The sequence below is a fragment of the Stenotrophomonas sp. SMYL11 genome (assembly GCF_036320005.1).
GTDB lineage: Bacteria > Pseudomonadota > Gammaproteobacteria > Xanthomonadales > Xanthomonadaceae > Stenotrophomonas > Stenotrophomonas maltophilia_A.
The window spans coordinates 465,764-521,300 of the sequence record NZ_JAWIRS010000001.1; the positions used below are offsets into that span (position 1 = coordinate 465,764).

60 protein-coding genes are annotated in these 55,537 nt (G+C 64.0%); 25 read left to right on the forward strand and 35 right to left on the reverse strand.

The features are described 5' to 3' along the window. Positions 1-90: 90 nt before the first annotated feature. The 5 genes from V3B46_RS02150 to ppsR form a co-directional block, all read right to left on the reverse strand. Positions 91-1,455, reverse strand: a complete 1,365-nt coding sequence (locus V3B46_RS02150; protein WP_329891013.1) for an MATE family efflux transporter — start codon at positions 1,453-1,455, stop codon at positions 91-93. Between the two features lie 118 nt (positions 1,456-1,573). Beyond that, complete coding sequence (locus V3B46_RS02155; protein ID WP_329891014.1) at positions 1,574-2,203, reverse strand: DUF2239 family protein; 630 nt, start codon at positions 2,201-2,203, stop codon at positions 1,574-1,576. 143 nt (positions 2,204-2,346) lie between these two features. After that, positions 2,347-2,835 carry an NUDIX hydrolase gene (locus V3B46_RS02160; protein ID WP_019660268.1) on the reverse strand — a complete coding sequence of 163 codons (489 nt, stop codon included), beginning with the start codon at positions 2,833-2,835 and terminating at the stop codon, positions 2,347-2,349. Between the two features lie 42 nt (positions 2,836-2,877). Next, positions 2,878-3,387: a DUF1249 domain-containing protein gene (locus tag V3B46_RS02165; protein ID WP_329891015.1), complete on the reverse strand. Its 510-nt coding sequence runs from the start codon at positions 3,385-3,387 to the stop codon at positions 2,878-2,880. A 149-nt stretch (positions 3,388-3,536) separates the two neighbouring features. Beyond that, positions 3,537-4,358 (reverse strand): posphoenolpyruvate synthetase regulatory kinase/phosphorylase PpsR, encoded by an 822-nt coding sequence (gene ppsR, locus V3B46_RS02170; RefSeq protein WP_005417170.1) that lies wholly within the window; start codon positions 4,356-4,358, stop codon positions 3,537-3,539. Positions 4,359-4,502: 144 nt separating this feature from the next. On the opposite strand from ppsR, the gene ppsA reads away from it, so the two are divergent. The 3 genes from ppsA to V3B46_RS02185 all read left to right on the forward strand — a co-directional run bounded on the left by ppsA (position 4,503) and on the right by V3B46_RS02185 (position 8,822). Continuing rightward, positions 4,503-6,881, forward strand: a complete 2,379-nt coding sequence (gene ppsA / locus V3B46_RS02175) for a phosphoenolpyruvate synthase (RefSeq protein WP_329891016.1) — start codon at positions 4,503-4,505, stop codon at positions 6,879-6,881. A 162-nt stretch (positions 6,882-7,043) separates the two neighbouring features. Further along, positions 7,044-7,817 carry a hypothetical protein gene (locus tag V3B46_RS02180; RefSeq protein ID WP_329891017.1) on the forward strand — a complete coding sequence of 258 codons (774 nt, stop codon included), beginning with the start codon at positions 7,044-7,046 and terminating at the stop codon, positions 7,815-7,817. A 111-nt stretch (positions 7,818-7,928) separates the two neighbouring features. Continuing rightward, positions 7,929-8,822: a mechanosensitive ion channel family protein gene (locus tag V3B46_RS02185; RefSeq protein WP_329891018.1), complete on the forward strand. Its 894-nt coding sequence runs from the start codon at positions 7,929-7,931 to the stop codon at positions 8,820-8,822. A gap of 80 nt (positions 8,823-8,902) precedes the next feature. Here the strand turns inward: V3B46_RS02185 and V3B46_RS02190 are convergent, their stop codons facing one another. Further along, positions 8,903-10,018: an alkene reductase gene (locus V3B46_RS02190; protein ID WP_154352832.1), complete on the reverse strand. Its 1,116-nt coding sequence runs from the start codon at positions 10,016-10,018 to the stop codon at positions 8,903-8,905. Positions 10,019-10,157: 139 nt separating this feature from the next. Next, entirely contained in the window at positions 10,158-11,033 is an 876-nt protein-coding gene (locus V3B46_RS02195) for an EcsC family protein (RefSeq protein WP_329891019.1), read from the reverse strand. A 121-nt stretch (positions 11,034-11,154) separates the two neighbouring features. Between V3B46_RS02195 and V3B46_RS02200 the strand changes: the two genes are divergently transcribed. Continuing rightward, positions 11,155-11,709, forward strand: a complete 555-nt coding sequence (locus tag V3B46_RS02200) for a DUF4189 domain-containing protein (protein ID WP_154263891.1) — start codon at positions 11,155-11,157, stop codon at positions 11,707-11,709. A gap of 113 nt (positions 11,710-11,822) precedes the next feature. Here the strand turns inward: V3B46_RS02200 and orn are convergent, their stop codons facing one another. From orn to V3B46_RS02215, 3 genes are all read right to left on the reverse strand, one after another. Next, positions 11,823-12,395 (reverse strand): oligoribonuclease, encoded by a 573-nt coding sequence (orn, locus tag V3B46_RS02205; RefSeq protein ID WP_012511426.1) that lies wholly within the window; start codon positions 12,393-12,395, stop codon positions 11,823-11,825. A gap of 73 nt (positions 12,396-12,468) precedes the next feature. Further along, a complete protein-coding gene (tadA, locus tag V3B46_RS02210; RefSeq protein WP_329891020.1) occupies positions 12,469-12,993 on the reverse strand; it encodes a tRNA adenosine(34) deaminase TadA in 525 nt (174 codons plus the stop codon). 75 nt (positions 12,994-13,068) lie between these two features. Then, complete coding sequence (locus tag V3B46_RS02215) at positions 13,069-13,428, reverse strand: winged helix-turn-helix transcriptional regulator (RefSeq protein WP_154352835.1); 360 nt, start codon at positions 13,426-13,428, stop codon at positions 13,069-13,071. Between the two features lie 78 nt (positions 13,429-13,506). On the opposite strand from V3B46_RS02215, the gene V3B46_RS02220 reads away from it, so the two are divergent. The 3 genes from V3B46_RS02220 (at position 13,507) to V3B46_RS02230 (ending at position 15,044) form a co-directional block, all read left to right on the forward strand. After that, on the forward strand, positions 13,507-14,274 hold the full coding sequence (locus V3B46_RS02220) for an NAD(P)H-dependent oxidoreductase (RefSeq protein ID WP_329891021.1): 768 nt from the start codon (positions 13,507-13,509) through the stop codon (positions 14,272-14,274). Positions 14,275-14,341: 67 nt separating this feature from the next. Continuing rightward, complete coding sequence (locus tag V3B46_RS02225) at positions 14,342-14,779, forward strand: acetyltransferase (protein WP_329891022.1); 438 nt, start codon at positions 14,342-14,344, stop codon at positions 14,777-14,779. Positions 14,780-14,837: 58 nt separating this feature from the next. Then, the gene (locus V3B46_RS02230) at positions 14,838-15,044 is read left to right on the forward strand and encodes a hypothetical protein (RefSeq protein WP_071227606.1); all 207 of its coding nucleotides are present in this window, start codon (positions 14,838-14,840) and stop codon (positions 15,042-15,044) included. Positions 15,045-15,066: 22 nt separating this feature from the next. On the opposite strand, the gene V3B46_RS02235 is transcribed toward V3B46_RS02230, so the two are convergent. After that, positions 15,067-15,573 carry a GNAT family N-acetyltransferase gene (locus V3B46_RS02235; protein ID WP_489686281.1) on the reverse strand — a complete coding sequence of 169 codons (507 nt, stop codon included), beginning with the start codon at positions 15,571-15,573 and terminating at the stop codon, positions 15,067-15,069. A 242-nt stretch (positions 15,574-15,815) separates the two neighbouring features. On the opposite strand from V3B46_RS02235, the gene V3B46_RS02240 reads away from it, so the two are divergent. The 3 genes from V3B46_RS02240 to V3B46_RS02250 are packed head-to-tail and all read left to right on the forward strand — an operon-like array spanning position 15,816 to position 18,509. Beyond that, the gene (locus V3B46_RS02240; protein WP_329891024.1) at positions 15,816-16,487 is read left to right on the forward strand and encodes a hypothetical protein; all 672 of its coding nucleotides are present in this window, start codon (positions 15,816-15,818) and stop codon (positions 16,485-16,487) included. 43 nt (positions 16,488-16,530) lie between these two features. After that, on the forward strand, positions 16,531-17,184 hold the full coding sequence (locus V3B46_RS02245; protein WP_032129517.1) for a hypothetical protein: 654 nt from the start codon (positions 16,531-16,533) through the stop codon (positions 17,182-17,184). Then, the gene (locus V3B46_RS02250; protein WP_329891025.1) at positions 17,181-18,509 is read left to right on the forward strand and encodes an XVIPCD domain-containing protein; all 1,329 of its coding nucleotides are present in this window, start codon (positions 17,181-17,183) and stop codon (positions 18,507-18,509) included. The genes V3B46_RS02245 and V3B46_RS02250 overlap by 4 nt, the downstream gene beginning before the upstream one ends. 54 nt (positions 18,510-18,563) lie before the next feature. Here V3B46_RS02250 and V3B46_RS02255 read toward each other — a convergent pair whose 3' ends face one another. The 18 genes from V3B46_RS02255 to V3B46_RS02340 all read right to left on the reverse strand — a co-directional run bounded on the left by V3B46_RS02255 (position 18,564) and on the right by V3B46_RS02340 (position 37,171). Next, positions 18,564-19,829: a hypothetical protein gene (locus tag V3B46_RS02255; RefSeq protein ID WP_489686282.1), complete on the reverse strand. Its 1,266-nt coding sequence runs from the start codon at positions 19,827-19,829 to the stop codon at positions 18,564-18,566. A 97-nt stretch (positions 19,830-19,926) separates the two neighbouring features. Continuing rightward, on the reverse strand, positions 19,927-20,931 hold the full coding sequence (locus tag V3B46_RS02260) for an XVIPCD domain-containing protein (RefSeq protein ID WP_329891027.1): 1,005 nt from the start codon (positions 20,929-20,931) through the stop codon (positions 19,927-19,929). Positions 20,932-20,988: 57 nt separating this feature from the next. After that, complete coding sequence (locus tag V3B46_RS02265) at positions 20,989-21,525, reverse strand: hypothetical protein (protein WP_010484878.1); 537 nt, start codon at positions 21,523-21,525, stop codon at positions 20,989-20,991. Positions 21,526-22,258: 733 nt separating this feature from the next. Beyond that, the gene (locus tag V3B46_RS02270; RefSeq protein WP_329891028.1) at positions 22,259-22,807 is read right to left on the reverse strand and encodes a DUF4189 domain-containing protein; all 549 of its coding nucleotides are present in this window, start codon (positions 22,805-22,807) and stop codon (positions 22,259-22,261) included. 346 nt (positions 22,808-23,153) lie between these two features. After that, the gene (locus V3B46_RS02275) at positions 23,154-23,696 is read right to left on the reverse strand and encodes a DUF4189 domain-containing protein (RefSeq protein WP_125893923.1); all 543 of its coding nucleotides are present in this window, start codon (positions 23,694-23,696) and stop codon (positions 23,154-23,156) included. A 39-nt stretch (positions 23,697-23,735) separates the two neighbouring features. Then, positions 23,736-24,884: a TrbL/VirB6 family protein gene (locus tag V3B46_RS02280; protein WP_154263910.1), complete on the reverse strand. Its 1,149-nt coding sequence runs from the start codon at positions 24,882-24,884 to the stop codon at positions 23,736-23,738. Between the two features lie 61 nt (positions 24,885-24,945). Next, positions 24,946-25,797: a hypothetical protein gene (locus V3B46_RS02285; RefSeq protein WP_010484866.1), complete on the reverse strand. Its 852-nt coding sequence runs from the start codon at positions 25,795-25,797 to the stop codon at positions 24,946-24,948. Then, positions 25,794-28,241, reverse strand: a complete 2,448-nt coding sequence (locus V3B46_RS02290) for a VirB4 family type IV secretion/conjugal transfer ATPase (protein WP_329891029.1) — start codon at positions 28,239-28,241, stop codon at positions 25,794-25,796. Before V3B46_RS02290 ends, V3B46_RS02285 begins: the two co-directional genes overlap by 4 nt. An 81-nt stretch (positions 28,242-28,322) precedes the next feature. Further along, positions 28,323-28,631, reverse strand: a complete 309-nt coding sequence (locus V3B46_RS02295; RefSeq protein WP_010484859.1) for a VirB3 family type IV secretion system protein — start codon at positions 28,629-28,631, stop codon at positions 28,323-28,325. Further along, positions 28,624-29,034 carry a TrbC/VirB2 family protein gene (locus tag V3B46_RS02300; protein ID WP_010484857.1) on the reverse strand — a complete coding sequence of 137 codons (411 nt, stop codon included), beginning with the start codon at positions 29,032-29,034 and terminating at the stop codon, positions 28,624-28,626. The genes V3B46_RS02295 and V3B46_RS02300 overlap by 8 nt, the downstream gene beginning before the upstream one ends. A 73-nt stretch (positions 29,035-29,107) precedes the next feature. Continuing rightward, positions 29,108-30,091, reverse strand: coding sequence for a lytic transglycosylase domain-containing protein (locus V3B46_RS21700; RefSeq protein WP_010484855.1), 984 nt, complete (start codon positions 30,089-30,091; stop codon positions 29,108-29,110). 3 nt (positions 30,092-30,094) lie between these two features. Next, positions 30,095-31,138, reverse strand: coding sequence for a P-type DNA transfer ATPase VirB11 (gene virB11, locus V3B46_RS02310; protein ID WP_012511439.1), 1,044 nt, complete (start codon positions 31,136-31,138; stop codon positions 30,095-30,097). A 14-nt stretch (positions 31,139-31,152) separates the two neighbouring features. Next, on the reverse strand, positions 31,153-32,406 hold the full coding sequence (locus V3B46_RS02315) for a TraB/TrbI/VirB10 family type IV secretion system protein (protein ID WP_329891030.1): 1,254 nt from the start codon (positions 32,404-32,406) through the stop codon (positions 31,153-31,155). Beyond that, positions 32,403-33,182, reverse strand: a complete 780-nt coding sequence (locus V3B46_RS02320; RefSeq protein WP_014037652.1) for a TrbG/VirB9 family P-type conjugative transfer protein — start codon at positions 33,180-33,182, stop codon at positions 32,403-32,405. The genes V3B46_RS02315 and V3B46_RS02320 overlap by 4 nt, the downstream gene beginning before the upstream one ends. Then, positions 33,179-34,234 carry a VirB8 family type IV secretion system protein gene (locus tag V3B46_RS02325; RefSeq protein WP_054172019.1) on the reverse strand — a complete coding sequence of 352 codons (1,056 nt, stop codon included), beginning with the start codon at positions 34,232-34,234 and terminating at the stop codon, positions 33,179-33,181. The genes V3B46_RS02320 and V3B46_RS02325 overlap by 4 nt, the downstream gene beginning before the upstream one ends. 89 nt (positions 34,235-34,323) lie before the next feature. Beyond that, a complete protein-coding gene (locus V3B46_RS02330; RefSeq protein WP_010484845.1) occupies positions 34,324-34,770 on the reverse strand; it encodes a hypothetical protein in 447 nt (148 codons plus the stop codon). Positions 34,771-35,197: 427 nt separating this feature from the next. After that, positions 35,198-36,877 (reverse strand): type IV secretory system conjugative DNA transfer family protein, encoded by a 1,680-nt coding sequence (locus V3B46_RS02335; protein WP_019338169.1) that lies wholly within the window; start codon positions 36,875-36,877, stop codon positions 35,198-35,200. A gap of 36 nt (positions 36,878-36,913) precedes the next feature. Next, positions 36,914-37,171 (reverse strand): hypothetical protein, encoded by a 258-nt coding sequence (locus V3B46_RS02340; RefSeq protein ID WP_029379975.1) that lies wholly within the window; start codon positions 37,169-37,171, stop codon positions 36,914-36,916. A gap of 234 nt (positions 37,172-37,405) precedes the next feature. On the opposite strand from V3B46_RS02340, the gene V3B46_RS02345 reads away from it, so the two are divergent. Then, positions 37,406-38,617, forward strand: coding sequence for an MFS transporter (locus tag V3B46_RS02345; RefSeq protein ID WP_329891031.1), 1,212 nt, complete (start codon positions 37,406-37,408; stop codon positions 38,615-38,617). A gap of 16 nt (positions 38,618-38,633) precedes the next feature. Here V3B46_RS02345 and V3B46_RS02350 read toward each other — a convergent pair whose 3' ends face one another. Then, positions 38,634-39,113 (reverse strand): MerR family transcriptional regulator, encoded by a 480-nt coding sequence (locus V3B46_RS02350; RefSeq protein WP_329891032.1) that lies wholly within the window; start codon positions 39,111-39,113, stop codon positions 38,634-38,636. An 89-nt stretch (positions 39,114-39,202) separates the two neighbouring features. Between V3B46_RS02350 and V3B46_RS02355 the strand changes: the two genes are divergently transcribed. From V3B46_RS02355 to V3B46_RS02380, 6 genes are all read left to right on the forward strand, one after another. Beyond that, on the forward strand, positions 39,203-40,441 hold the full coding sequence (locus tag V3B46_RS02355) for an NADH:flavin oxidoreductase/NADH oxidase family protein (RefSeq protein WP_329891033.1): 1,239 nt from the start codon (positions 39,203-39,205) through the stop codon (positions 40,439-40,441). Between the two features lie 93 nt (positions 40,442-40,534). After that, positions 40,535-41,011 (forward strand): hypothetical protein, encoded by a 477-nt coding sequence (locus V3B46_RS02360; RefSeq protein WP_329891034.1) that lies wholly within the window; start codon positions 40,535-40,537, stop codon positions 41,009-41,011. A 102-nt stretch (positions 41,012-41,113) separates the two neighbouring features. Next, positions 41,114-41,383 (forward strand): hypothetical protein, encoded by a 270-nt coding sequence (locus tag V3B46_RS02365; protein WP_154263926.1) that lies wholly within the window; start codon positions 41,114-41,116, stop codon positions 41,381-41,383. 125 nt (positions 41,384-41,508) lie between these two features. After that, positions 41,509-41,754 carry a hypothetical protein gene (locus tag V3B46_RS02370; protein WP_154352856.1) on the forward strand — a complete coding sequence of 82 codons (246 nt, stop codon included), beginning with the start codon at positions 41,509-41,511 and terminating at the stop codon, positions 41,752-41,754. A 97-nt stretch (positions 41,755-41,851) separates the two neighbouring features. Continuing rightward, the gene (locus tag V3B46_RS02375; RefSeq protein ID WP_329891035.1) at positions 41,852-42,100 is read left to right on the forward strand and encodes a hypothetical protein; all 249 of its coding nucleotides are present in this window, start codon (positions 41,852-41,854) and stop codon (positions 42,098-42,100) included. Between the two features lie 182 nt (positions 42,101-42,282). After that, positions 42,283-43,986, forward strand: a complete 1,704-nt coding sequence (locus tag V3B46_RS02380) for an ATP-binding protein (RefSeq protein WP_329891036.1) — start codon at positions 42,283-42,285, stop codon at positions 43,984-43,986. Between the two features lie 8 nt (positions 43,987-43,994). On the opposite strand, the gene V3B46_RS02385 is transcribed toward V3B46_RS02380, so the two are convergent. After that, the gene (locus tag V3B46_RS02385; protein WP_329891037.1) at positions 43,995-45,518 is read right to left on the reverse strand and encodes an FAD-dependent monooxygenase; all 1,524 of its coding nucleotides are present in this window, start codon (positions 45,516-45,518) and stop codon (positions 43,995-43,997) included. Between the two features lie 82 nt (positions 45,519-45,600). Here V3B46_RS02385 and V3B46_RS02390 point away from each other — a divergent pair, with 82 nt between their 5' ends. From V3B46_RS02390 to V3B46_RS02420, 7 genes are all read left to right on the forward strand, one after another. Continuing rightward, positions 45,601-46,245, forward strand: a complete 645-nt coding sequence (locus tag V3B46_RS02390; protein WP_329891038.1) for a TetR/AcrR family transcriptional regulator — start codon at positions 45,601-45,603, stop codon at positions 46,243-46,245. A gap of 73 nt (positions 46,246-46,318) precedes the next feature. Further along, entirely contained in the window at positions 46,319-48,460 is a 2,142-nt protein-coding gene (locus tag V3B46_RS02395; RefSeq protein ID WP_329891039.1) for a TonB-dependent siderophore receptor, read from the forward strand. A 366-nt stretch (positions 48,461-48,826) separates the two neighbouring features. Beyond that, a complete protein-coding gene (locus tag V3B46_RS02400; protein ID WP_329891040.1) occupies positions 48,827-49,153 on the forward strand; it encodes an EF-hand domain-containing protein in 327 nt (108 codons plus the stop codon). Between the two features lie 115 nt (positions 49,154-49,268). Then, entirely contained in the window at positions 49,269-49,466 is a 198-nt protein-coding gene (locus tag V3B46_RS02405; RefSeq protein WP_010484799.1) for a hypothetical protein, read from the forward strand. A 445-nt stretch (positions 49,467-49,911) separates the two neighbouring features. Then, entirely contained in the window at positions 49,912-50,034 is a 123-nt protein-coding gene (locus V3B46_RS02410; RefSeq protein ID WP_267874158.1) for a hypothetical protein, read from the forward strand. Then, entirely contained in the window at positions 50,031-50,501 is a 471-nt protein-coding gene (locus V3B46_RS02415) for an outer membrane lipoprotein (protein ID WP_329891041.1), read from the forward strand. Before V3B46_RS02410 ends, V3B46_RS02415 begins: the two co-directional genes overlap by 4 nt. A 9-nt stretch (positions 50,502-50,510) precedes the next feature. After that, positions 50,511-50,834 carry an EF-hand domain-containing protein gene (locus V3B46_RS02420; protein ID WP_329891042.1) on the forward strand — a complete coding sequence of 108 codons (324 nt, stop codon included), beginning with the start codon at positions 50,511-50,513 and terminating at the stop codon, positions 50,832-50,834. 184 nt (positions 50,835-51,018) lie between these two features. Here the strand turns inward: V3B46_RS02420 and V3B46_RS02425 are convergent, their stop codons facing one another. From V3B46_RS02425 to V3B46_RS02440, 4 genes are all read right to left on the reverse strand, one after another. After that, positions 51,019-51,474, reverse strand: coding sequence for a hypothetical protein (locus V3B46_RS02425; RefSeq protein WP_329891043.1), 456 nt, complete (start codon positions 51,472-51,474; stop codon positions 51,019-51,021). 95 nt (positions 51,475-51,569) lie between these two features. Continuing rightward, positions 51,570-52,895, reverse strand: coding sequence for a Smlt3024 family type IV secretion system effector (locus V3B46_RS02430; protein WP_329891044.1), 1,326 nt, complete (start codon positions 52,893-52,895; stop codon positions 51,570-51,572). A 22-nt stretch (positions 52,896-52,917) separates the two neighbouring features. Next, positions 52,918-53,781: a Smlt3025 familytype IV secretion system inhibitor gene (locus V3B46_RS02435; protein WP_154263943.1), complete on the reverse strand. Its 864-nt coding sequence runs from the start codon at positions 53,779-53,781 to the stop codon at positions 52,918-52,920. A 151-nt stretch (positions 53,782-53,932) separates the two neighbouring features. After that, positions 53,933-54,280, reverse strand: a complete 348-nt coding sequence (locus tag V3B46_RS02440) for a winged helix-turn-helix transcriptional regulator (protein WP_329891045.1) — start codon at positions 54,278-54,280, stop codon at positions 53,933-53,935. Positions 54,281-54,382: 102 nt separating this feature from the next. Between V3B46_RS02440 and acuI the strand changes: the two genes are divergently transcribed. Next, complete coding sequence (acuI, locus tag V3B46_RS02445) at positions 54,383-55,372, forward strand: acrylyl-CoA reductase (NADPH) (protein ID WP_329891046.1); 990 nt, start codon at positions 54,383-54,385, stop codon at positions 55,370-55,372. Positions 55,373-55,537 lie beyond the last annotated feature (165 nt).

Genomic DNA, 55,537 nt, shown 5'->3' on the forward strand with positions numbered 1-55,537 from the left:
ACGGGGTGCGGGAACAGGGGCCATGATGGGGTAGTGCCGGCCGCTGGCCGGCTGCCCCGACCGTTCCGGGTTGCCGGCCAGCGGCCGGCATTACCCGCCTTGCACCCGTCGCCGCCAACGCGCGAAACAGAACACCTGCATCACCAGCATCGCCAGCAACCCCAGCGGCCACGCCCACCACACGCCCGCCAGCCCATGCCGCGCCTGCAAGCACATCGCCAGCGGCAGCTCCAGCAGCAGTACCGCCGCCATGCCCAGCAACGCGGGCAGCAAAACCGTTCCGCTGCCGCGCATCACCCCGACCAGCACGGTGCTGCCTCCCATCGCCAGCACGCCCCACACCACCGTACGCAACTGCAGCGTGGCCAGTTCGCGCGCTTCGGTCGCCACCAGGATCAGCCCGGTCAGCCAGGGCGCCAGCGCCATCACCAGCAGCACCACCGCGCTCAGCATCGCCAGTCCAAGCAGCACGCCGGTGCGGGCGATGGCGGGCAGCCGTGCCGTACGCCCCGCGCCCATCGCATGCGCCGCGAGGATGGTGGCGGTGATCCCCAGTGACATCGCCGGCTGCTGCACCCAGCTCATCAACTGGTTGACCGCACCGTAGGCGGCCGTGGCCGTGTAACCGTAGCGGTTGATCCAGCCCAGCAGCACGATCTCGGCAATGGCCAGGCTGAGCATCTGCAACGAAGACGGCACGCCGATGCGCAGCATCGCGCGGATGAGCACGCCATCGAAACGGATGGCACGCAGCAGCTCACGTCCCGGCGCCAACGGGTGCCCCATCCTCTGCCACCGCCACATAAGCCAGGCCAGGGCCAGCAGCGAGGCAAACGCCGCCGAGACTGCCGCACTGGCCGAACCCAGCTGCGGCGGGCCGGCCCAGCCGAGGATCAGCAGCGGCGTGCACAGCAGGCCGACCACCGTTGCCAGCAGCAGCGCATGCAGCGGTGTCTTCGCATCGCCCACCGCGCGGCTCACCGCAGTGGCCAGCCACAGCAGGAAGAACACCGGTGCCGTCAGCAGCAGCACGCGTGCGTAGCCAATGGACTCACTGAGGACCGCTGCCGGCGTGCCCAACGCCGCCAGCAGTTGTGGCGCAAAACCGCCGCCCAGGGCCATCACCAGCACCGACAACAGCAGGATCAGCGCCACCGCGCTGCCAGCCACCGCGCGTGCCTGCTGAGGGCGGCCCGCGCCCCAGGCCTGGCCGATCAGCACCATCGCACCGGTCGCCAGGCCCATTACCAGGGCCAACAGCAGGAAGAAGACCGGGAAGAACGCAGCCGCTGCGGCCACTGCCTGTGTGCCAAGCAGATGGCCGAGGTAGATGTTGTCGAGCGTGCCTGCGGCCAGCTGCAGCGCATTGGTCAGCAGCATCGGCAGCAGCAGGGTCAGATAGGTTCGCCACAGCGGGGGTGCTGCCGGAGGTATCGGATGTACAGGGGGACTCATGGGGTTCTCTGGGCAAGGCGCCGCCCTGCCCGGCGTTTCCGCCAGCAAAGCACGCACAGGGGAAGCGGGCCTGGACCCGCGGTCAGGTGGGGCCGTCGCTCAGCAACGGCGCGATGGCTCAGCCGTCGGCGTGGTCCGCAGGATCGTCGAAGGCCAGGCGCAGAGCGTGGGCGCGCACATCCGCGGGCCAACTCCGCAACGCCGCTTCCAGGCCCGCGCGGTCATGCGCGAACAGGACGCGGATGGCTTCCTCGAAGCCAGGCAGGTCACCAGCGATGGCCTGCAGGAAGTGATAGGCACGCTCGCTGTCACGACGCTGGCGGTCCTTGTCAGCACCGGCACGGCTGGCCGCCTCCACCAGCCTGCGCAGCACCACTGAGGCACCGCCAGGCTGCTCGGCCAGCCACGCCCAATGGCGCGGCAGCAAGGTCACTTCTCGGGCGACCACACCCAGCTTGGGGCGGCCACGGCCACGCGGGGCAACTGGCGCGTCTTCATGAGCGATTCCGGCGTCCGCTTGCACGGCCGATGGGAACGCGGCAGCCACCCGCGAAAGCAGTTCTGCGTCGCTACCACGCGTATCGAAATCACGGGTGCGGCCGGTAGCGTTGTCGAACACCAGCAGCGGTCCGGCAGCGTTGTCGGCGCGCAGCTGTTTCAGCGCCAACGCCGCCACCTCCGGGGTACCGGAAGCGACCAGGCGATGGCCGTCGAAGCAACTGAAGGGAGGGAGTCGGGACGCAGGCATGGCAATGGCATCAGAGGCGATGCACCAATATTGCCCGGGTAATTTGCGGCCGTCAATATTACCCGGGCATTAATCAACCAGAAGAGCGTGCCAACCACGGTTGGCCCCCACCGGAATGGGTGGCACCCACACGATTCGCCAGGTTACAGACGGCTGAAGGACCAGCTCACCATGCGGCCGTCCTTGTACGGCATCACGCCGTGGAACGGGCGAGGGTCGGTATCGAACACCAGCGGCAGGAAGTTGCGGTCGCCCTCCCACATCGGCAGCGTGTCCAGCTTGTCCAGGTCCACCCACTCCAGCGTGCCTTCGTGGTTGCCGCCGTGCGGGGTGCCCTCGAATCCATCGATGACGAACACGAAGCCCAGCCAGTCCTCGCCATGCTTGCCGAAACCCGGCCAGCTGAGAGTGCCGCGCAGACGCATGCTGGTGCAGTCGATACCGGCCTCTTCCTGGATCTCGCGGCGCATGCTGGCGGCCACGTCCTCGTCCGCTTCGATCTTGCCACCCAGCCCGTTGTACTTGCCCAGATGATGATCACCGGGGCGGGTATTGCGATGGATCATCAGCACCTGGCGACGATCGGGCGACAGCACGTAGCCCAGGGTGGCGACGATCGGGGTATACGGCATGGGGCAGCATCCAGCGGCAGGTCAGCCGTGGATTATGGCCGATCAGCGCACCAGCGACAGGCGGCGCTCGGTGGGCGTGCCGGCACCATCGGGATTGCGGCGCAGGGTGGCGACGCCGTGGCCGCGTTCGGCCAGGTATTCCAGCCATTTGCCGAGGAAGGTGTTCATCCGCATGCGATGGCTGATCAGCTCCGCCGGCGGGGGGTACAGGCCCATGGTGTCCTGCCAGCGGCGACCGACGTAGCAGTGCGTGGTCTCCGCCTGGCGCGCATCACGATACAGGCGCACGTAGGCCGACGGATCCGGTTCACCGGTGACCGGGTCGGCCAGGTCGTAGGTCAGGCGCAGTTCCACCGTGTAGCGGTGGCACTCGATCACGTCCAGGCGTACGTCCAGGCCGTCGCCGATCGAGGAAATGTAGCTGCCCGCCACCAGTCCGGCCGGTTCGAACAGGCGCACCAGGTGGCGGTAGTTTTCCGCGTACAGGCCCATGAGCCAGCTCAACCGGCTCAGGCGGGGAATGCGTTCGGTGCGGGGCGAGGCTTGGGCCATGGGTCGATCCTACACGTTGGTGCTTCAACGTGGGGGCGGGATCGCCCTGACCAAAGGGACTCGGTGTCGACCAACGGCCGATACCCACCGCAGAGGAGGCGTAATGCCCGCCACACAGGTAGGCCACGCCCGTTGGTCGCGGCGACGGATCAATACAGCTCGCGCTGCAGCCCCAGCGTGGCCAGCACCTTGCTGGAAATCTCCTCGATCGAGGTATGCGTCGTGCTCAGGGTCGGGATCCGCTCCATGCGGAACATGGTCTCGGCCGCAGCCACCTCGCGCTTGCAGGTGTCCAGGTTGGCGTAGCGCGAGTTCGGACGGCGCTCCTGGCGGATCTGCTGCAGGCGGTCGGGGTCGATGGTCAGGCCGAACAGCTTGCGCCGGTAGTTGCGCAGGCGCGGCGGCAGGCGGTCGCTTTCCAGGTCTTCGTCGGTCAGCGGGTAGTTGGCCGCGCGTACCCCGTAATGCAGGGCCAGGTAGATGCAGGTGGGCGTCTTGCCGGCGCGCGACACCGCCACCAGGATCACGTCGGCATCGTCGTAGTTCACCGCGATGCCATCGTCATGGGTCAGGGCGAAGTTCATCGCGTTGATGCGGCGGTGGTAGGTGTCGAAATCGACCATGCCGTGGGCCTGGCCGACCCGGGCCAGGCGCGGGCTGGCCAGTTCACGCTCCAGCGGCTCGATGAACGGCGCGAACACATCCAGCATCAGCGCCCCGCTGTCGGCCAGGATCAGGCTCAGGCTCTGGTCCACGCAGGAGTTCACCACGATCGGCCGGACCTGGTACCGCTCCCCTGCCGCCTGTATCCGGGCACAGGCTTCACGCGCTTTTTCGGGGTCGTCGACAAACGACATGCGATCGGTAATGAAGCTGAACCCGGAGAACTGGGTAAGCAGGCTATGCCCAATGGTTTCAGCGGTGATACCGGTTCCATCGGAAACGTAGAACACCGGACGGATGGTCGACATGCGCGCTTTTACCCCCTATGAAGCCTAAAAAGGCCGCCAGCACAAGCTTGTGCCGACGGTGCTCTGCCCGGCATCATATCGGCTTCTTCCTACGGACGCGGCCACTCAGCCCGCCTCGGGCGATGGCCAAACGGAGCATCGCGCTTGAACGAGAACATCCTGTGGTTGCACGAACTGCGTCTGGCCGATCTGGCCCGCGTAGGCGGCAAGAATTCGTCGCTGGGCGAGATGATCGGCAACCTGGCCGGTCTGGGCGTTTCGGTGCCGGGCGGTTATGCCACCACCGCTGAAGCCTTCAAGGACTTCATCGCGCACAACGACCTGTCCAAGCGCATCTTCGACAAGCTGGCCACGCTGGACGTCGAGGACGTCAACGCTCTGACCGCCGCGGGCAAGGAAATCCGCTCCTGGGTGATCGACGCTCCGCTGCAGCCGCAGCTGGACCAGGACATCCGCACCGCCTACGCCCAGCTGAGCGCCGACAATGGCGGCGGCGACGTGGCCGTGGCCGTGCGTTCGTCGGCCACCGCCGAGGATCTGCCGGATGCCTCCTTCGCCGGCCAGCAGGAAACCTTCCTCAACGTCACCGGTGCCGACGATGTCGTGCACAAGGTCAAGGAAGTGTTCGCCTCGCTGTACAACGACCGCGCCATCGCCTACCGCGTGCACCACGGCTTCAAGCATGAGGACGTGTTCCTGTCCGCCGGCGTGCAGCTGATGGTGCGTTCGGGCGTCGGTTCCTCCGGCGTGCTGTTCACCCTGGACACCGAGTCCGGCTTCCGCGACGTGGTGTTCGTCACTTCGTCCTTCGGCCTGGGCGAAATGGTCGTGCAGGGCGCGGTCAACCCGGACGAGTACTACGTCTACAAGCCCACCCTGCAGGCCGGCAAGCCGGCGATCCTGCGCCGCTCGCTCGGCAGCAAGGCGATCCGCATGGTGTACTCGGATGTTCCGGGTGAGCGCGTCAGGATCGAAGATACCCCGGCCGAACTGCGCAACACCTTCTCGATCAGCGACGAGGACGTGCAGGAACTGTCCAAGCAGGCGCTGGTCATCGAGAAGCACTACGGCCGCCCGATGGACATCGAGTGGGCCAAGGACGGTGTCAGCGGCAAGCTGTTCATCGTGCAGGCGCGCCCGGAAACCGTGAAGTCGCGCAGCCACGCCACCCAGATCGAGCGCTTCGCGCTGACTGAAAAGGGCGGCAACGTGCTGGCCGAAGGCCGCGCCGTTGGTGCCAAGATCGGCTCGGGCGTAGCCCGCGTGGTCAAGACGCTGGACGACATGAACCGCGTGCAGCCGGGCGACGTGCTGATCGCCGACATGACCGATCCCGATTGGGAGCCGGTGATGAAGCGCGCTTCGGCCATCGTCACCAACCGTGGCGGCCGCACCTGCCACGCCGCGATCATCGCGCGCGAGCTGGGCGTGCCGGCCGTGGTCGGTTCGGGCAATGCCACCAAGGTGATCGAAGATGGCCAGCTGGTCACCGTCAGCTGCGCTGAAGGCGATACCGGCTTCATCTACGAAGGCAAGCTCGGCTTCGAGCGCACCACCACCGATCTGGGCAACATGCCGCCGGCACCGCTGAAGATCATGATGAACGTGGCCAACCCGGAACGTGCCTTCGACTTCGGCCAGCTGCCGAACGCCGGCATCGGCCTGGCCCGCCTGGAGATGATCATCGCCAGCCACATCGGCATCCACCCGAACGCGCTGCTGGAATACGACCGCCAGGACGCAGCAACGAAGAAGAAGATCGACGAGAAGATCGCCGGCTATGGTGATCCGGTCAGCTTCTACGTGGACCGCCTGGCTGAAGGCATCGCCACCCTCACCGCCTCGGTCGCCCCGAACGCCGTGATCGTGCGCCTGTCGGACTTCAAGTCCAACGAGTACGCCAACCTGATCGGCGGCAGCAACTACGAGCCGCACGAAGAGAACCCGATGATCGGCTTCCGCGGCGCCAGCCGTTACGTCGACCCGAGCTTCTCGGCCGCCTTCGCGCTGGAGTGCAAGGCCGTGCTGCGCGTGCGCAACGAAATGGGCCTGGACAACCTGTGGGTCATGATTCCGTTCGTGCGCACCCTGGAAGAAGGCCGCAAGGTCATCGAGGTGCTGGAACAGAACGGCCTGAAGCAGGGCGAGAACGGCCTGAAGATCATCATGATGTGCGAAGTGCCGTCCAACGCACTGCTCGCCGATGAGTTCCTGGAGATCTTCGACGGCTTCTCGATCGGCTCCAACGACCTGACCCAGCTGAGCCTGGGCCTGGACCGCGACTCGTCGATCGTCGCGCACCTGTTCGACGAACGTAACCCGGCTGTGAAGAAGCTGCTGTCGATGGCGATCAAGTCGGCACGTGCCAAGGGCAAGTACGTCGGCATCTGTGGTCAGGGCCCGTCCGATCATCCGGATCTGGCCGAATGGCTGATGCAGGAAGGCATCGAGTCGGTGTCGCTGAACCCGGACACCGTGGTCGATACCTGGCTGCGCCTGGCCAAGCTGAAGGCCAAGGGCTGATCCAGCTGCAAGCTGAATAAAGAAACCCCGCCTCGGCGGGGTTTCTGTTTTGGGGAGGACCAGCCGGGGCCGATGCGCCATTTGCAACTATTCCAGTAGGCGCCCTGAAATGGCCGACGCACACTGGGAGGACTGGAATCACTTGCCGGCAAGGTTCGCCCCATGACCATCCCGTTCGCACTTGGACTGTTCAACTACTCCGGCCCACTGGCAGGAGCGCAGGATTTCCAGAAGTTTCACGAGTTGGCTATATCCATGCTCGAAAAGCGTGGAGTAGAAGCGACCTACTTTGCGTCTGATGGAAAGGGCCACAGCAGCAAGTTGGCGAAGCTGGGCAATGCAGCGCATCGACGACTTCTCTCGAATGGCTTCAACGATCTGACCCTCCTCAGTGTTGTCGCTGTACCCAAAGGAAGTGACGCGCCCGCTTATGATCTGACGGCATCAGTGGATTTCTCCTCCATGCACGAGCTTGGAACGGAGTTCGCTCTGTTCTCCAAGGATGCTCGCTTTCCTCTGGAACCGCATTCATTCCGGGAGCTTCTGGTGAGGCTGATCGCCCTGTATGACTGGGACTTCGGCTACGTCACTCATCCCCCCTTTGAGCGCAGCCCGCAGGCCTACATCAGTGGCTACTGTGATGGAACACAGCCGCAGGATGAAGAAGACCGCAACCAGATCTGGTATGACGCTCCGCCGGAGGTGCGCCTGCGCAAGGCCCGCAATATTTTCCCGCTCAGTCTGCTCAATCCGGCACAGCTGGGTGCACCCGTCGCGCCCGGCAAGACATTGGCTGGGATACTGCAAGGTACCCCGGGCTGCACATTGGACGAGCTGGTGCCCGGCCGCCTCTGGCTTAGCACGGTAGAACCGCATCTGGTGCAAGGACTACGCTCGCTGCTCAAGGGCACTGGCGCATTGATCGAAGGCGGCTGACATCACGTTCATCCCGCCGTGCCGATAATTTGCCCGCATGCAACCCCGCCTCTGCGGGGTTTTCAGTTTTTGGCGTTCTTGAGCGCCGCGCCCGTTCGACAAGGAGCCCGCATGATTGCTACTGCCCCACCCGCCCCCGCCGCAACCCCCTGGCTCCACTCACTCGACTGGGAGCGCCTGCTGGAAACCTACGGCGTGCCGTTGCTGGCCGCCATCGTGGTGCTGCTGGTGGGCCTGTGGGTGGCACGCCGCCTGTCCAATGCGATGCCACGCGCCACCGCGCGCATGGGCGTGGACCCGATGCTGGGCAGCTTCCTGCGCAACGTGGTGTATGCCGCTTCGCTGGTCATCGTGGTAGTGCTGGCCATTGGGACGCTGGGCGTGCAGATCACCCCGCTGCTGGCCGTGCTCGGCACCGCCGGCCTCGCGGTTGGCCTGGCACTGAAGGATTCGCTGTCCAACATCGCCTCGGGCGTGATGCTGGTGACACTGCGTCCGTTCCGGGTCGGCGATGTGGTGACCGTGGCCGGGCAGACCGGCACGGTGCGCGAAGTGCGCATCTTCCAGACCGTCATCACCGGTGCCGACAACCAGCACACCACCATTCCGAACACGTTGATCACCGCCGCACCGATCATCAACCTGACCGCCGAGCCGACGCGTCGCGTCGAACTGGTGATCGGCATCGGCTACGAGGACAACATCCAGCTGGCACGCGACACCGCGCTGGCGCTGATGAAGGCCGACCCGCGCGTGCTGCAGACGCCGGCACCGGACGTGGTGGTGTATGAGCTGGGCGCGCACGCGATCAATCTTGGCATCCGCTGCTACGTGAAGTCGGCCGACTGGTTCGGCACCAAGGTCACGCTGCTGGAGCAGCTCAAGCTGGGCTTCGACAAGGCCGGCATCAACATTCCGTATCCGCAGCAGGACATGCACCTGTACCTGCACGGCAAGGATGGCGGCGTGGTCGAGGCCGACGCGCTGGTGCGCGACAAGCCCTGATCGGGAGTGCCGACCAACGGTCGGCCCCCCCCCATATCCTTGCACCGGTAGTGCCGGCCGCTGGCCGGCAGCCTCCGGGATCAGGCCGCAACGCTCTCTTCCAGCGTCGGGTAATCGATGAATCCGACCGCGCCACCGCCAAAGAACGTCGCCCGATCCGGCAGGTTCAATTCCGCCCCCAGACGCAGGCGCTCGGGCAGGTCCGGGTTGGCGATGAACGGGCGGCCGAAGCCGATCAGGTCGGCCCAGCCTTCGGCCAGTGCCTGCTCGGCGCGCTCGGCGGTGTACTTGCCGGCGTAGATCAGGGTGCCTGGGTAGATCATGCGCAGCGCCTGCTTGAACGCCACCGGCATCAGCGGTGCGTCATCCCAGTCGGCCTCGGCGATGTGCAGGTAGCCCACGCCCAGCTCGCCCAGCAGGTGTGCCGCCGCCAGGTAGGTGGCCTGCGGCGTATCGTCCACCGCGCCCTGCAGGGTCGTCAACGGCGCCAGGCGCACGCCAACGCGCTCACCACCGGCTTCTGCAATCACCGCCTGCACGACCTCGCGCAGGAAACGCAGCCGGTTCTGCAGCGAGCCGCCATAGCCGTCGGTGCGCTGGTTGGCCTGCGAATCGATGAACTGGTTGATCAGGTAGCCATTGGCACCGTGAAGCTCGACACCATCGAAGCCCGCAGCCAGCGCATTGCGGGCGGCCTGTGCGTAGTCGGCGATGATGCCCGGAATCTCGGCCTCGGCCAGCGCGCGCGGCATCGAGTGCTGGATCATCTCACCCACGCCCGCTTCCGGGCCTGCGCCGGTGGGGTCGACAAACACCTTCACGCCCTCGGCCAGCAGCGCCGACGACGACACCGGCGCGGCACCACCGGGCTGCAGCGCGACGTGCGAGACCCGACCCACGTGCCACAACTGGGCGTAGATGCGACCGCCGGCAGCGTGCACGGCGTCTGTCACCTGTCGCCAGCCCTGCACCTGTTCGGCGCTGTGGATGCCCGGGGTCCAGGCATAGCCCTGGCCCTGCGGGCTGATCTGGGTGCCTTCGCTGACGATCAGGCCCGCGCTGGCCCGCTGCGCGTAGTAGGCGGCCATTTCCGCGGTGGCAACGTTGCCGACGGCAGCGCGCGAGCGGGTCATCGGCGGCATGACGATTCGGTTGGGCAGGGTCAAGGCACCCAAGCGGTGGGAGGTGAACAACATGGCGGACATCTCTTGCGGGGGGAGTGCCAGCAAGAATGGGGACCGCCTGCGAAAGGCAACAGGCGTGTTATGGCAAAACAGTTGTGCCCGGCAGGCAAGGATGGCCTGGCATGAAGGCTCATCCATGCATGGCGTGGATCTACTCCAGGCTGGGTTCTATCCTGATCGTGCCATGCGCCACGCGGTCATAGCAGGTGCGCACCACATCTTCGCCGTACTTCAATTCCAGCCGGCGCACGATGAAGTGGCCGCGCGCCATGTCCTGGTAGTAGTCGGTGAACATGGTGTTCAACGTCGCACCGGCAGCGGCACCCACGATCGGCACCGCCTGCGCGGCGAATTTCTCGGTGACAACCACCCCGAAGCGCGCCGCCACCTTCTCCACCATCTTCGCCAGCAGCTTGCCAGCTTCCTTCGGCGCCACGCCCAGGGTCAGGTCGCGGCCGGTCACCACGCGCCCGGCCAGCTCGGCCGAAAGATGCCGCATCACGTCAGTGGTGAAGCCACGGGCCAGGTAATAGCCGGTCTCGCTGGCATCGTCACGCGGCGAGTTCCCACCCAACGCGAACACCTCCAGGCACGCCTGGCGGGTGCTGAACTCAGACAGGTCGAACCCCTCGCTGCGGGCCACGTCGGCCACGGCGCGCATCATGATGGTGGTCGACACCGGCAGCTCGATGAACAGCGCGGCAAAGCCAAAGGCGCCGCCCACCGCACCGGAGGTCGCTGCGGCCAACTTGTGCCAGCGGGTGGACGCCTCCTTGCCGGGGGTGTTGTCCATGCTCCACAGCGCCGCCTGCGCCGACTTGGTCAGCGCCGCCTGCACCGCGCCGTGGATGCGGTTGGAGACCGAGCTGGGCAAGGCCTTCACCGCGAACTCCAGCGGCGTGCCGACCAGATTGGCCATGCGCGCGGTCAGGGTCGGCGCTTCCAGCAGGGTCACCGCCCGCTGCAGGTCAGACCAGTCGCGGGCGTCGTGGGCAATGTCGCGGGGAAGCAGGATGGGCTCGTTCATGGCGCTGATCTTAGCGCCAGGGGGTTGAACGGAGGGTGGTAGCACCCTCGCCACCGGTCTATGATCAAGCCAGCGGCCCCGCTTTCATGGGGCCATGGAACAACCTAGGCAAGGACGCCCCATGCTCGCCCGACTACTGCTGCTCTGCACCCTTTTCCTCGCTGCTCTCGGCCTGCCTCACATCGCCAAGGCCGAAGGTCGATGCCCGCCGGGTTCCTATCCTATTGGCGGGCAAGGCGTGTTGGGTTGTGCGCCGATTCCCGGAGGTGGTGGTGGCGATGCCGGACTTGCTCCGTCCATCCCAACCACCCGAGTAAAGATGGGCTCCGAATGGGTTGCATTTGCCCGCTCGCCGAACGGCACCCTCCTCGCCTGGAGCGTTCGCCAACACAAACCGAAGGCTGCCGAGAAACAGGCATTGAAGACCTGTAAGAAGCGCAGCGGAACACAGTGCGAGATCATTGCCTCGTTCACTGAAAGATGTGCCTACGCACTGCAGCACTACGACACTGGCCAATTTGAAGTGGTCTTCCGCAGCGACAATGAATTGGCGCTCGGCACCGAAGTCGCACGCCAGACCTGCCCCAACGGCTGCCGACCGGTTCATTTCACTTGCGGCCGGCCAGTCAACCTGTATGGCCGCGGTCCCGATCCGGGACCCAACTGGTCTCCTTGACGATGGAAACAGGGGGAGCGGTTCTGTCCCCCGTTTCTGAATTGCCGGCCAGCGGCCGGCACTACCAGTTTGCGTGTCATCCGGTAGCGGCGGGCCATGCCCGGCGTCGTTGTTCAGGCCGTGGGCAACCCCGACAGCGCGCCCATGAACTGGCGATAGTGGCGCAGCTCGGCAATCGAATCGTGCACGTCGCTCAGCGCGGTGTGGTTGCTGTTCTTGCCGACGCCAGCGGCCACGGTCGGCGCCCAGCGCTTGGCCAGCTCCTTTACCGTGGACACGTCCAGGTTGCGGTAGTGGAAGTACTTCTCCAGGCGCGGCATCTGGCGGTGCAGGAAGCGGCGATCCTGGCAGATGGAGTTGCCGCACATCGGCGACAGGCCGGCCGGGATCCACTGCGCCAGGAAATTCACCGTCTGCGCTTCAGCTTGGGCAAGGGTCACCGTGCTGTCCACCACACGCTGCCACAGGCCCGAACGGCGGTGCTGGTTGCGGTTCCACTCGTCCATCGCTTCCAGCGTTTCCAGCGGATGGTGGATGGCGAATTCCGGACCTTCGGCCAGCACGTTGAGCTGGGCGTCAGTGACTACGGTGGCGATCTCGATGATCGAATCGTTGTCGGTATCCAACCCGGTCATTTCCAGGTCGATCCAGATCAGTCGTTCGTTGGCCGCGCCGTTGTCCGCCATGTGTCGCCTCGTTGCTGGGCAGGCGCGCGGCCTACCGGTGATGGAAAGAGGCGCCCATCATACCCGTTCGCCTTCAGCCCTCGCCGGCGTGGTCTTCCAGCAACAGCGGCGGCTTGCCACGCTTGGCGCGGAAATAATTGGTCAGGCGCGTACTGGCTTCCTTGGCCAGCACCCCGCCGTGAATCTCGACGCGGTGGTTGTGGCGGGCGTCGCCAATGAGGTCGAACACGCTGCCGCAGGCACCGGTCTTGGGATCGCTGGCACCGTAGACCAGGCGCGAGACACGAGCATGCACGATTGCCATTGCACACATCGCACACGGCTCCAGGGTCACATACAGCGTGCTGCCAAGCAGACGATGGTTGGCCAGCAGCTTTCCGCCCGCCCGCATGGCCACGATCTCGGCGTGCGCGCTGGGGTCGTGCGAGGCGATGTTGAGGTTCCAGCCCTCACCCAACAGTTGGCCGTCGGCACTGACCAGCACCGCCCCCACCGGGATTTCGTCGAACTCGCGCTGCGCGCGCTCGGCCAGCGCCAGCGCGTGGCGCATCCAGTGTTCGTCGGTGTCGTGCACCGGCACACCCAGGGCGTCGGTCATGGCGGTTCTCGCGTGTCTGCAGGGCCAGGATGGCCGCCGGGGCCGCATTGTACGCCCGCAGCCGTGCAGGCGCCGCTAGCGCGCGTCGAAGCGCTCGCGGGCAGCGTCCAGCGCCGGGAAATTGTGCTCGGCCCAACGGTCCAGCGCGGTCAGGGTGTCTACCAGACTGCGCGCAACCTCGGTCAACCGGTACTCCACGTGCAGTGGCTTGCTGCCCAGATCGCAGCGCTCGATCAGGCCGTTGCGCTCCAGCTGCCGCAGGGTCTGAGTCAGCACCTTCTGCGAGATGCCTTCGATCTTCCGCAGCAGCGCACCATTGCGTTGCGGGCCCTCGGCCAATGCCGGCAGCAGCAGCATCACCCACTTGCCGGAGATCAGTGCCAGCGCATCGCGCGCCGAGCAGTCGGCGGCATAGACATCACCGGGAAAGGCCATGGTTACCTCAAAGTGCGTAATTGCCGGGGCATGCCGGCACCGCGAGGATGGTCGCACACTCCACGAATACCTCGCCCCATGCGCGCCCTGATCCTGCTGGCCCACCCCGAACCCCGCTCCTTCAATGCCCACCTGGCCATGCAGGCGGCCGAGCAGCTGCGGCACGACCATCTGCAGGTGGACATGGTCGACCTGTATGTAGAAGGCTTCGATCCGCTGGAAGCGGCCTGGCACCATCCACGGCGCCTGCAGCCCGAGCGCTTCGATGCCCAGCGCGAACAACGCTACAGCGCCGAACACGACCAGTTGCCCGCCGATGTGCAGCGTCACCTGCAACTGCTGCGGGCCGCGGACCTGGTGATCCTGCAGTTCCCACTGTGGTGGTTTGCGGCGCCGGCCATCCTCAAGGGCTGGCTGGACCGCGTGCTGGTCTACGGGCCGATGTACAACAGCCGGCAACGCCACGAGCGCGGCGTGATGCAGGGCAAGCGTGCGCTGCTGAGCGTCACCACCGGCTCTTCGACGCGGGCATGCGCGGTTGATGGCCGCGAGGGTCACACCCGGCTGTTGTTGTGGCCGTTGATGTACAGCCTGCGCTACGTCGGCTTCGAGGTGATGGAGCCGCATATGGTGCACGGCGTGCGTTCAGGGCTTGCAGCGGAACGCGTTCAGGCCCACGACGGAGCATTGGTTGCAGCCACCCTTTCCTACCGCGAGCGACTGTCGCGATGGCGGCAATGGCCGACCGTGCCCTTCAACAACAGCGAGGACTTCGAGGATGGCGTGGTGCTGCGCGTGGAAGCGACTGCCTACAGTCCCTTCATCCGCCATCGCGATGCCGGATGAATCCGTACCTGCAGGCACAACCGGAAAGCTTCATACTTCGCATTCCTGCAAGCACCTTGGTGAACATATGACCACCCTCCGTCCCTCTCGCGCTGACGATGGCGCCGCCCTTGTCGACCTCTGGCGCCGCGCCGTCGACGCCACCCACGACTTCCTCAGTACCGAAGACCGCCAGGCCATCGATGCCGAAGTGGCCGCTTTCCTGCCGCAGGCGCCGATGACCGTCGCCGTCGATGCACAGGACCAGCCGCAGGGATTCATGTTGATCGACGGCACCCACATGGAAGCGCTGTTCATCGATCCGGACGTGCGCGGGACCGGTATCGGCCGTCAACTGCTGCAGCACGCACTGGCCCTGCACCCGCAGCTGAGCACCGACGTCAACGCACAGAATGCGCAGGCCGTAGGCTTCTACCTGCGCATGGGCTTTGTCGAAACCGGTCGTTCGTCACTGGATTCGCAGGGCCGCCCGTATCCGCTGATCCACCTTCGGTATAAGGCCTGACATCCGCCGGGAGCAGCTGCGTGTTAGCGTGGCTGCTTTCGATCAAGGAATGCCGTACATGGATGGTGCAAAAGCCCTGTTGACCCTGTTTGCGCTGGGCATCAGCCTGGTCTGGATCCTGGTGCCCTTCGCCATCTTCGCCGTGCGCAACCTGCTGCGTGAGGTACTGATCGAGCAGCGCCGTACCAATGAACTTCTCGAGCATATCGGCGGCTACCGCATTCCGAAGCCGCAACCCGAACCGACAGTCTGGCGCGCGCCCTGAACGGGCACACGCACGCCGTGGCTCAGGCTGTCGCTTCGAAGGCCGGTGAGTACTGCACCTCGCCCTGAGCCAGCGGAGGCTGCAGGCAAAGTGCCTGGAAGTACTCCGGTGGCACACCCGGCAGCACCAGGCCCGGCTCGGCACGGAAGCCGAAACGACCGTAATAGGCCGGCTCGCCCAGCAATACACAGCCATGTGCACCCTGCTGACGCAGTGCTTCAAGTGCGGCGTGCATCAGGGCCGCACCGATGCCCTGCCCCTGCCACGCGGGCAATACCGAGATCGGGCCCAGACCAAACCAACCCGTGCTGCCATCGCTGATGGTCACCGGCGACAGGGCAATGTTGCCGACCACCTGGCCCTGAGTTTCGGCGACCAGCGAAATGCTCAACTCCCCGCGGGCGCGCAGGGCATCGACGATGAACTGCTCGGTGTGGCTGCTGTGCGGGGCTTCGCGGAAGGCGGCCTCGGTGAGTGCATGGATGGCGGCGTGGTCGGCCGTGGTTTCGGTGCGGATCATGCAGTTCAAGAGAACGCCTTTGATAATGTGATGAATGCGTGAATTATTGATTTGCGTCGCAGATTCAACCGCGAACAGCCCCGCCAGCAAGGCCAACGCGACGCCCGAATCCCCTGTGCTGCAATCGATTCGCCGGAATACACCGCATCGGGCGCGTCAAAAAGCCGCCGCGGCGGTGGCGCAGCGTTCCTGACACGCTCCATAATCGAGAAACCTGTCACCCAGGAAGGATATATGGACATGGACGCACGATGCAGGATCAGGCCATGGGAGTAGCGCTCCCTGAAAGGAAAAGGCAGCCGCTGCTGGCGTTGCTCGCCCTTATCCCACTGGCCGCATGCTCGCCCTATGCTGATGCCGAGCGCGACGTCGCCGCTGGTGGACGCGGCTTGGCCAAACTCAACCCTGCACCGAAGCAGGGCTACGAGCTGGTGCTGACACTGAAAGATGCCCCCGGTCCCTTCGCGGTGGTCGAGGGCGTTGCCCAGTACGACGCACGCAACTACGCAGCATGTGGGCGGATCGTACCTGCAACGGGCACTGCGGGCCGCATCACCAGTCAGGAACCTATCGCACTGCGCCAGGTCGACAAGAACGAATACCGCGGTACGTTCTACCTCGACCGCATGCAGGACGAGGATTACTACGGGCGTGGCGTCTGCCATTGGACGCTGACGGGTGTCGGTGCGATGTTGCGCGCGACTGGCGACACCGCAAGTACCCGCTTTCTGACGTTTCTTAAAAAAGATCGCGTAGACGCAGGTTCGCCGTTGACTCTCCACTATCCGAAGGATGCCTATCCTCGCGCCGAGCTCGCTGCCAACTACCCTGCAAGCGGCAAAGAGAATCCATCCGAGTACAAGGAAGAGCTGCGCGACGCGCTGTTCTCAACCACCACCACTGTGCAGAAGCTTGTGCAATGAGCTGCCAGTGTCACATTTACCTCTATCCCCAAGGAGGCCGACATTGCGCCACAAGATGATTCCGTGCCTTGCTCTGCTTCTATTGACCGCCTGCAATCCGGAGACCGCCATGAACCAGGAACGTGCCGCTGCTGAAGCCGATGTCGCCCAGGGTGGGCGTGGCCTCGCCAAACTCAACCCCAGCCCGCGCAAGGCCTATGAACTGGTGCTGCGCCTGAAGGATGCTCCCGGTGATTTCGCGGTTGTTGAAGGTGTCGCGCAGTACGACGTGACCAACGAAGACCAGTGCGGGCACATCGAACCGGCCACCGGTACCGCCGCACGCATCACCAGCCAGGAGCCGGTGGAGCTGCGCAAGGTCGCCGACGGCGAGTACCGCGGCACCGTGTACCTCGACCGGATGCTGGATGAGGACTACTACGGTCGTGGCGTCTGCAAGTGGGAATTCAGCGGCGCCGGCGCGATGCTGAAAGCCACCGGCGCCGAGGGTGAAACGCGCTTCCTGTCGTTCATTGAGGCAGCGCCGTTCGTCAAAGGCGAGACCGAAACTCGCCACTATCCTCGTGCAGACTATCCGCGCGTGAACGAGATTCCTGACTACGGCGCAAGCGGACAGGAAGATCCCACCAAATTCCGCCCTGAACTTCAGAATGCACTGTTCTCTGCTTCACTTGAAGCCAATGAGGTCCGCCAATGAGGCTCAGCAGCCAAGACTACGCGGGCATTTCCGACGACGTGTACAAGGACCGTGCGGTCGGTCGACGTGCTCCTGGCAAGGAAGAGCTCGTAGCGATCAACGGGCATGAGTACAAGATCCTCGAGCATGTCGATAATCGACTGAACGGCTATCAGGGAACGATCTACCAGCGAGTCGACACCCATGAAATTGTCGTCGCACATCGCGGCACCGAACAGATCGCACGCGATGCAATTCTGACCGATGGTGGCATGGTCGTTGCCCGCACCAACGTGCAGGCTCCGGACGCCATCGCGCTGACCCAACGCGCCCTCGCCTACGCCAAGAAGGAAGGGCAGGATCTCGGACAACGTCCGCCCGAAGTTACCGTCACAGGCCACTCCCTCGGCGGCGCCCTGGCCCAGATCACCTCGCACCATTTCAACGTCAAGGGCGAGACCTTCAATGCCTACGGCGCGGTCAGCCTCAGCTATCGCATTCCGGAAGGCGGCAACACCATGATCAACCACGTCATGGCCTCCGATCCGGTCAGCGCCGCGTCACCGCATTTCGGCCAGGTGCGCATCTATGCCAAGCCCGACGAGATCAAGACGCTCGCGGCAAGCGGCTTCAGCAATCACGCCCTGCGTGATCTGATTCCGGATCGCCCGATCATCGCGGCCACCAGCTCGTTCGGTGCGCACAAGCTGGGCAACTTCCTCAACGAAGGCTCGGTGCTGAAGCACCCGGAAACGCAGAAGCTGGCGAAAGACAACGCCAAGATGATCGAGGAGTATCGCGACGACGTCGAGTCACTGCGTCGCGGCGTCACCCGCGCTGCACGCGGCATCCCGGGCGGCGCCATCGATCTGTACGACCACATCCGCGGCCCGCTGCAGCCCGGTGAACCGGCACGCCGCGAAGCCGAGAAGAACGGCCATCACACCAGCATGCTGCGCATGGACGATGCCAACCACCTGGGCAACCCGCTGTTCAACGACGCGATCCGTGGCGTGCATGCGCAGGACGTTCGCGTCGGCCGCGTGCCGGATGTGATGAGTACGCAGTTGGCGGGCAGCCTGGCGGCGGAGATGCACGCTGCAGGCGGCAAGCGCATCGACGAGGTGGTGATGAATGCCGATGCTTCGCGCAGCTTTGCGGTGCAGGGCCAGGGCGGCGATCCCGCTCACCTTCGCGTGTCGGTGGATACGGCCGTGGCGATGAACACCCCGCTGGAGCAGAGCAGCCAGCGGATTGATCAGCAAGCCGCGGGACAGCGCCTGGCACAGGACCGCGATCAGCAACTGGAACAACAGCAGAACCAGACCCGCAGCATGCAGGCCTGATGAACAGCGCGGGAGCCGTTCAATCCGGCTCCCGCGTCACTTCGGCCCTCTGCGTCAGGGGCTGGAGGCCGCGACCGGCGCCGACGCACCGGCGGTCACGAACAGATCCGGCCCGGAATCCGGGAAGCCACCACAGGCGCGATCGCCCGGCGCTACCGGGTCACAGGGCCACTGCGCCCGCGCGACCTTCTCACGCAGCTCGAAGCGATCCCCAGTCCAGACCACGAAGGCGAGGTGCTCGCGGTTCCAGTCACTGTAGGCACGCGGACCGCCCTTCTGCACCGTCTCCGGGTACTGCACGAACCAACGCATGGCCGGGCCGTACTGCAGCTTGCTGTGGTCCAGGCTGATCCGTCCCTCGCGCGACAGCTGCCGTGCACGATCAGCCTCCGTCACCTGGGGCATGGCCGGCATGGCGTCGGCGGTCACATCCCTCGGCGCGGCGTCCCCGCGAACCTGATACACACGCTGGCCAACATAAGCCTCGCGACAGTCACCCGCTGGCACACGTACCGGCTCCGCGCCGTACTCGCGGTTGGCGACCTGGTCGCTGCAGGTGAACGGCGCTGACACCAGATAGAACGTGCTGTCGGCGTCGCGCCCTTCCAGCGAACGCACCCAGATGTCGCCCATCCGCGCGATGAAGTCCGGGCGCTGGCCGTAGCCCGGCACCGCCTTGAACCAAACCTTCTGTTGCACCTCACGCTCGCGCCAGTTGCGCGGCAGGTGGATGTCCTGCTGGGGCAGCGCGACCAGCAGCGCGGCCAGATGCGCCGGCATCGTGCCCTGGCAGGCGCCGATCAGCAGCTCGCCCTGGGCCGCCAGCCGCCCAGCCAGATCCACCGGACAACGGGCACCGAGCGCACGCTCGGTCGCCTGCTCGGGCGGCAACGGCACGATGACCAAGGCGGGTGGCGCGGGAGCTACCACCGGGACGGCTGGCTCGACGACGGCAGGCGGTGCAGCGACAGGCGCCGCCGCCGCGGGTGCAACCGGCACAGGCGTCGGGTCTGCAGCCGCCGCCGGCTGCGCGTCCACCACAGGTGTCGCCGGGGGTGTCACGGCAGCCGGTACTACGGGAGCCGGCGCCACGGCAACGGCTTCGGCCGCCGTGGGCGCTGCAACAGGTGCCATCCCTGCAGGCGCTTCAACGGCCGCCTCGGCAGCGGGGGGCGTCTCCACGAGGGGTGCTGCGGCCTCCTGAGCCTGTGCCGACGCTGCGGCGAGTCCAAGTGACAGCAGCCAGAGCGGCGGCAGGCGGCGCACGGATGCACTGCAGTGGGCGGCGGCGTGCCGGGCATTCGGGGGAACGATTCGCATGTGGTGTCCTTACGAGTGGGTTTCCATGTCGGCGCCACAGGGCGCCACGCGTCGTACGTAAAGCGCCTGCGGGCACCCTGCCCGCAGGCATCAGGTGCTACAGGGATCGAGAACGCTGCTCCTGCTCGCGGGCAAGCGCAGCCGCCGGGTCCTGCTGGGCGACGCTGGTAGCCAACTGCTGGCTGCTCTGCGCCAGTGGCTGCTGCGCCGCCTGTTCGCGATCGACCGATGCGCGCAGCATGGCCGGATCGCCCAGCCCACCCTGTACCGCAAACAGCGTGCGACCGTCATTGCCGGCCAGGAGATGATCGATGCGCGACAGGCCGGCTTTATGCGCCCCCAGCGCCAATGCGCCAGCGGTATTGTCGAGCTCTTGTATGCTGCGCAGTCCACTCTGTGCTCCCATCTGCTGCAGGCGTCGGCGTGCATCCTCGAACAACGTGTTGCCGGGCTCACCGGTCTGCGACATGTCTCGGGCAACACTCTGCGCCGGCGCACCGACCTCACCCCGCTCCAGCCGCGCCATCACGTCCGGCGTCAGCTTCTGCTGCCAGACCTCGAAGCGTTGCCGGCGCGCCTCGATGCCATTGAGGGCGCCATTGAGCGCATGCGTTGCCTCGCGCACATCCTCGCGCGCCGCCTCCGGTACTCGCGTCTGCCACTGCCACACCGCAATACGGCCTGCGTGCTCGGGCTGCGCGGCCAGTTCCGGCTGATTCACCAGATCCAGATCCAGCGCTTTGCCGGCACGCTCGTAATTCTCCTTGCCGACCAACGGCAGATAGCCGCGGCCGTGGTACTTCAATGCGTCGCCGGGCACATCATTGCCCATGCGTCCGCCGTACATCAGCTCAGCCAGGTTTTCCGGGCGGCCACGCAGCGCTTCCTGGCGGGCGCTCTCCAACGCAGCGTTGCCATTGCGCCACGCAGCTTCCACCGGGATCTGCGAGATTCCCCGGGTGAAGTTGAAACTTTCATTGAGCCGGCTCAAGCCGCGCGACTCGTGCCCTGCCTGGGCCATGAAATTGGCCAGTTCAAGCGGGGAGTCGATGCCGGCTTTGGTCGCCTGCCGCAACAGCTGCGACTCTCTATCGGTCGACACAGTGCAACTCCTGAATCTTCATCAGCGCGGATTCCCTTCCGCCGGTTGGAGCTTGGCTCATGGAAGCGACACCTCCGCGACACTGGACGGGTCGAAGTCCTCGAACCGCACCCTGCCCAGCTCCGCCACCGAATAATCCCGGATGTTGGTCGCTTCGGTCTCGATATCCACGACCTTGCGTCTCACCCCGTCCACCCAGCAGGCCTTGTCCGCGGGCGCATAGCGGAACCGGTAGGTGCTGCTCCAGCGCTCGCGGCTACCGCCGTTGGTGATCACGCTGAAGGTGCCCTCCTCGACCATTGCATACGCAAAAGGGTCGCCGGCCAAGCCACCTCGGGTGGAACACGGCACCAGCTTGTCGTTGCGCGCGGCCAGCTGCCAGCGCCCGCGCCCGTCACCGCGTAGCAACAGCAGCACCCGGTTCGGTCCGTGTTGGCCGGGCACCAGCCCTTCCGGCGTCGGCTGGTCGATGACCAGCAGCTGATACTCGATGCCATCGCCGTTGAGCTCGCCCCTGACGGCTTCCAGCAGGTTCGCACCGGACGGAACAAATGCCAGGGCATCGTCCATGTGTGCGCCAACCCTGTCTTCCATCCCCTCCCACTCCTTCAATATCGTCCCGCCGATGCTCGCGTCGTAGGCGGGCATAGTGGCGTTGCCCAGTCGCGCCAGTCACCCTGCAGATGCGGATGATAGCTCCGGGAGCACCATGGCAGCGTCGGTGGCATGCGTCACCCGTTGAGCGGAGGGACAGGGTCCTCATGGACGGGAAAGCTCCTGCAATCGGTAGCGCCGAAGCGTCATTTTTCCGGCGCCAGGAGAGCTTAGCGCGAGGAGGTCGCTTGCGTCGAAGATCGAAAGCTTGAAATGGCGCTACCAGTCACAGAATCGGGGACCGCATCCACGAAGCAAGACGGGCGCAGGCGGCGCAACACCCCCAAATCGCCTGTAGCTTCACATGCAGTTGTTGAATGCCAGAGGACAGGCTTTCGCATCGGCGTCGATACATTCTCCCACTGCCTTTTCCTCCGCCTCGGGCAGCGTCCGGCCGCGTACGCCTGATATCCCTTGAAAAGTGGAATAGCACACGCGACGTAGACGGATCTGCATTGTGCTTCCGCCGCAGCTCTGCAGTCCCGCAAGGCAGTCCAAGTTGCCCAGCTTACCGTACTAGCATTAACGCATTTCGTCCCAGTGAACATCAGCGCAGTAGAAGAGACTGCTGAGACACATTCAGCCGGAAGTAGGCGCACAGCATTTTAAGCCGTGACTCTCCAACGACAACATTCTTCGAGACTATACCAGCGTGCCCACCGGCACATTTACATCAAAACTCTTCAAAAATAGGCTTGGTGCAGTTTTCATACAGCACCGCGCACTTCCCGCTCACATCATTCTTGCACTTGGAGTGCGCCATTATCAGCGCCATTTCCGGCGTAGCACCACGCCCCAGCGCCGACATTCCACGACCCGTCTTCCCACTTGGAATGACCCAAGCCACACACTGATTTCGATACGCCAAACTGACGGAGCAATCGGCGGCACCAGTTGAACTGCACTTCCGCAACGCCTCTTGCTCTGCCGCTAGCTGTGACCGAAGGCCAGTCGATGCTCCTGCGTCCTGAGTAGACCGGGACTCGGCGATTGCCCCCCAAGTCTTTATCCACCGCCCCGTCGGAGAGTTTGCGGGCAATTCGGAAATCCCGCCACTCGATGTGCTACTCGGTGCGCCACTTGGAATGGGGGCACAACCTCGGGCGCCCTGACCTCCAATCGGGTAGTACCCTGGCGGACAATTGCCTTCAGCAAAGGATTGATACGCCACGCCCAAGATCAAAGAACAGGCGAGAATCGCTTGCGATACAAGAATTTTCATCGCCCGCCACCTCCACCTTTATCGTGCATATCGAACTCGCTATGCAACGCTGCCATTCGCATTTCCTCCAACCCCAGACGATGGTGGCGGAGAGTCAAGGCACCCTGCAATCTCGGAGTGACTGCAGAACCTACACCCATCGGTTGAGATTCGTGAGTCGCCGGTGCGTTCGGCTCGTATTGCCCCCCGCCCGTCGAACCCGGCGGCTGGCCATTCGGGCCCGGCGATGCTCGGGAGGTGCGCGCTTGGCTGACCGTTTGGGGTACTCAGACAACGCATTGACTCGACCGGCGCGTGTACCTCCTGGTGTGCCATTGCTCTGATATTCCTTGCCGCATGCCCTTGATCAGAATTCATCAAACAAAGGCTTGGTACAGTTCGAATAGAACACTTCACACCGTCCTGCGCGATCATTGCGGCACATTGCTTCCGAAGCGACAAGCGCCAACTCGGGGGTAGCCCCTGTCCCAAGTCCCGCACGTCCAGTACCGGATCGTCCGCTTGGAATGACCCAGGAAATACACTGGTTGAAATAGCTCATGCTGACCGTGCAGTCCCGGGCACCTGACGCTCCACACTTTGAAACTGCTTCGCGCTCGGCCTCATTCTTGGATCGCAACCCCGTTGAAACCCCTGCATCCTGAGTACTTTTCGACTCCGCAATTGCCCCCCAGGTCTTGGTCCATTTGCCAGTCGGAGTTGCGAGACGGATCTCAGAGGAGCCAGTGCTTCCAGTGGCACCTCCCGGAATCGGCGCACATCCGCGCGCGCCCTGCCCGCCAATAGGGTAATACCCGGGCGGGCAGTTTCCTTCTGCCCACGCACGATCAACACCACCCAATAGCAGCAGGCACGAGGCGAGCAACACCCAATGTGCAATCAACTTCATAGGGAACGTACCTCCACCGTCTCCAGCCAAGCGATCAAACTAGGCAATTCCTGAATTGGCGTTCCCTCTGAGGCCAGAAGACGGATGCTGAGGCTCATGTCCACCTTGCAATCTTGGCATTACCGCTTGTCCTCCACCTAACTGAGATCCCGCAGCTGAGGACGGTGCCTCTGGCCTGTAACTCTGACCACCGCCCGTCGAACCCGGCGGCTGACCATTCGGGCCCGGCGATGCCGGTACTGCACTACCGCCTATCTGCGAATATGCCATGAAGCTGCCCAATGTTCCCTGGAAGAACATCGCCGCCATTGGGGGCGCAGTCAGAATCAGCGTGGTCAGGATCAGGCCCATGCCGCCCTGCTGCAGCGCCATGCTCGACATACCTTCACTGAAATTCTGACCCATCAGCGTGCCCGTCAACGTGCTTCCCCAGAAGGCGAACGCAACCTTGGACACCATCTTCATCGCGATGCCGGTCATCGCTGCCAGAACCGCCATGGAGAACATCGTGCCTATGCCGTAGAGCAGCCACTTCTGGAACAGCTGCTTGGTCTGGTCAAACAGCAAGCACAGGATGAATAATGGCCCCAGGCCGATGAACAATGCCAGCGCGACCTCATACAGCAAAAGCATTGAGCCAGCCGTGACTGCCGGACCACCCGTGCCCATGCCAATGAACCACATGGCACGGGTCTTGGCGTTGTCCAGCGTCACGTCGCTCATCACGTCCAGCGCGTCAACGCTGGATAGCGCCAGCTGCATGTAGCCCAGGTTCTCATCGATCAGATCCTCCGGCGAGTCCTTCTTCCCGGTCACGACGTAAGTAATCTCGTTCTTCACGTCATTGATGAGAAAGCCATGCATCTCGCGACCGAACATACCCATGGTCGTGGCAACCGACACGATCAGCGCAGCCTTGGCCATGTTGGTCACGAGCACCATCATCGAATCGCGGCTGCGACCGGTGGCGATCCGGAAACCCTGAATCAGCACCCAGAGCGTCATGAGAGTCAGTGCAATGCCACCGACCCACGCCATCATGCGTCCAAGCAGCTTGACGCCGTACTCCGCGATTTCCTTATGCAGGTAATCGAGGATCAGCCGGAAGAACACAAAGTCACCAATTGAGGATGACGCGTGCAGATTCTGCAGCATGTGCAGGGGGCCTTGCCCCAACATGCCATCCATCAGCCCAAGATCCATAACTTCACCTAGAATGTGATTGCAGCTCGACCGGAGCAGCGTCTAATCAGTTGGAGAGCGCTGCCTTCAGTGCCGCGGCCTTCACTACGGTACCGAGAGGTGACTGACCGGTACCCTTCAATGCGCGCTGCGCAAGAATCTGCTGCATCTTGGTCAGCGCCTGAATCTGCTTGTCATACCCTTCAGTCTTCTTTTCCCAGGTCGCAAAATCCGCCTGCATATAGGCGTCAGAAACGACTGCGTTCGCGGAGGCCTCCGCCATCGCACCCTCGCCGCTCCACAGATCGCGGATATCCTTGATCCTGTCCAGCACCTTGCGCATGTCGGGCATCGTCTTCTGCACAACTTCCACGGTCTCGTTGTACTTCTGATTCTCCATGACCTGGATTGCAGCGCAGATGTTGCGCTGCTGGGCGATGATGTCCCCACCCGGGCTCAAGTCCAACGCAGTGAGAATACCGCTCAGGCTCATGATATTGCCGGCGCCGCAGCGCTCGGCGACATTCCACTCAAGCGGAACCGGCTCCAGCTTCACGCCTTGAGGCATCAGTGGCGAGGCGATGATCTGATTGAACTTCGCCAGCTTCTGCGCCCAGTTCTGAGTTGTTTCCAGAAACCGTTGCGCCTGGGTACTGTACTCGAGCAAGGCTTCCCCCTGAGCGGCAAGCGTATGGACCTCAGTCAGCGTGCTGTTGAAGGTATTCAAGCCAACCTCAACCACCGGGATGGTGTATCCCTTCACGGGGAAGCTGAGCAATGCGGCGACGGAAATCGCCATGGCGGTGGAACGGAGCCGGGAGACTGCACTCGGCGTCTTGGCAGTACGGGCAGTGGTTTCCATGTTCTTCTCCATCGAATTCAAGGGGCTTGCTGCGTTCACGTCTGTTGCGACAGTCATGCTGCAACCTCCTTACTGTTGGATGCGGGCTTTCCGGAGCCCTTGCGGTTCTTGTAGAAATCTTCCAGCCACTGTTCCGGCGTCAGCTCATCCACCGTCACACGTGCACGCACGGCGGCGGTCTGCAGGACACGATGCATGATGTCGATGTTGTCGGTCGACGCCGAGATCACCGACAGGATGTCGTCCATGCCGCGCAGGTTGAGCTGGCAGACGCTGGAGGCATGGCCCTGCTTGACCAGGAAGCAGCGCGAGCGCTCGTCCAGGGCAGTAACCACCTTGAACTCAGCCTCCGTCAGCTTCAGGCCGTCCATGTAGTCGCTCTTGCTGGCATTCGGGTTCGGCAGCAGGATCAGGGTAGCGGTCTGCTCGATCAGGGCGGCGGAGATATCGCTCTTCAGCGCATCCTCCGGGCTCTGCGTTGCGAAGATGCCGAGACCGTTCTGCTTACGGATGGTCTTCTGCTTGTTCTTCGCGAATTCCTTCAGGCCACCCTCGCCGTCCAGGATCTTCCAGAACTCGTCCATCACGTAGATGAGCGGACGGCCGTCGATCAACGACTCCAGGCGGTGCAGCAGGTAATTGATGACCGGCACGCGCACTTCTGGGTTGTCGATGATGTCGGTGTAATCGAAACCGATGATGTTGGCCTTGCTCAGGTCAACGGTATCGATCGGATTATCGAACACCCAGCCCAGCGAATTGCCCGAGGTCCAGCGCCGCAAGCGCGCGTAGAGGCCATCGTCACCCATGTTGGGCAGGCTCTTCTGGAAGTTGGTCATGCTGCGCAGATGCATCGGCGTATCTAGCATGTTTTCCACCGCGCGGTAGATATCCTCTTCTTCGCGGGCACTGTATTCGCGCTTGCCGGCCAGCACCTTGATCAGGTCGGCCAGGAACTGCACGTTGGCTTCGTTGTTCTCGCACTGGAACGGGTTGAAGCCGGTCGGCGCGCCGTTCTCCAGGGCCAGATAGTTACCTCCGCAGGCCCGCACGAAGATCTCAGCACCGCGGTCCTTGTCGAAGAAGAAGATGGTCGGCGACGGCTCGTACTTCTGCACCTGGCTGAGCAGGAAATTGATCAGCGCGGTCTTACCGGTACCGGACTTGCCGATCACCATGGTGTTGGCGATCGCCTTCTCACCCAGCGAATTTTCCGACGGGTGGGTCGCATGGAAATTGAAGTAGTACGGCTGGCCGTTGGTGGTCTGCAGCGTGGTGACGCAGTCGCCCCAGGGATTGTTGTGCTGCTTGCCGGTGGCGAAGTTGTGCAGCGGCGACAGACCCAGGAAATTCAGAGAGCTGACATTGGCCAGGCGGGTGCGGTAGCGCCAGTTACCCGGCAACTGTGAGTAGAAGGACGAGGTAACCGCCAGGTCTTCCTTGGTCGATACGAACCCGGCGTTGGACAGCTCGGCACGGGTCGAGGCGACATTCTGCGAAAGCTTGGCCTGCGTGTCGCCGTAGACGGCCATGATGAAGTGGTATTCACCCAGTACGAAGTTGCCCGACGACAACTGATCCATGGCCTGGTCGAGCTCGACGATCTGGCTGACCGCCTTGTCGCCGGAGGAGATCATCATGCCCTTGGTGCGGTCGAGCACCTTGAGCGCGTCCTGGCGCCCCATCGGGCTGAACGAATGGGTGATGACGTACTCGTAATCCAGGTATTTCAGGCCATTGAGGATGCCCGGGTAGGTCCCCTCGGCATACTCCTTGATGTTCAGGATGGCGCCGTAGTGATTGGCACCATTGGGGGTATTGATCGCGAAATCGCCGGTCTTCGCCGAGAACATGTGGCGGCTGACAGGCAGGTAATCCTTGATCGGCGCCGACAGCACCGGCACCGGCTCATCGATGCGATTGATCAGGTAACCGAACAGCTCCAGCGTTTCAGAGAACACTACGCCGTTCTTGGCTTCGTACATGCCCAGGCGATACGGCGCGTAGTCGCGGATCACGGCCTCGACGTTGCCGGCGAGTTCCATCAGCTTCTCGACCGCCTGCTCCTGCTCGGCGCGCAGCTTGTCCACGTTCGCCGATTTTTCGACGAAGCGCTTACCCGCGACCACCGGGCGGTAGATCATGGTCAGGTACAGCTCGTTCTGCATGATGCGCTGCGAGGACAGCATGCCCATGTACTGGTCTGAAACGTCCTGATTGAAGCGCTGCTTGTAGTTGCTCTTGCCCTTCAGCGTGCGGCGGCGACGGATGTCGTGCACCCAGAAAGCGACGTTGACGAAGTCCGGTGCGCGCAGGGTCTGCAGCAGGCGGTTGAACGTGTTGTGGCGATGCTCGAGCTCCCACTCCTCACGGCCGACGAACGGCAGTCCTTCCAGATGCCAGGTCATCAGGTAGTCGCCGCCCGTGGTCTTGACCACGTTCGGAGCGACATGCGACGACAACGGGATGAACTCACTGATGGAGGTGTCAGGGCTGAACATACGACTGCTTCCAAAGAGGTACTGCCAAGGAGTTTCAAGAGACCTGGCGGGCGAGAACGCCCGCCAGGCCGGATCCGGACCTCAATCCATTCGGGCCGGCTTGTTGCGGTAGTGATTGGGGTTGAACACCCACATGCCATCGTGTTCCGGCACGTTGCGCACCTTCAGCTTGAACATCAGTCGCAGGCCCAGCAGGCGGAAGATCATTTCGTCACGCTTGGCCATGTGCCGCATGATGAAAATCGCCACCGGAATGGTGAGCAGGAACCAGAAGTTCGTGTACACACTGAGCAGCAACAGCCCGCCCGCCACCATGAAAAATGGCAGATAAGGCACGCCCAGGAACATCGCTGGGCGCGTGCAGCCGCGGAACACGACGTTCTTATGCACTGTAGTACTGGATCGCGTTGTTGATCAGGTAGTAGGTCGTGCTGGTGCCAGCACCGCACTTGCCGTCGCTGCCTTCACCCAGCAGCATGCGCGCGATCTGGCCGGCGGCACCGATCAGCACGCCACCGATCAGGATCGGCGCGACGTCGCTGATGCGCTTGTGAGCAAAAGCGATCTGGTAGCCGGCGAAGATCACCGCAATGGTCACCACGGCGATCGAGGCCATGTTCAGCAGGCCGTTGATGTTGGAGAAGAAACCGCAGACCTTCTTGTCGGTGCCGCCGAAGTCGGTGTTGGTGGCGAACACCTGCGGGGCGAACAGTGCGCCAACGAAGATCGTGGCCATCAGCAGGGTCTTCAGCGTGCGCTGGGCCTGGACGAGGTCGAGATTGGATCGCTTCATGGATTGATTTCCTTGTTGATGGACTAACACAACTGAATCGACCAGCCGGGGGACTGGCCGCACCACGACTTCGTCAGAACACGAAGGCCGCATCCCCTGCGGGAATCTGCTGCACCGGTGCAGCCTGCACCGGTGCGTTGAATGAATTTTCGCCACCGGCCACAGGCTGATTGCGCTCGCTCCAGGGGCGCAGCATCACGGGCCCCTCGTTGCCGGCGCCGGCAGCGCCCGGCAACTGCTGCGGCATGGCCATTGCCTGCGCCGGACCCTGCTGAGGCAGCTGCTGCGGCATGCCACCGGCCTGTTGCTGCGGATACGTGGCCCCTTGGGTGGGCTGCGGCTGTGGCTGCATCATCCGGTCCACCGAACCCAGCACTACCTTGGACAGCGCCTGGTCGGCGATGTTCAGCAGGCTGCCCCGCGCCATCGCACCGGTGGAGGGATACACGACATACGCACGTGCCGGGTCTTCCGACGGCACGTACACCGGGCCATTGGACTGCGCAACGATGCGGGCCTGCGCCGGAGAGGCCAGCTGCGGATGATGCTCGACCTTCACGCTGCGGCGTTCACCGCGACTCACCACGTCGATCGGCGCAACACCATTGGTGGCAAGCTGCTGCCCGCGGCGCATCGAGTCGTAGACCTTCTGCACATAGCCATGGCGGAAGCCGGTCTCGAAATTTCCCGAGTAGTAGCAGCTGAACGACTTGCCCCAGTCACCACCGGAGCGCTTGTAGCACTCGGCCAGGATGCGCGAGCCCGCCTGCAGGTTCGGGCACTGCTGGAAGGCCTTCTCGTAGGAATCCAGGCCGTACTTGCCGAGGTTGTAGCGATTGACCTGGGCCAGCCCGATGGAGAAGTTGTAGCCCTTCTCTTCCAGCATCCGGACCGTCGCCAGCGCTTCATCCAGCGCCTTGGGCTGGCGCACCAGAGCGCCACCAACTACGCCGATGGCATAAGGGTTGCGTGACGATTCAACGTTGATGACGTGCTGCATCACGTCCATCGACACCGCCATCTCCGGGCACGCCATCATCTCCAGTCCTGGCAGCATCCTTCAGCCCTCCTGCCCCTGGGCGCGCCCAGGATTGAAATCGATACCGGTGATGTAGCGCGAACCGGCGTGCGCCTTGATATGCACAACGATGTCGATGGTCATCATCAACAGTCGCTTGATCACGTTGAATTCCAGGCCCGAACCTTCGGCGGAGGCCTTCACCATGAGGGCCAACTGGTCCCAGGTCTGCTCCGGACTGCCCGCATGGCAACTGGTGATCGAGCCCGGGTGGCCCGATGCGCAGTTGCGGATGAAGTAGAACGCCTCGTCACCGCGCAGCTCGGCAAGGATGATGCGTTCGGGCTTCATGCGCAGGCAGGCTTCCATGCAGCTCTTTGCGCTGACGTTGCTGGTGCTCTGCCCACCCTTGGAGTACAGCAGGTGCACCACATTGGGTTGGGTCAGAAACAGCTCGCGTGCGTCCTCGATCGTGACCAGGCGTTCGTTGTCGGGGATATGATTGACCAGCGCTTTCATGAAGGTGGTCTTGCCGCTGCCGGTCGCACCGGACACCACGATGTTCTTGCGGTACATCACCGCACGCCGGAAGAACTCGGCGTACTCGCGCTGCTGGCGCAGTTCCAGCAGCTCGCGGTCCTGCTCGCTGATGCTGCCATCGCTTTCCAGGATCTGGTTGAAGAAACCATCTTCGTGATACTGGCTCAGCGACTTGGTGTGCTTGGACGGCAGACGAATGGTGATTGATACCTTCCCGGCGTCACATGCCGGCGGAATCACGAACTGCGCACGCTGGCCGGTGGGGAACGTGAGCGACACGACCGGATCGGCATCGGTAATGCGCTGACCGGTGTTGCTCTCGTTCACCACCGCCGTGCAGAACTGCCGGGCCCGCTCGAAGGTCAGGCTCGGCACATCCACCCGCTGCCACCCCGCCCGGGTTTCCAGGTACAGCTCACCGGGACGGTTGATGCAGATTTCCGTCACCTCCGGCGAGGTCATGTACTCTGCAATGCCCAGCACTTCGTACTGATAGCGCAGGAAATCGCTGGAGACGAGGGCGAGGGGTGACACTTCGGCGTCCATGATCGTTCGTTGGGTTACCGGCGGGGGTGGAGCACGTTGGTGAAGTCGACGTCCTTGGCAACGTAGACATTCACGATCGTGCCCTGGTTGATGGTGACGGTCGGCGGACGACGGTTGCTGCTGAGTGCCTCGTTGGCCAGGCGCTCCATCGTGCGTGCGGTAGCACTCTCATAGGGCGACTGCACCGTCATGCCGTTGTTGGCGATGGTGGTCGTCTCCGGACCATGTTCGGCAGCCGCGTACTTGAAGGCATCGGAAATCAGGCTGATCATCAGCGCCGAGGCGATACGGCTGCCCCAGTGCGCGCTGTACTGGCCCGGATGACCGGCGCCGCCCAGCTGATCCACGCCCGGGCTGGACATCGCAACATCGATGCCATTGGGGGTGGTAATGCGATCCCAGATCACTTCCACGCGCTTGCCGATCGGACCATCGCCATAGGCGCCATAGATCTTGGAGCCCTTCGGCAGCAGCAGGTTGCGACCGTTGATCGAGTACACCGGCTCGGTCAGCAGGCACGACGTGTAGCCGGCCAGATCGGTGATGATGCGGGTTTCCAGCACGCACCGCAGGTAGGTGCCGCGCACCAGCAGCGCATCGGGGCTCTGGATGTAGGCGGCACTGGAAACGTCTTCCACATCCGGCCCACGACGGATCTTCTGCTGCCCCTGCTGGTTGGGCATCATGTTCGCAAGCAGCGCCTGGCGGGTCTGCTCGTCGAGCGCACTGCGCTGCGGTTGCGCGCGATTGCCTGCCGCAAGCGCGGCATCATCCACGCCAGCCATCCGGCGCTCGACCAGCGTCGGCTCACGGGGTCCCATGGCTTCCGGCCGGGACGCAATGGGCACCAGCTTCGGACCTTCGTCCTGCGACATCGGCGGAAGCATCGGAATCGGTTCGGCGGCAGTCGGCGGCGCCTGCGGAGGCGGCGCAACGTCCGGCAATGTCGGCGTGCTGGCACGTGCGACATCCGGCACCTTCTGCACGGCGTCATCACTATCCTGGCCCTTGCGGAACAGCAGGAAGCCCATTGCCATCAGCAGCAGCACGATGCCGCCGAGGAACAGCAGGGCCTTGCGATTCAACCGCTGCTCTTCGGCCGAGCGCAGCTGCGGCGCGGCCGCGTCCAGATCCGGCGCCGGCTCGGCCTGGGCCGTGCCGAAGTAGGGATTCGACGGCGCGTCCGGGGCACCCTGTGCGCCGTACGGGCTCTGGCTCTCGTCGCGTCCGTTGTTCGGGTCGTTTCCGGGAGTGTTCTGCTGGCTCATTTCTTCACGTTCCTTCGCAGGCCGACGACGAAGTCGCCGTGGCGGATGACCAGGTACGGGTGCGTCCCGTGCACGATCAGCGTATTGCCTTCAACCGTGGTGTTGACCACGAAGTCTTCTCCGTATTCCGTTTCGCGACCGAAAACCGCCGGGAAGATGCCGGTCTTGTACTCCGGCGAATTCGGCAGCTTCAGGTAGGTGAAACGACCATCGTCATAGGCGTTGACCGGGATCAGCCACCCCATCTTCTTCGCCTTGCTGGTCGAATAGGAGTAGTTGAAGTTGTACTGGCGGTCCTTGGCCAGTTCAGAGCTCAACAATGGCTTGGCCTCTTCTTCGACCGCTTCCTGGGCGACGCCGAACACGGTGTCGTTCGGATAGACGAAGGCGATCTTGTACTGCACGCCTGCACGACGCGCCTGTTCCAGCTGGCGCCAGTCAGTGGCTACCACCTTCAGCTCGAAGATGTAGGAGTGGGTCTCGGTGCGCACCATCATGTTGGTGTCCACGTCGACGTTCTTCGGCTTGAGGTAGAACACGTTCTCGCGGCGGGTCAGCTCCCAGCCGCTGCTGAAGCCGGTGCTGTAGTCGAGGATCTTCTCGTTCGGGCTCAACTCGATCTGGGTGGTAAGGCCCAGGCCGGTGCGAACCGGATAGATGCGGTCCTTCTCGTACTCGTAGTGGTCCACCGCCTGCGCCATCGCCGCTGCTGAAAACAACAGCGACAACATCGACAGCAGCGCCAGCGCGCTTCCCCTGATATTTCGACTACTCATCGGTTGCTTGCTCCATCAGCAGTTCCGGTGGAATTGTTCTGCGCCGGCCTCATGGCCGGCTGTCCGGGCATGGCGTGCCCCGGCGTTACTTGCCCCTGCACCGGCTGACCCGGCATGGGTTGACCCTGTACGGGCTGGCCCGGCATCGCCTGACCCGGCACCTGGCCGTTGACCGGAGCCGCGACCGGTTGGCCGGTGGCAGGATCGATCATCGTGGCCGCAGCCGGATTGTTCGGATCGTAGACACCCTGCGCCTGCTGCGCGGCCTGTGCAGCCTGCTGCGCCTGCGCCTGCATGGCGCCGTCATCCGGCACCGGGACGCCACGGGAATAGTCGTTGTCGACGCGATACTCGGTGACCTGGAAGGCCAGCGGATTGAGGATACGATCCTGCTCGGACAGCGCGAGGTTCTGGTTGTAGCCGAAGCGCATCGTCACCAGCTGATTGTCCAGATAGGTGGCAACGCCAGTGCGCTTGTCCAACAGGCTGCGCTGGATGCGCACCGACGCACCGCGGAAGCTGCCGTTCGGTTCGGCGCCCAGCGGCGTGATGCTGAGGATCTTGACCCGGATGGCGCGCTCGCGGCCATACATCACGAACGGGTTCTGCGGGTTGTTGCCGGCATAGCGCACGCGCATGGACTGCGCCACCGGATCGGTGGACATCACGAACACCAGCTCCCAGTCGCGCAGGCCCATTACCGCCGAGTCGTACGATTCACGTGCCAGCACGTACTGGGCGACATTGCTGCGATTGATCGCTTCGTTGCTGGTGATGGTCTCGCCCTGGAACGTGCCACTCAGGCGCGCGACCGTCGCGGTACCCGTATACGCGTCGGCCATCACCAGGAACGGCACCTTCTCTTTCAGCGGCAGCATGTAGTAGTAGCCGCCCGCCAGTGCGAGCGACATCAGCAACGAGCCCGTGGCGACCCACCACGCGCGCCGCTCGCTGCGACGCGCCATGTCGGCCACGGTGATCTCGTAGCTGACCGCCTTGGCGACCGACTGCTCGACCTTGGGACTGTTGCCGGGATCCTTCTTGCGGAACATGGATTCTTCCGTACTGCTGAAACATCAATGGGCATGGAGCCCCTGCGACAGGCGCGGGGAGCAGCACGTTCGATGGTTTCGAGGTGGACTCAGGTGCCGCTGTTGGAATCAGCGCCCTGCGCCGACGCGGTGGGCGTCGAGCCAGCGCTCTGCACAACGATCTGGTTGCCAACAATGGAGACGGAGATGCCTTGCGCCGAATACGCCGAAGTCAGATCGATCACAGCCTGCTGTGCATTGGTGGTGTCGATCTTCGAGACCGCGCCATACAGCGTGAAGTCCGAGTTGAGGCGGTAGTCCAGTGTTCGTCCGGAATCCTTGGCCCAGCGCTCGAGCATGGCTTTGAGCGTGCCATCCATCGGCGAGGCCTGGTAGACGTAGCTGGAGTACAGCGGGATCTCGGTCGTCGCCACGGCAAAGCGATTGACCGGCTTCCAGCGCCCACCGAAATCGGGGGCGGACTTGGTGGCACACCCTGCCACCATCAGCGCCGCGACTGCGGCGATGGAGATTTTCGCGATAAACGCCTGATTCATACGGGCTTCACTTTGACGTACGAAAAAGCAGTCCCGAGCGTTGGTTCCCTGGTCGTCCGGCGCTGCATGGCGCACGCCGGAATCGGGGAGACGCGCTGGCATGCAGCACACCTGCCCCGGCTCCCCTGCAGCCCGAAAGCTGCCAACCAGGTCGCGGGGCCGCCAGACGTTGCCGACGACACACCCGCACACCCTCACCAACGTCGAAACCATCCTTGTTTCCATGGCACAAACTCCTGGCCACCCTGCGTTACAACTCTTGCCATCCAGCACACACTTCTGGATGACGAACACAGAGTTACACAACCACGCGTCAATTCCATGTCAGACAAGTCTGAAAATCTATGAACAGACGCCGAATTTTTGACTCAGGTCACGATTTCATGTCAGTGAATATGAATCCACGTCACAAATTTAGCGACGTGAATTAGACGTTAAGCATCGGAACGTCGACCTTCGGCAGCAGCCTCGACGTGAAATAGCGATCCTTGTAATAGCGGATCTTGTCGCACTTCACCGGATGCGGTATGCCCTCGTAGAGGAATACTTCCTTGTCCGGCCCCATCGCCTTCAGCTCCTGAGGCAGCATCAGTGCGCGCCGCTCCTCGGTGAAGTTGTGGGTTTTCTCGCGGGCATGGGTGACGTTCTTCTTGCGGATGGTGGTGTAGCCCAGCATGTCCGAGTAGTCGTTAGCGTCCTGCTGCTCGCGCGGCGCGTACAGGATCTGCAGCGCGTGGTTGGTGATGATCGTGCGTGACACTTCCCGTCCGTAGGTGGCATCAAGCTGGGACATGCTCTGGATGATCGGCAGCAGGCGGATGTTGTAACCGGCCATGTAGGACACCGCCGAGGCGATGATCTCGACCTTGCCGATCGAGGTGAATTCGTCCATCAGCAACAGGCACTGGTACTTCAGGTCCGGGTTGGACTTGGGCAGTTCCTTGGTGTTGAGGTTGATCAGCTGGCTGAAGAACAGATTGATGATCAGCCGGCTCTCGGCCAGCTTGTTCGGCTGGATGCCGATGTAGATGGTCATCTTCTTCCTGCGCACGTCGGTCAGCAGGAAGTCGTTGCTGCTGGTGGCCTTGTCCAGCACCGGGTTGATCCAGGGATTGAGCGGCTCCTTGAAGGTGCCGAGGATCGAAGCGAAGGTCTCGTCGGCCTGGGACAGCATGTTGGCGAACGCCGAACGGGCGTTGCCACTGAGGAACGACCGCTCCGACAAAGCCTTGAGGTACTTCTTCAGATCGGTGCCGTCGCCCGATGACAACCGGTAGACAGCGCCCAGCGTGGGCGTGCCCGAACCGCCCGGGAATCCGCTGCTGCGCTCGTCATCCCAGTTCTCGAACAGATACAGGGTGAAGGCCATGAACGCGTTGCGCGCTTGGCTGACCCAGAATTTCTGGTCCTCGGCCCCATCCGGATACAGCATCGCGGCAATGCTCATCAGGTCCGAAACCCGGAACGCCGGATCATCGGACACATAGCTGAGCGGGTTCCAGCGGTGCGTGCGCCGATCTTCGGCGAAGGGATTGAACAGGTAGATCTCCTGGCCCTGACTGGCGCGCCAGCCACTGGTCAGGTCGAAGTTCTCCTGCTTGATGTCCAGCACCACCAGCGATTCGCCGTACTCCAGCAGGTTCGGGATGACCACGCCCACGCCCTTGCCTGAACGGGTGGGTGCCGCAAGGATCACGAACTGCTGGCCGTCCAGCCGCACCAGCTTGCCGCCATGGCTGCCGACCACGATGCTCTGGCCGGTCTTCTTGAACATGCCGTGCTTGGACAGATCGGCGCCGGTGGCGAAACGCGCGTCGCCATGCAGCGAGCGCTTGTCCTTCTTCAGCAGCAGCACCAGGCCGGTCACCAGCAGGGCCAGCAGCGGCAGACCGAAGCCCACGTAGCCAGCCCATTTGATCTTGCCCACGAAGGGCGCGACCTGTGGCTGGTCCAGCGCATTGAAGTACTGGTAATAGGTGTTCCAGGTGAACAGCTTGGTATCCAGGCCCAGGAACAACAACGTCAGGTAGCCGGAAAACACGAAACCAAGCAACAGGGTCGCCAGCGTGGTGATGGCGATGAGCAGATACTTCTTACTGGGCAACACCCGAATCCTCCATGATGCGCACAAGGGCGCGACGGCCTAGCGGCGGCGCCAGCGCGACGCCTTCTTCCGCAGGTGGTTTTCGTTCTCCAGCCCGGGCTCTTCGCCCTCTTCACGCACCCGTTGCAACAGCAGTTGGCGCGCTTCGGCCAGTGATACCAGGTCGGTCAGACGATCCCCATCGTCGGCGACGACCGCATGGCCGACCACATCGCCCGGAGCGTACACCGGCGCGTAGGACACCGCTACCAGCTGATAGCGGCCGCGCGTCTCCAGCACATGCCTGAACTCCTGCATCGACACCCTCCTTGTTCCAGCATTCCACAGCCCCTGCACGCCCATCATGCCGACCGCCGTGTCGTCATCACATGCAGGAGGCCGGCAACAGGGGGCCGCACGCGCTGCAGCACCGAGCCCGTGCCCGGCGTGCCGCAATCCCATCGATCAAACACTGATTTGCCCCGGGCGTGGCTGCTGCTGTTGCGGTGCAGCAGTACAATGGCCGGCTCCCCGCCCCCATCGCGCCCCCGCATGAGCCCCAACGCTTCCCTGGCTGCGCGGCTGACGCCCCGTCAGCGCACCTTGATCATTCTTGCCCTGTCCCTGGGCGGCTTCGCCATCGGCACCAGTGAATTTGCCAGCATGGGCCTGATGCTGGAGATCAGCCGCGGCCTGTCGATTTCCGAAACCCAGGTCGGCCACCTGATCAGCGCCTACGCCATCGGCGTGGTGGTCGGCGCCCCGATCCTCGCCTTCGTCGGCGCCAGCTTCCCGCGCCGTAAGCTGCTGCTGGCACTGATGGGCTTCTATGCCGTCGGCAACCTGGCCAGCGCATTGGCACCAAACTACGGCACGATGCTGATCGCGCGTTTCGTCGCGGGCCTGCCACACGGCGCCTACTTCGGCGTGGCGATGCTGGTGGCGGCGGCGATCAGCCCGGCCGGCCAGCGCGGCCAGGCGATGTCGCGGGTGCTGCTGGGCCTGTCGATTGCGATCCTGGTCGGCAATCCGCTGACCACCTGGCTGGGCCAGCAGCTGAGCTGGCGCACCGCCTTTGCCCTGGTCAGCCTGCTGGCCATCGCCACCGTGGCGATGATCGCGCGCTTCCTGCTGCCGGATCCGGACGAAGTGCGCACTTCGCCGATGCGCGAACTGCGCGCCTTCAACACCACCCAGGTGTGGCTGGCGCTGGCAATCGGCGCCGTTGGCTTCGCTGGCATGTTCTGCGTGTTCACCTACCTGGCGCCGACCCTGGTGCAGGTCACCGGCGTAGCCGAATCGTGGATGCCGCTGGCGGTGGGCGTGTTCGGCATCGGTGCGATCATCGGCAACATCGCCGGTGGCTGGCTGGTGGACAAGTTCCACTTCAAGGCCGCCGCGGTGGTGCTGCTGTGGTCGATCGTGATGCTGCTGCTGTATCCGCTGGCCGCGCAATCGGTGTGGACCATCGGCCCGATGATCGTCACCGTCGGCACCATGGGCGCGCTGGCGGCGGTGCTGCAGACCCGCCTGATGGACGTGGCCGGTGAAGCGCAGACGCTGGCAGCGGCCTCCAACCATGCCGCCTTCAATACCGCCAATGCCCTAGGCCCGTGGTTGGGCGGCATGGCGATCAGTGCCGGCTTCAGCCCGGCCAGCACCGGCTACGTCGGTGCGGCTACCGCGATCGGCGGCCTGCTGCTGTGGTGCGTGGCGGTGATGCTGGACAGGAAGCGCAAGACCGCCATCGCAGGCAGCCACTGAACACCGCGCCGGATCGTCAGTCGCTGCCCGCGCGGCGACGACGATCCGGTCGCAGCAACGCTGTATCGCCGGCCGCCAGGGCCGGTCGCGCCAGCTCGCCGCGCTTCACGCGGTCCAGCACCCGCCGCGAATTGGCCGCACAGTCGATGCCATCCGGCTGCGCCTGGATGTCCTCGATCAGGGCCAGCAGGTGCGCTCGGCTCTGTGCCAACCGCAGCTGCAACGCCTCGATGTCGGCCACCTTCTGCTGCAGCATCGTGATCAACGCATCGTGCTGCCACTGGCCCATGTCCGGCGGCAGCAGGGCGCGGATCTCCTCCAGGCTGAAGCCAGCACGCTGCGCGCCCGTGATCAGCTCCAGCAGCAGCACCGCCTGTTCCGGGTAGTCGCGGTAACCATTGGCCTGGCGCTGCACCACCAGCAGCCCCGCGTCTTCATAGAAACGAATGCGCGACGCCGCGAGGCCCGTGAGGCGGGCCAGCTCACCGATCTTCATCTGCCTGAATCCTCGCCATGGGAACCCGTTGACCTTCAATCAAACTTGAAGGTTAGCGTAGCGCCATTCCCCTGTCCTGGAGCTGTCCGATGTCGCTGTTCTCGCCCCTGGCACTGCCCTCCGGTGCCGTCATCCGCAACCGCATCGCCAAGGCGGCGATGGAGGAAAACATGGCCGACGCCGACCACGCGCCTTCCGCTGCGCTGCTGCAGCTGTACCAGCGTTGGGCCGATGGCGGCGCAGGGCTGATCATCACCGGCAACGTGATGGTCGATGGGCGCGCCATGACCGGTCCCGGCGGCGTGGTACTGGAGGACGACCGCCACCTCGACCGCTTCACCGCCTGGGCGGACACTGCCCGCTCGCGGGGCGCGCAGATGTGGATGCAGATCAATCACCCCGGGCGGCAGATGCCGGCCGCACTCGGCCAACCCGCGCTCGCGCCGTCAGCCGTTGCATTGCAGATGGGCGCGCTGTCCAAGCAGTTCGCACCGCCGAAGGCGATGACCGAGGCGGACATCGAAGAGGTGATCGCCCGCTTCATCCGCAGCGCCGGGCTGGCCGAGCACGCCGGTTTCAGCGGGGTGGAGATCCATGCCGCGCACGGCTACCTGCTCAGCCAGTTCCTGTCGCCGCTGTCGAACCAACGCACTGACCGCTGGGGTGGCAGCCTGCACAACCGTGCGCGCCTGCTGCTGGAGATCGTGCAGGGTGTACGCGCGGCGGTGGCGCCCACATTCGTGGTGGCGGTGAAGCTCAACTCCGCCGACTTCCAGCGCGGCGGCTTCTCGCCCGAGGATGCGCGCGAGGTGGTGGAGATGCTGGCCCCCCTCGGCGTGGATCTGGTCGAACTGTCCGGCGGCAGCTATGAAGCACCGGCCATGACCGGCCCCGCACGCGACGAACGCAGCATGGCCCGCGAAGCGTACTTCCTCGAATTCGCACGCGAGATCGCCACGGTGGCAACGATGCCGTTGATGGTCACCGGTGGCATCCGCCGCCGTGAGGTGGCAGAACAAGTGCTGGCCAGCGGCGTGGCCATGGTCGGCATCGCCACCGCACTGGCGATCGAGCCGGATCTGCCTAAGCACTGGCAGCAGGGCCGCGACCCGGCGCCGACGCTGCGCAACATCGACTGGCGCAGCAAGCCGCTGGCGGCCAGTGCGCACATGGCCGCAGTGAAGTATCAGCTGGGCCGGTTGAGCCGGCACCGCCCCACCGCACCCACGGTTTCACCGGTATGGGCACTGCTGCTTGCACAGGCGGCCGCAAAGTGTCGGACCCGCCGCTACCGGCGCTGGATCAGCGCCCGCGCCATCGCACATTGAGCCGCGCGGTCTTCTCATCGCCGCAGCGATGCTCCACCATCTGCAGGATCGGCGGCAGTCCGCCGCCGGTCGCAGCATGCAGAAGGAACCACCGTGGCAGCAGGATCAACCAGGAACCGCGAAAAGCTGCTCGATGACCTGCTCTCGCTGGGCCGTAACTGGGCACTGGCCATCGCCATCGCAGGCGCCGGGGCCGCGGTCCATTACAGCGAGTCGGTATACGAAGCAGGAATCTGGCGCGGCCTGCTGCCCACGCTCTGCTTCCTGGTCGCGATCATCTGGATCGTGCTCAGCATCATCCGCTTCGACCTGACCATCCAGCAGCACTTCGAGCGCAAGCTGTCGCGCTGGCTCAGCCGCCTGCTCTACGTGCTGCTGCTCGGTACCGGCATCACCGCCGTGTTCTTCGTCACCGAGCTGGCAGAGAACAATCATATCGCGCGGATGTGCGACTCGGTGGCCAACGAACCCGGCAGCCGCATCCACAGGTCGGCCGAATGCCAGCGCCTGTACCAGCACCGCGCAGCGTACCGGCAGCGCCTGGAATCGGCCGAGGGTGAGTTCGACTGAGCCTGCATCGGCCCTGCATCGCGTGCGCGAAAAACACATGGCGTGGATATGTGATCGGGCACAGTGGCTTCGCCTCCCTTGCAGCAAACGAACGCCGCCGACATGCACCACCCGCCCGCCCCTGCCCGTCACGATGCCATCGCTCTGCAGGCTGGCGTGCTCGGCAGTGTGCTGGGCGTTACGCTGTTCAAGGCGATCGCAATGTCGGCGCTGGCGACCGGATCCTTGATTGTGATCGGGCTGTGGTTGCTGGCCTGCGCGCTGCTGGCTGCCTGGGCACTGGCCGCCTGCCTGGCCTGCCTTGCGCTCAGCCGGCGCGTATTCGTCCTGATGCTGGCGCTAAGCATGATGCTGATGATCTGCGTCGCCTGACAGCAGCAGGCGCCGGACTATCGCGCGTCCGTTACAGAATAACAAGTGTGATTGGACGGATTGCGCGGGCCTGGGCTCACAGATTTGAACTCCATGGCCAGCCCGGCACCACCCGAGACCTCCCCATGCACCTGCAGCCCCTGCTTCGCGCCTCCCTCACCGCCGTTGCCCTGGCCTCGCTCGGCGCCTGTGCAACCTATGACGACAGCAACATGCATCAGGCCTGCCAGGAGTCGCCGCATCTGAAGGACCTGCCGCGCGAAGTGGCTGCCCGCGAGAGCCGCTGCAACAAGAGCATGGAAGTGTGGTCGAGCGAGCGCAAGGGCAGTGACCGGCCGATCGACCTGAGCGGCAAGAAGAAGGATCTCTGAGCCGCCTGGCATCTTGATCGTTCCAATGCATGCGGATGACCAGCCCGTCACGATCGGGAGGGGAGGATAAGGCCTCCCCATCACGACGACTTTCCCGATGCCGGCCACCGGTCACCCTGTCATCCATGCCTTTGAAGCTGTGTTCGACCTGACTGGCGGGGTGGAGCGCATTACCGCGCTCACTGTCATCTGCCGGCATTGCTCTGAAACCCGCTCGGCCAGCGAAGACAATCTGGTCCAGCTGCCGGGCGGCGCCTTGTTCCGCTGCGACGGATGCGGCAGTCATCAGGCGGTGAGCCATGCGCGGGTTGCCGATTGGCAGGTTAATTCGCTGCTGGGTGTCTGAGGCAGCAATACGACGGTGCCACGATGCAGGCTGTTGGCGCAGGGGAGATGGTGCAGTCAGAGGCCGCCCCGTAAGCCACTTCGTCCGCCGCGAAGGGCCGATGACGGCCAGGGCAAAGGACCTGTGCAGGCCTCAATGACATCACCTCGGCTAAGCTGCGGCACCTTTCTTCGCGCACGGCCATGCATCCCTTCCCCCTTCCTGTCTCGGCACCTGATCAACTCGCCTACCGACTGCTGCAGGACAGCGACTGGGCCCGTTCGGCCGACGCCACCAACGCTCCCCCCGAACTGCGCACGCTGCTGGCGATGATCCTGGATTCTCCGGAGCCGCTGTGGATCGCATGGGGCCGCGACAACAAGGCGTTCTTCTTCAACGATGCCTACCTGCCGATGCTGGGCGGCAAGCTGCACGGTGCCATGGGCAGCCGATTGGAAGAGGTCTGGGCGGACGTCTGGGCCGACGTCGTGGATGCTGTCAACGACGCCTTCGGCGGCACAAGCCGCAGTTTCAAGAACATGCCGTTGATGATGGACCGCGATGGCACGTTGCGCGAGACATTCTGGACGTTCTCCTACTCGCCGCTGCGCGCCGGTTGCGGAGGCGTGGCCGGCATCATCTGCGTAGTCAGCGAGCAGACCGAACGGGTGATTGAACGCGACCGGCACACTCGCCAGGTAGCGGCCATCACCGAACAGGCACGCGAGGCCCACCTTGAACTGGTACGCGCCCGTGAACAGCTGCGGCAGTCGCAGAAGCTGGAGGCCATCGGCCAGCTGACCGGCGGCGTTGCCCACGACTTCAACAATCTGCTGCAGGTCATCACCGGTTCCGTGGACATGCTGCTGCATACCTGGCCGGCCGAAGATGCGCGCCTGCGCTATGTACAGGCCATCGAAACCGCCGCTGACCGCGCCACTCGCCTGACCGCCCAGCTTCTGGCGTTCTCGCGTAGACAGAGCCTGTCGCCGCAGGTGTTCGACCTCTGCGAGAGCGTACGCGCGCTCTCAGACATCATCACCACAGTGCTGGGTGCACGCATCTGCGTGTCGGTGAACCTGCCCGACGCCCCGTTGCCGGTGCTGCTGGACCGGACCCAGCTCGACACCGCCCTGATCAACATCGCGGTGAACGCGCGCGATGCCATTGACGGCCACGGCAAGGTGACGATCGATGTGGAACAGCTGACATCGGTGCCTTCCGTGCGGTTCGCGGCGCCGATGAAAGGCAACTTTGCTGCGATCAGCGTTAGCGACACCGGTGCCGGTATCGATCCGTCCGTGGTGGACCGGATCTTTGAGCCATTCTTCACCACGAAGGGAGTGGGCGCGGGCACCGGGCTTGGTCTCAGCCAGGTGTTCGGCTTCGTCAAGCAGTCCGAGGGCGAAGTGGACGTACAGAGCCAGGCCGGTGTCGGTACGCGCTTCACGCTGTATCTGCCGCTGGCGCAGGCAAACGCCTGCGTCGAGCTGCCTACCGCGCAACCGGGACTGCTCCATGGCCACGGATTGTGCGTGCTGGTGGTGGAAGACAATGTGGATGTGGCCGAGTTTGCGGTCGGGGCGCTGCGCGAGCTTGAGTACAGCGTCATACTCGCGCGCAATGCCGACGAAGCACTGGCGGAGCTCGAGCGCGACGCTGCGCGTTTTGACGTGGTGTTCAGCGACGTGGTCATGCCCGGGACCAATGGGCTGGATCTCGCCCGCACCATCCGCAGCCGCCTGCCAGATCTTCCGATCATTCTCACCAGTGGCTACAGCGAACTGCTGGCCCGCGATCCAGGCCATGGTTTCACGCTGCTGCGCAAGCCCTACTCACTGAAGCAGCTGGCTTCGGTGATGACCGAGGCCAGCTGTCGCTCGCATACGATGGTCACTGCGCTTTAGCCGGCAGATCACCGCGTCAGACCGGTCCAGGAAGCAAGCACTGAATCGAGGCCGGACATATCCCCCCCTACGCCGCAGGCCCAGGCAACGATGCCATCCGGGCGCACCAGCACTGCCCCCAGGCCCGATGCCGCATCTCCAGTATTTGCGGCGCAGGCGATGGAAGGCTGCCAGCATTGGCCATGCTGCGGCGGAGAAGACGCCGGGTCGAAAACAAGCAGCGCCCCCTGCCCCGCTCTCAGCAGTTCGCCCAAGCGGCGGCCACCGACCAACCGGAAATCCGGCGCGCTCCTGCCGACCAGCGGGTGCTCTCCGTCAAGATCCAGCTGCTGCGAAACACCCCAGATCCGTTCGGCCAGATAGGTGGCGCCATCGCGGGTGCCGGCCAGATCGGCCATGACCGCCGCCAACGCGCGCGAACCGGCTCCAGGACGCATCAGCGCAACCTGCGCGCGCGACCAGTCCAGTACGTTGGCGCCAATTGGATGCCGTTCCGCGTGATAGCTGTCCAGCAGCGCCATGCAAGCGTCACCGCGTATCACGCTGGCCAGTTTCCAGCCCAGGTTCATCGCGTCGCCGATGCCCAGATTCAGGCCCTGCCCTCCCAACGGGGAATGCACGTGCGCAGCGTCGCCTGCCAGCAGCACTCGGCCGTTGCGATAGGCGCCGGCCTGGCGCGCACCATCGGTCCAGGTGCTGTGCAGATGCAGCGCGGTGATGGTCACGTCCCGGGCAGACACACGTCGCAGCAGCGACTGCGCTTCGTCCAGCGCGAGAGGCTTTCGATGCCCGGCACCGCCATCGAAATCGGCAAGCGCAAGCACACCGGGTGGATTGAAATTACACATGCCCTGCGCGGTGTACTGACGGCCCGGGGTCAGCGCGCCGGGATCTTCCAGATCGACCTGCAGCGAATGACCGGTGAATTCGGGACCCGTGCCGATGAAACTGAAACCGCATTGCTTGCGCACTGTGCTGCGGCCTCCATCGCAACCTACCAGCCAGCGACCACGTACCGCCCCGTCAGCGGTCTCGGTCTCCACTTCGGTGGCACCGGCGCGCACCGCCTGTACTGCACGCCCGCGTTCGATGCGCACGCCCAGCGTGGTCGCACGTTCGCCCAACACCGTTTCCAGGGCCTGCAGCTCCACCGCCATCTGGGTGCCCACCGGCGACGGCAGGCGCCAGGTCCAGCGCGTGCGGTCGATGTCGTCCAACGCAAACGGTATTCCGGCGAAGTGGCCGCCCAGCGCCCGCGGCTGCGCGAGCCAATGGGCGGTACCGGGCGGCGGCGCCCCCTTCTCGGGCTTGAGCACCTGTGTCGCGGCGACCGCGTCCAACAGGCCGCGCCGATCCAGTGCCTCCAGCGTAGGGGCGTTCAAGCCGCGCAGCCCGAATGGCAAGCGCTTCAACGGCGAAACGGCGGACCTGGCCTGTTCCAGCACCAGCACTGAACACCCGGCCTGGGCCAGTTCACAGGACAGGAACAGGCCGACCGGGCCAGCGCCGGCAATGACGACGTCGTACAGCATGGGGAATCCTTGTGAGTGCCGGGTCGGCGCTCTGGCGGGTCAAATGTTACACTCGGTGTACGTTTCCACAAGTGAACCGCCCATGACCCCGCCCCCAGGCCGTCGCGAACAACGCAAGGCCGAAACCCGACAAGCGATTTCGGACGTCGCCACCGAGCTGATCATCCGGCGCGGCTTCGAGGCCGTCTCCATGTCCGAAATCGCCGAAGCCGCGGGCGTCTCACGCAAGACGGTCTTCAACTACTTCGCCAGCAAGGAAGACCTGGTGTTCGATCGCGATGAGGAGGCGCGCATGCTGCTGCGCGAGGGCATGATGGCGCGCAGCAGCATGACCCCGCTGGCGGCCTTCCAGTCACTGGTGCGCGAGTTGCTGGAGGCTGGCCATCCGCTGCTGCGCGTCAATGCCGGCGCTGCCGCCTTCTGGGGCACCGTCGCGGAGAGCCCGGTGCTGCTCGCGCACGCGCGGCGGCTGCAGGCGCAGTTGACTGACGATCTGGCGCGATTGATGGCCGACGCTGCCTGCCGGCCCGAACATGACGCCGAAGCGCGATTGGGCGCGGCCATGCTGCTGGCGTCGATGGTGGCGGCCTATGAGAAAGGACTGGCAAGCCAACTGCAGGGCGAGGACCCGCGTGAGGCCATGCTGCAGCTGATCGTGCGCGGCGCCACCGGGGTACTGGTGGCCTTGGCGGGCACCCCGTATACGGACCCCGGCGCGCGTCCATAGCGCATTCGGGGGATAGGTCACGAAGTGTTGCAAATGCTAATCTTTCTCATTTGCAGACACCCACCCTCTCCCGATGCCTCTTCCAATGCCCCTGCAACGCGCCTTGTGCCTGGCACTGACCCTGCCCCTGGTAACCCTTGCCCATGCTGTCCAGCCCTCCACTGCCGCGCCAAAAGACCTGGACAAGGTCGAAGTTCGCGGACGTGCACAGACCCTGTACCGGGTGGACGATGCTGCGGTCGGCACCCGCACGGATACACCGCTGGAGCTGGTCCCACAATCGATCCAGGTCATCCCGCGTGAACTGATCGACGACCAGGCCGCGCGCCAGGTGACCGACCTCTATCGCAGCATCAGCGGCATCAGCTACTTCAGCTATGCCGGGGTGACCCTGCGCGGCTTCCGCCAGGAGAACGTGCTGTATGACGGCCTGCGCGGCGACCCGTATGCAGGTTTCTCGGTCCCGCAGTTGTTCAACATCGAGCGCGTGGAAGTGCTGAAGGGACCGGCAGGTGCGCTGTATGGCGGTGGTGATGCAGGCGGCGTCATCAACTATGTAACCCGCAAACCGAAAGCCAGTGCCGGGCGCAACATCGAGATCCAGCTGGGCGACAAGGACTTCCGTGCCGGATCGATCGAGGGTACCGGGCCGTTGAATGCCGCCGGCAGCCTACGCTATCGCGCCGGGCTCTATGCCGACAGTGAAAAGGGCGTGCGCTGGAACACCGACAGCGAGAGCGTGATCGGCGACGCCTCGCTGGCCTTCGACGTCGGCCAGACCGGCGAACTGGTGCTGCAGTTCACCGACATCACCCAGAACCTTGGCGGCAACCGTCTGCGCGGCGTGCCGGTCAACGATGCAGGCACGTTCCTGACCGACCGCCGCTGGAACCACAACGAGGCCAGCGACTTCCTCGACATGCGCGCAAAAGTTGCGCTGGCGCAGTACCGTTTCGCGCCGAGCGACACTCTGGACGTGGACTTCGCCGCCCGCTGGTTCAGCAACAACGAACACCAGATGTACCACGAGCCGATGGGCCTGATCGATCGTGACCGCGATGGCGTGGCCGAGTGGATGACCCGCCAGCTGCGCAACCAGATCCGCGACAACGAAGCATTCACTGCCAACGGCAATGCAGTCTGGCGGGTGACGACCGGCGCGGTTGAGCACAAGGTGTTGTTCGGTGCCGATGTGTACCAGCTGGATGCGGATTTCACTGCACAGACCGCCAACAGCGCCGACCTTGCACGTGGTGCGGGGCCGGTGCGCGGCATCGACCTGTTCAATCCCGTGTACGGCGCCAGTACCTGGCACGACTACAACCTGGCGGCCCTGCCCTGGCGCAGCACGTCCACCCGCAGCAAGCGCTATGGCGGCTACCTGCAGGACGAGCTGGCACTGGGCACACGCTGGCATGTGCTGGCCGGGCTGCGCTGGGATGGCTTCAAGGACGACGACCGCATCGCCGGCAGCAGTGTGGACGGCAACGATCTCAGCTGGCGGCTGGGCAGCACGTTCACCGTGCACGAGGGCCTGAATGTCTACGCCAACGTCGCCAGTGGTTTCGTGCCGCAGAGTGCCGCCAACCAGAACCCGGTCGCTGGCGGACCGTTCGATGCCGAACGCAGCAAACAGTGGGAAGTGGGCATGAAGTCCCTGCTGGCCGACCGTGTGACCTTGAACATGGCGGCCTACCGGATCGATCGCAGCAACATCGTGCAGGCCACCGGCGAGGTGATTGGTGGCGTGAACCAGTTGGCCGCGCTGGGCCTGGTGCGCAGTACCGGCATGGAGCTGGACCTTCTGGCCGATCTCACCGAGCGCTGGGTGCTGAACCTCACCTACGCCTACAACGATGCGCGGGTGAAGGACGCCGGCCCGAATGGCATCACCAACGCCTCCGGCGACCGATTCGCCAATGCGCCGCGCAACAAGCTGGGATTGTGGACGCGTTATGACCTGCCGGCGATCAACTCCGCCATCGGCTTTGGCGCGGATCACGTTGGCGAGCGCGTCAGCCTGGATGGGCAGACGGTCAAGGCCTACACCGTGTTCGACATGAGCTGGAAGACCACGTGGAAGCAATGGCAGTTCCAGGCCAACGTCAAGAACCTGTTCGACAAGGTGTACGCGGCCAGTGGCTTCATCGAACGCAACGGGCATTTCCCGGGCGAGCCGCGGCGGGTGTATGTGCAGGCGGCTTACAGCTTCTGACGCAGGGCTGGGGGCGGTGATGATGGGGAGGTGGCAACCCACCTCCGCTGTTGGTGTCAGTGCGAGCAGGCCACCAGCATCGAGCGAGGGGGCCATCTGGGTGGAAGTGAAACCGTCGTTGTTGCCCACCGCGATGGCGTTGCTGCCGTCGCCATCCTTGTTGAAGACTACATAGCCGCCTGGGCACATCTGCCCGGCCTTTTCGTAGCAGCCACTCCAGGAACTGGAGCCGCTGCAGTCGATGGAGACGCCGCGCCGGCCATCGGGGGTAACGGTCATCTTGGCGGTGGTGCAGCCACTCAACGCGGCCACAAGCAACAACGGAACGAACATCTTCATCGGTACTCCAGGGATTGGGGGCAGCGAGTGGGCCGCGTGTTCCAGCCAGATAGGCGTTGGTTCCGGATTCCCGCCGGCACGCCGTGCCGCACGACTCGATCCGGTAGCGTCGAAGGCCGAGTACGCGAAATGTCAGCAGGGTCGTTTCAGCAAGCAGGCCACTCCATCGACGCCGCGTTTTCCGCGATGGACAGGAACAAAGACGGCAGGATCAGCAAGGAGGAAGCCATCGTGGTGCCGGAGATCGCGAAGTACTTCGCAGGCCTGGACACCGATGGTGATGGCTATCTGTCGCTGAGGGAAATGCAACAGGCCATGGTTGCCGCTCAGACTGCAGACGCGCCAACAAAGTAAATCCAGGGCGGGGCGCTGAAGATGGATGCCCATCCAGGCGCGGTGCGGGTTGAATACACCCTCTTCCCACGTTAGCCTCCGAGCTGCCCAAGGAGGGCTATCAACGGAGTGAAGCATGAAGATTGGATTCAAGCTGTCTGTTGCTATTGCGGCTGCTGCACTGACCCTGGGAATCGGCAGTGCCTCCGCGCAGTCCCGCTGTACCCCGTGCTACACCGCCTACGAGGCCTGCCTCGCAGCGGGCAATGGCGAGAACGTCTGTTACCCGGCGTTTGCCCGCTGCCTGCGTAACAGCGGCTGCACCATCCCGTAAGTCACGCACTGGCGTGATATGTGCCGGCCCCCGTTTCGGGGGCTGGCACTGGTGCTTCTCGGAAGGTGCTCCTCGCTCCTCACGGTATCAGTCTGCATTCCAGCTGGCCGGCCGAGCCGAGCATGCACGCAGAATACCCATCCGCCATATCGGTAGCACATTGCGCCCAGCGCATCTGCGTGACGGCGCGCGGACCCGGTGCTGAGCCCCCGGCACCCTTTTCCGTCCTTCGCAGCATCAATCCTGCCAGGTGACAGTACCGGGCAGATCGTCCCAATTCAGGTATCCTTGCGCGCAGTCAGCCACGCCTTCATGCGGCCACTGCGGTGCAGCATCGTCGACGATCGCCCGCTACGAGCTGATCGATCGTGCCACCGGCAGCATCGTATACACCCAGGATGTCAGCGCGTCCGGCGAAGTTCCGTTCAACTACGCCTTTGCAGGCGTGATCCGTGCCCGTGAGTCGATCAGCCGCTCGGCCCAGAACAACATCGCCCAGTTCCTGCAGTCTCTGGAGACAGTGGATATCTCCAAGCTGATGTTCCCGAACAAGCAGGAAGCGCCGTGAAGCGCCTGCTGCTGGCCGCATCCGCTGCTGTGATACTGACCGCATGCGCACCAAATGTGCGCACGGACAGCTACTCCATCGGTTCGGTGGGACAGGTCAATCGCACCGTCAGCGGCACGGTCATCAGTGTCCGTGCGGTCAGTATTGACGGCTCACAGGGCGGTGGTGCCGTAGCCGGCGCTGCGGCTGGCGGTGTGGCCGGCTCCACCATCGGTGGCGGCGACCAGGCGGCGGCCATCGGTGCCATTGGCGGCCTGGTGGTAGGCGCGATTGCCGGTGCAGCCTCCGAACGCGCACTTTCGCAGGCCAAGGGCCTGGAATACGTGGTGCAGACGGAGAACGGAAATCTGATGACAGTTGTACAAGGCCCCGATCCGGTATTCAGCACCGGCATGCGGGTGCTGGTGCTGTATGGATCGCCCTCGCGCATCATTGCCGATCCGCGCCAAGCGAAGACAACGCCGTAAGCCCCAACGATGCCCCTTCCGAAGGGCATCGTTGTATTGGACACCGAGGGGGAGATGGCAACTCAGCCCTTGCCGGCATCGGTGCAAGCGGGACAGCAGCCACGCCAGCTCGCCGTCATGGACAGCAACGGCAATGGTCGCATCGGCAAGTCCGAGTCCGCGAAGTACCAGCAGGCACGCTTCAGCAGCCAAGCTGACTCCATCGACGCCGCGTTCAAGGAAATGGATGCCGACAAAGACGGAAAGATCAGCAGGAAGGACGCAGGGTGGTGCCGGAAATCGCGAAGTATTTCGCGGGGCTGGCTACCGATGGCGATGGCTATCTGCCGCTGAAGGAAATGCAGCAGGCCATGCTGGCCGCGCTGACAGCAGACGCCCCGGCGAAGCAGCACCCCGATACGGGATGCCACGTTGCATCGCGTTGGTAGGTGTCCACCTTGGTGGGCACAGCTCCGTCACCACACGCGGGGGCCAGAACGCCCACCAATGTGGGCATCTACCAGGTAACGTGCGGCGCTCAGCGCACCTTGTACAGCACCGCCGCACCCGGGCGCGGCTCAAACGAGGGCACCGTCTGCTGCGTGAGCGCCGTGCCCTTGGCATCCCACACCAGCGTCTCCACCGGGTACTCATCCTTGCGCGTCATCTGGTCGATCTTCGCCACAACCACCGTCGCAGCGGCCGGAACCTCCGGATTCCAGCCAAACACACCCACCCGGCCGTAGAACACAGCCGGCGCAGACGCATCGAGGCGGCGGTCGGGGCACATCACTAGGCCACGGTCGAGCATGACGCGCAGCGCGCCCACCGGCACCTTCTTCACCGTAGGCGCCGTGCGCTCAGTACTGTGGCCTGGGCAGACGTTGGCGGCGCGGGTGACCATGTCTTCGGCCACCTGCCGGTCGGATTGGGCGAAGGCCAGGGCCGGGGCCAGGCAGAGGCCCAGCAGGACAAGCGGGGACGTCCGGGTCATTGCAGGTTCCTGTGATGGATGCCAATCGAACTTAGCAATGCCGGCGCACAGAGTTGCAAAGATCGCGTGAGGCAGGGGCTATGGCGGCCCGGACCCTAGCCCATGCGCATGGCCGGGGTGTCGCGCGCCTGCACTTCGATTTCCTGCTGATGGCGCTGCGCGTGTACCTGTCCACGATCCGCACCGACGGCCTGCAGCGCCTGCAGTGACTGCTCGACCGGCGTCTGCACCGCCCTATCCGTGGGCATGGCGGCGCGCAGATGCGCCGGATCATTCAACTCCCCCTGCACCACGAACACGTTGCGGCCGGCCGGGTGATCGGCGGTCTGGGCGCTCAGCAGCACATGGTCGGCACGTTCGAGCTGGTTGCGGCGCGCCAATGCCATCACGCTCGCCACGAGGCGCTCGCTGTTCTCATCGTGGGTACGCCCTGCGCTGGCATCGATCGCGGCCACGCCTTCGCGCACCTGCTGCATCAATGCGTACTCACGGTGGCCCGGACCAATGTCAGCCAGACGGGTCGGTGCCTGTGTGGGATCCGGCACCGCGTCTACCGCTGCGGTAAGCGGGCTGCGGGTAATGGTCCGATACGGGTCGTCCGGGTGGAACTGGGTGCGCTTCTCCTGCCGCTCCAGACGAACCTCGCGGGCGTCGTTGAGTTCGGCGATACGGGCGGGATCAGTGATCTCGCGCAATGACAGGTGGCCGCCGCCCGCACTGACGCTGGCCCATTTCCTGTCGGCTTCGAAGTACATCGCGTAGTAGCTGTTGCCACCGATGACGTTTGGATCGACCGCAGAGCGGCCCTCCAGTGCCTGGGTGGCTTCCAGCGCGCTCAACCGGGTCAGGTATTGCCCGCCCTTCGCCCATCCCATCTGGCTGATGGCATCGACGCTGGTGTTGCCTACGCGCGGGCCCCCGGCGTAGTCATTGTTGAGCATGTTGGTCCAGATCTGTTCCAGCTTCTCCGGGCCGCTCTTCTGCTCGGCCGCCTCCAGCAGCACGCGGGGCGTCCAGCAGTTGGGATCAAGCTCATGCCGTTCAAATGCACGGTCGTGGGCCAGCATCACATCCTTGCCGGGGAGATTCAGTGCCAATTCGGGACGTCCCTGCTCCATCCAGTACAAGCGTCGCTCCAGGTCCTGGCGCAGAAGCGTCTGGCCAAACATCTCCCATTGGCGCTCGCTCAGCTGCGCGTCGGGGAAGCCGGAGCCCTTGCCCTCCTGGTGCCGGGCATAATCCTGTGCGTAACTGTTTGCAACGCGGCCTGGCAGGCTGTCGTTGCGAACGACACCCAGCGCAAGCGTCCCGTAGCCATCCGCATCCGGCAGCTGCGACAGATAGTTCCAGTACAACTCGCGGTTTCCGGCCTTGGCATAGCTGGCCAGAATCTTAAGATTCTCTTGCGTCAATCCGCCCATTGCCTGCTCCTGAATGCACTCATTACCGGACTCGGCTGCGCGCGAGGACATCCCGCACCGCATCTTCCATCCGCTTCCAGTCACCCAGGAAGGCCCGCTTGTAGTTCAGCGAGATGGAAAGCTTGTTCTCCACATCCGAGAAATAGTGGAAGCAACCTGCCGCCGCTTGCCCTTGCTCACTGATGACCTGATCGCCCTGCAGGCGAACGCCATCCCCCCGGAAGGCCGTGCTTTCGCATTTGATGAATGTGGCCAGGCTGCCGTTGGGAGCGCGCGCGATGTACCAATCATCTTCAAAGGCAGGATTGCGGGTGGGCGGCCTTCCATAGCGCGCTTGGTATTCCTTCGAGAAAACGACCATCTTTGTTTCATCGATGGCGTAAGGCGTCAGGCCCATGACGTCGGGCCGCGCAATCCGCAGATCGAGCCGATCCCGAGGATCCCTCCGCTCCACCGACCCCTCTTCAGTGGATGCCTGGTTCGAGGACAGTCGCTCCAATGATGTTTCGATTGGTGCGCGATCAATGTAATCGATCGCCACGGCAATCTCCTTGCGGAAATCATTCGTACGCGGATTCGCCCGGGCACCCGGCAGTGTCGGCTTCATGTCCGGCCACTCGATGACCAGCGTCACGCCCTCGCCGGGCCACGGTGCAATCTGGCTATCCAGGTAGTTGGCCGGAATGCGGAAGGTACTCGGCCCCAGCTTCACGTCCACGGGGGCATCGGTATAGGTGTGGCCGTTGATCGTGCGGCCGGTCTGGGCTGCGCCGGACATGTCGGGATTCCTTTCGTGTTCGGTGGACGGTGGCCGTGCACACGCGCCGGCACTCACTACGACGGCAAGTGCGAGCGTCAGGCAACGGCCGGGGGACATCACGTGCATGGGCACTCCATTGCAGGGTTCCGGCGCCACTATAGCCAACCGGGCGTCAACAGAGCCGGAACCCCATCGCAGCCCTTCATGGAACCAGGCGGTGCTCCACATGCGCCGCCTGCAGTACTGCGGTTATTGCTTCGGCGCTCCGCTTCAGGTCTCAGCCGTCGCTGTCCGTGCTTCTATGGCCGCGATAGGTTTCACCCCACTCGCGCATGGCCAGCAGCACCGGCACCAGTGTGCGCCCGAACCCGGAAAGCTCGTACTCCACCTTCGGCGGCACTTCCGGGTACACGTGGCGGATCACCACGCCATCGGCTTCCAGTTCACGCAGCTGGCTGGTGAGCATGGACTGGGTGGCATTGGGCACCCCCCGCGTCAGCTCCATGAAGCGACGCTTGCCGGTCATCAGGTGAAAGAGGATGACAGGCTTCCACACGCCACCCATCACCGACAGCGTGACCTCCACAGCGCAACCGCTCTTGCCGTCCCAACGCCTGCTACGCATGAATACTCCGGAAAACCATAGTACCTACGGAAAATCATCGTTCTTGTTGCGATAACGGTGCGAGCCTAGCATGAGTTCATCCACTGAACGTGAGCCCCCACCATGAGTTTCAAGGCACTGCTGACCCGCAAAACGAACGACGGCGTATCCACGGAACTGGTCGATTTCGATGACGCCAACCTGATGGACGGCGACGTGCTGGTGCAGGTTGAATATTCAACGCTGAACTACAAGGACGCACTGGCCCTCACCAATTCGCGTCCAGTCATCCGCACCTTCCCGTTGATTCCCGGCATCGACCTTTCCGGCGTGGTGCTGGAGTCGAGCAATGCCGATTTCCAGCCCGGTGACCGTGTCGTGTTGAATGGCTGGGACCTGAGCATGAGCCACCATGGCGGCCTGGCGCAGCGCGCCCGCGTGCGTGGCGAATGGCTCAACAGGATTCCCGACAACCTGACCACCCGCGACGCCATGGCCATCGGCACCGCTGGCTATACCGCCATGCTGTGCGTACTGGCCCTGGAACAAGCCGGCGTGACGCCGGACAAGGGCGATGTGCTGGTGACCGGCGCCAACGGTGGCGTCGGCTCGATCGCGGTGGCGATTCTTTCAAAGCTGGGCTATCGCGTTGTGGCTGCCACCGGACGCCCGGAACACGCCGAGTATCTGCACAGCCTGGGTGCCGCCGAGATCATCGATCGCGCACAGCTTTCAGAACCGCGCGACCGTCCGGTGAGCGCCGAGCGTTGGGCCGGCGTGATCGATGTGGCCGGCGGCCCTACCCTCGTCAACGCGATTGCCGAGACGAAATACCGCGGCGCCGTCGCCGCCTGTGGACTGGCGCAGAGCGATGCACTGCACGGCTCGGTGCTGCCCTTCATTCTCCGCAACGTAACCCTTGCCGGCGTGGATTCGGTGAACGCGCCACAGGACGTTCGCCAGCGTGCGTGGGACCGGCTTGCCACCGACCTGGATCCGCAGAAGCTTGAAAGCACGGTGCAACTGATTGGGCTTGCCGACGTGCTTGAGGTTTACGAGCAGATCATCCCGGGCAAGGTGCGTGGGCGGATTGTCGTGGATGTGAATGCCTGAGCGGATGACCGCAACCGCGCTCGATTGATGCGGGGGGATGGAGGGCTGCAACGCGCCCTCGATGCTGCAGCGAATGGTGAACCAGCCGTAACACACGCGGCGCCACAGTGGCCCTTGGCCGCCACCGGTCGCATACCCTCAGGCTCCCACCGCCGCTGGGTCATC

Excerpts from the sequence above, each read along its gene's own strand:
- V3B46_RS02150 (WP_329891013.1), bottom strand. The coding sequence starts at position 1,455 with ATGAGTCCCCCTGTACATCCGATACCTCCGGCAGCACCCCCGCTGTGG.
- V3B46_RS02155 (WP_329891014.1), bottom strand. The coding sequence starts at position 2,203 with ATGCCTGCGTCCCGACTCCCTCCCTTCAGTTGCTTCGACGGCCATCGC.
- V3B46_RS02160 (WP_019660268.1), bottom strand. The coding sequence starts at position 2,835 with ATGCCGTATACCCCGATCGTCGCCACCCTGGGCTACGTGCTGTCGCCC.
- V3B46_RS02165 (WP_329891015.1), bottom strand. The coding sequence starts at position 3,387 with ATGGCCCAAGCCTCGCCCCGCACCGAACGCATTCCCCGCCTGAGCCGG.
- ppsR (WP_005417170.1), bottom strand. The coding sequence starts at position 4,358 with ATGTCGACCATCCGTCCGGTGTTCTACGTTTCCGATGGAACCGGTATC.
- V3B46_RS02180 (WP_329891017.1), top strand. The coding sequence starts at position 7,044 with ATGACCATCCCGTTCGCACTTGGACTGTTCAACTACTCCGGCCCACTG.
- V3B46_RS02185 (WP_329891018.1), top strand. The coding sequence starts at position 7,929 with ATGATTGCTACTGCCCCACCCGCCCCCGCCGCAACCCCCTGGCTCCAC.
- V3B46_RS02190 (WP_154352832.1), bottom strand. The coding sequence starts at position 10,018 with ATGTTGTTCACCTCCCACCGCTTGGGTGCCTTGACCCTGCCCAACCGA.
- V3B46_RS02195 (WP_329891019.1), bottom strand. The coding sequence starts at position 11,033 with ATGAACGAGCCCATCCTGCTTCCCCGCGACATTGCCCACGACGCCCGC.
- V3B46_RS02200 (WP_154263891.1), top strand. The coding sequence starts at position 11,155 with ATGCTCGCCCGACTACTGCTGCTCTGCACCCTTTTCCTCGCTGCTCTC.
- orn (WP_012511426.1), bottom strand. The coding sequence starts at position 12,395 with ATGGCGGACAACGGCGCGGCCAACGAACGACTGATCTGGATCGACCTG.
- tadA (WP_329891020.1), bottom strand. The coding sequence starts at position 12,993 with ATGACCGACGCCCTGGGTGTGCCGGTGCACGACACCGACGAACACTGG.
- V3B46_RS02215 (WP_154352835.1), bottom strand. The coding sequence starts at position 13,428 with ATGGCCTTTCCCGGTGATGTCTATGCCGCCGACTGCTCGGCGCGCGAT.
- V3B46_RS02220 (WP_329891021.1), top strand. The coding sequence starts at position 13,507 with ATGCGCGCCCTGATCCTGCTGGCCCACCCCGAACCCCGCTCCTTCAAT.
- V3B46_RS02225 (WP_329891022.1), top strand. The coding sequence starts at position 14,342 with ATGACCACCCTCCGTCCCTCTCGCGCTGACGATGGCGCCGCCCTTGTC.
- V3B46_RS02230 (WP_071227606.1), top strand. The coding sequence starts at position 14,838 with ATGGATGGTGCAAAAGCCCTGTTGACCCTGTTTGCGCTGGGCATCAGC.
- V3B46_RS02240 (WP_329891024.1), top strand. The coding sequence starts at position 15,816 with ATGCAGGATCAGGCCATGGGAGTAGCGCTCCCTGAAAGGAAAAGGCAG.
- V3B46_RS02250 (WP_329891025.1), top strand. The coding sequence starts at position 17,181 with ATGAGGCTCAGCAGCCAAGACTACGCGGGCATTTCCGACGACGTGTAC.
- V3B46_RS02255 (WP_489686282.1), bottom strand. The coding sequence starts at position 19,829 with ATGCGAATCGTTCCCCCGAATGCCCGGCACGCCGCCGCCCACTGCAGT.
- V3B46_RS02265 (WP_010484878.1), bottom strand. The coding sequence starts at position 21,525 with ATGGAAGACAGGGTTGGCGCACACATGGACGATGCCCTGGCATTTGTT.
- V3B46_RS02270 (WP_329891028.1), bottom strand. The coding sequence starts at position 22,807 with ATGAAAATTCTTGTATCGCAAGCGATTCTCGCCTGTTCTTTGATCTTG.
- V3B46_RS02275 (WP_125893923.1), bottom strand. The coding sequence starts at position 23,696 with ATGAAGTTGATTGCACATTGGGTGTTGCTCGCCTCGTGCCTGCTGCTA.
- V3B46_RS02280 (WP_154263910.1), bottom strand. The coding sequence starts at position 24,884 with ATGGATGGCATGTTGGGGCAAGGCCCCCTGCACATGCTGCAGAATCTG.
- V3B46_RS02285 (WP_010484866.1), bottom strand. The coding sequence starts at position 25,797 with ATGACTGTCGCAACAGACGTGAACGCAGCAAGCCCCTTGAATTCGATG.
- V3B46_RS02290 (WP_329891029.1), bottom strand. The coding sequence starts at position 28,241 with ATGTTCAGCCCTGACACCTCCATCAGTGAGTTCATCCCGTTGTCGTCG.
- V3B46_RS02300 (WP_010484857.1), bottom strand. The coding sequence starts at position 29,034 with ATGAAGCGATCCAATCTCGACCTCGTCCAGGCCCAGCGCACGCTGAAG.
- V3B46_RS21700 (WP_010484855.1), bottom strand. The coding sequence starts at position 30,091 with ATGCTGCCAGGACTGGAGATGATGGCGTGCCCGGAGATGGCGGTGTCG.
- virB11 (WP_012511439.1), bottom strand. The coding sequence starts at position 31,138 with ATGGACGCCGAAGTGTCACCCCTCGCCCTCGTCTCCAGCGATTTCCTG.
- V3B46_RS02315 (WP_329891030.1), bottom strand. The coding sequence starts at position 32,406 with ATGAGCCAGCAGAACACTCCCGGAAACGACCCGAACAACGGACGCGAC.
- V3B46_RS02320 (WP_014037652.1), bottom strand. The coding sequence starts at position 33,182 with ATGAGTAGTCGAAATATCAGGGGAAGCGCGCTGGCGCTGCTGTCGATG.
- V3B46_RS02325 (WP_054172019.1), bottom strand. The coding sequence starts at position 34,234 with ATGTTCCGCAAGAAGGATCCCGGCAACAGTCCCAAGGTCGAGCAGTCG.
- V3B46_RS02330 (WP_010484845.1), bottom strand. The coding sequence starts at position 34,770 with ATGAATCAGGCGTTTATCGCGAAAATCTCCATCGCCGCAGTCGCGGCG.
- V3B46_RS02340 (WP_029379975.1), bottom strand. The coding sequence starts at position 37,171 with ATGCAGGAGTTCAGGCATGTGCTGGAGACGCGCGGCCGCTATCAGCTG.
- V3B46_RS02345 (WP_329891031.1), top strand. The coding sequence starts at position 37,406 with ATGAGCCCCAACGCTTCCCTGGCTGCGCGGCTGACGCCCCGTCAGCGC.
- V3B46_RS02350 (WP_329891032.1), bottom strand. The coding sequence starts at position 39,113 with ATGAAGATCGGTGAGCTGGCCCGCCTCACGGGCCTCGCGGCGTCGCGC.
- V3B46_RS02355 (WP_329891033.1), top strand. The coding sequence starts at position 39,203 with ATGTCGCTGTTCTCGCCCCTGGCACTGCCCTCCGGTGCCGTCATCCGC.
- V3B46_RS02365 (WP_154263926.1), top strand. The coding sequence starts at position 41,114 with ATGCACCACCCGCCCGCCCCTGCCCGTCACGATGCCATCGCTCTGCAG.
- V3B46_RS02370 (WP_154352856.1), top strand. The coding sequence starts at position 41,509 with ATGCACCTGCAGCCCCTGCTTCGCGCCTCCCTCACCGCCGTTGCCCTG.
- V3B46_RS02375 (WP_329891035.1), top strand. The coding sequence starts at position 41,852 with ATGCCGGCCACCGGTCACCCTGTCATCCATGCCTTTGAAGCTGTGTTC.
- V3B46_RS02380 (WP_329891036.1), top strand. The coding sequence starts at position 42,283 with ATGCATCCCTTCCCCCTTCCTGTCTCGGCACCTGATCAACTCGCCTAC.
- V3B46_RS02385 (WP_329891037.1), bottom strand. The coding sequence starts at position 45,518 with ATGCTGTACGACGTCGTCATTGCCGGCGCTGGCCCGGTCGGCCTGTTC.
- V3B46_RS02390 (WP_329891038.1), top strand. The coding sequence starts at position 45,601 with ATGACCCCGCCCCCAGGCCGTCGCGAACAACGCAAGGCCGAAACCCGA.
- V3B46_RS02395 (WP_329891039.1), top strand. The coding sequence starts at position 46,319 with ATGCCTCTTCCAATGCCCCTGCAACGCGCCTTGTGCCTGGCACTGACC.
- V3B46_RS02405 (WP_010484799.1), top strand. The coding sequence starts at position 49,269 with ATGAAGATTGGATTCAAGCTGTCTGTTGCTATTGCGGCTGCTGCACTG.
- V3B46_RS02420 (WP_329891042.1), top strand. The coding sequence starts at position 50,511 with ATGCCCCTTCCGAAGGGCATCGTTGTATTGGACACCGAGGGGGAGATG.
- V3B46_RS02425 (WP_329891043.1), bottom strand. The coding sequence starts at position 51,474 with ATGACCCGGACGTCCCCGCTTGTCCTGCTGGGCCTCTGCCTGGCCCCG.
- V3B46_RS02430 (WP_329891044.1), bottom strand. The coding sequence starts at position 52,895 with ATGGGCGGATTGACGCAAGAGAATCTTAAGATTCTGGCCAGCTATGCC.
- V3B46_RS02435 (WP_154263943.1), bottom strand. The coding sequence starts at position 53,781 with ATGCACGTGATGTCCCCCGGCCGTTGCCTGACGCTCGCACTTGCCGTC.
- V3B46_RS02440 (WP_329891045.1), bottom strand. The coding sequence starts at position 54,280 with ATGCGTAGCAGGCGTTGGGACGGCAAGAGCGGTTGCGCTGTGGAGGTC.
- acuI (WP_329891046.1), top strand. The coding sequence starts at position 54,383 with ATGAGTTTCAAGGCACTGCTGACCCGCAAAACGAACGACGGCGTATCC.